The organism is Butyrivibrio sp. (assembly GCF_015056685.1).
Classification (GTDB): Bacteria; Bacillota; Clostridia; order Lachnospirales; family Lachnospiraceae; genus Butyrivibrio.
The window spans coordinates 57,672-115,342 of record NZ_SVFW01000006.1; the positions used below are offsets into that span (position 1 = coordinate 57,672).

The 57,671-nt window shown below is 41.0% G+C and carries 43 protein-coding genes and 1 riboswitch (2 of these 44 cut by a window edge); of the genes, 34 read left to right on the plus strand and 9 right to left on the minus strand.

The features are described 5' to 3' along the window. Both clpP and clpX read left to right on the plus strand, forming a co-directional pair. Positions 1-596, plus strand: partial view of an ATP-dependent Clp endopeptidase proteolytic subunit ClpP gene (gene clpP / locus E7303_RS03425; RefSeq protein ID WP_022774545.1) — the 3' portion only. The gene continues 7 nt to the left of window position 1, outside the view; only the last 596 of its 603 coding nucleotides appear in the window; its start codon lies off the left edge, out of view; its stop codon occupies positions 594-596. Positions 597-610: 14 nt separating this feature from the next. Then, on the plus strand, positions 611-1,879 hold the full coding sequence (gene clpX / locus E7303_RS03430; RefSeq protein ID WP_022774546.1) for an ATP-dependent Clp protease ATP-binding subunit ClpX: 1,269 nt from the start codon (positions 611-613) through the stop codon (positions 1,877-1,879). Between the two features lie 48 nt (positions 1,880-1,927). Here clpX and yihA read toward each other — a convergent pair whose 3' ends face one another. Next, positions 1,928-2,536 carry a ribosome biogenesis GTP-binding protein YihA/YsxC gene (gene yihA / locus E7303_RS03435; RefSeq protein WP_292143844.1) on the minus strand — a complete coding sequence of 203 codons (609 nt, stop codon included), beginning with the start codon at positions 2,534-2,536 and terminating at the stop codon, positions 1,928-1,930. 103 nt (positions 2,537-2,639) lie between these two features. Between yihA and E7303_RS03440 the strand changes: the two genes are divergently transcribed. Next, complete coding sequence (locus E7303_RS03440; RefSeq protein WP_292143845.1) at positions 2,640-3,239, plus strand: HdeD family acid-resistance protein; 600 nt, start codon at positions 2,640-2,642, stop codon at positions 3,237-3,239. A 22-nt stretch (positions 3,240-3,261) separates the two neighbouring features. Next, positions 3,262-4,452 (plus strand): cob(I)yrinic acid a,c-diamide adenosyltransferase, encoded by a 1,191-nt coding sequence (locus E7303_RS03445; protein WP_292143846.1) that lies wholly within the window; start codon positions 3,262-3,264, stop codon positions 4,450-4,452. 1,056 nt (positions 4,453-5,508) lie between these two features. Here E7303_RS03445 and E7303_RS03450 read toward each other — a convergent pair. From E7303_RS03450 to E7303_RS03465, 4 genes are all read right to left on the minus strand, one after another. Continuing rightward, complete coding sequence (locus tag E7303_RS03450; protein WP_292143847.1) at positions 5,509-7,242, minus strand: methyl-accepting chemotaxis protein; 1,734 nt, start codon at positions 7,240-7,242, stop codon at positions 5,509-5,511. Between the two features lie 102 nt (positions 7,243-7,344). Next, positions 7,345-7,420, minus strand: a riboswitch (cyclic di-GMP riboswitch). 121 nt (positions 7,421-7,541) lie between these two features. Beyond that, on the minus strand, positions 7,542-10,139 hold the full coding sequence (gene clpB, locus E7303_RS03455; RefSeq protein WP_292143848.1) for an ATP-dependent chaperone ClpB: 2,598 nt from the start codon (positions 10,137-10,139) through the stop codon (positions 7,542-7,544). A gap of 219 nt (positions 10,140-10,358) precedes the next feature. Further along, on the minus strand, positions 10,359-12,149 hold the full coding sequence (locus E7303_RS03460) for a hypothetical protein (protein WP_292143849.1): 1,791 nt from the start codon (positions 12,147-12,149) through the stop codon (positions 10,359-10,361). Positions 12,150-12,329: 180 nt separating this feature from the next. Then, positions 12,330-12,512: a DUF4250 domain-containing protein gene (locus E7303_RS03465; RefSeq protein ID WP_103868570.1), complete on the minus strand. Its 183-nt coding sequence runs from the start codon at positions 12,510-12,512 to the stop codon at positions 12,330-12,332. Between the two features lie 242 nt (positions 12,513-12,754). Here E7303_RS03465 and E7303_RS03470 point away from each other — a divergent pair, with 242 nt between their 5' ends. From E7303_RS03470 to E7303_RS03555, 18 genes are all read left to right on the plus strand, one after another. Beyond that, positions 12,755-13,480, plus strand: coding sequence for a CpsB/CapC family capsule biosynthesis tyrosine phosphatase (locus E7303_RS03470; protein ID WP_292143850.1), 726 nt, complete (start codon positions 12,755-12,757; stop codon positions 13,478-13,480). Between the two features lie 38 nt (positions 13,481-13,518). Then, on the plus strand, positions 13,519-14,247 hold the full coding sequence (locus E7303_RS03475; RefSeq protein ID WP_292143851.1) for a YveK family protein: 729 nt from the start codon (positions 13,519-13,521) through the stop codon (positions 14,245-14,247). 11 nt (positions 14,248-14,258) lie between these two features. Next, positions 14,259-15,083 carry a polysaccharide biosynthesis tyrosine autokinase gene (locus E7303_RS03480; RefSeq protein ID WP_103868567.1) on the plus strand — a complete coding sequence of 275 codons (825 nt, stop codon included), beginning with the start codon at positions 14,259-14,261 and terminating at the stop codon, positions 15,081-15,083. 18 nt (positions 15,084-15,101) lie between these two features. Then, complete coding sequence (locus tag E7303_RS03485) at positions 15,102-15,575, plus strand: hypothetical protein (protein ID WP_292143852.1); 474 nt, start codon at positions 15,102-15,104, stop codon at positions 15,573-15,575. Between the two features lie 12 nt (positions 15,576-15,587). Further along, positions 15,588-16,646, plus strand: coding sequence for an LCP family protein (locus E7303_RS03490; RefSeq protein WP_292143853.1), 1,059 nt, complete (start codon positions 15,588-15,590; stop codon positions 16,644-16,646). Positions 16,647-16,650: 4 nt separating this feature from the next. Next, a complete protein-coding gene (locus E7303_RS03495; RefSeq protein ID WP_292143854.1) occupies positions 16,651-17,412 on the plus strand; it encodes a class B sortase in 762 nt (253 codons plus the stop codon). Positions 17,413-17,499: 87 nt separating this feature from the next. Continuing rightward, a complete protein-coding gene (locus E7303_RS03500) occupies positions 17,500-18,438 on the plus strand; it encodes a hypothetical protein (RefSeq protein ID WP_292143855.1) in 939 nt (312 codons plus the stop codon). Between the two features lie 44 nt (positions 18,439-18,482). Continuing rightward, positions 18,483-19,184, plus strand: coding sequence for a sugar transferase (locus E7303_RS03505; RefSeq protein ID WP_292143856.1), 702 nt, complete (start codon positions 18,483-18,485; stop codon positions 19,182-19,184). 1,274 nt (positions 19,185-20,458) lie between these two features. Further along, positions 20,459-21,592, plus strand: a complete 1,134-nt coding sequence (locus E7303_RS03510) for a hypothetical protein (protein ID WP_292143857.1) — start codon at positions 20,459-20,461, stop codon at positions 21,590-21,592. A 1,172-nt stretch (positions 21,593-22,764) separates the two neighbouring features. Continuing rightward, on the plus strand, positions 22,765-23,568 hold the full coding sequence (locus E7303_RS03515; protein WP_292143858.1) for an alpha/beta hydrolase: 804 nt from the start codon (positions 22,765-22,767) through the stop codon (positions 23,566-23,568). Positions 23,569-23,658: 90 nt separating this feature from the next. Next, positions 23,659-26,178 (plus strand): glycoside hydrolase family 31 protein, encoded by a 2,520-nt coding sequence (locus E7303_RS03520; protein WP_292143859.1) that lies wholly within the window; start codon positions 23,659-23,661, stop codon positions 26,176-26,178. A gap of 301 nt (positions 26,179-26,479) precedes the next feature. After that, a complete protein-coding gene (locus E7303_RS03525; protein ID WP_292143860.1) occupies positions 26,480-27,919 on the plus strand; it encodes an ABC transporter substrate-binding protein in 1,440 nt (479 codons plus the stop codon). A 127-nt stretch (positions 27,920-28,046) separates the two neighbouring features. After that, entirely contained in the window at positions 28,047-28,955 is a 909-nt protein-coding gene (locus E7303_RS03530; protein ID WP_292143861.1) for a carbohydrate ABC transporter permease, read from the plus strand. Between the two features lie 15 nt (positions 28,956-28,970). Then, positions 28,971-29,816 (plus strand): carbohydrate ABC transporter permease, encoded by an 846-nt coding sequence (locus tag E7303_RS03535; RefSeq protein WP_022774573.1) that lies wholly within the window; start codon positions 28,971-28,973, stop codon positions 29,814-29,816. A gap of 116 nt (positions 29,817-29,932) precedes the next feature. Continuing rightward, positions 29,933-31,330, plus strand: a complete 1,398-nt coding sequence (locus tag E7303_RS03540; protein WP_292143862.1) for a family 4 glycosyl hydrolase — start codon at positions 29,933-29,935, stop codon at positions 31,328-31,330. 183 nt (positions 31,331-31,513) lie between these two features. Then, entirely contained in the window at positions 31,514-32,731 is a 1,218-nt protein-coding gene (locus tag E7303_RS03545) for an ATP-binding cassette domain-containing protein (RefSeq protein WP_292143863.1), read from the plus strand. Positions 32,732-32,740: 9 nt separating this feature from the next. After that, a complete protein-coding gene (locus tag E7303_RS03550) occupies positions 32,741-36,307 on the plus strand; it encodes an ABC transporter permease (protein ID WP_292143864.1) in 3,567 nt (1,188 codons plus the stop codon). Positions 36,308-36,321: 14 nt separating this feature from the next. Next, positions 36,322-37,476, plus strand: coding sequence for a lysophospholipid acyltransferase family protein (locus tag E7303_RS03555; protein ID WP_292143865.1), 1,155 nt, complete (start codon positions 36,322-36,324; stop codon positions 37,474-37,476). On the opposite strand, the gene E7303_RS03560 is transcribed toward E7303_RS03555, so the two are convergent. After that, positions 37,439-38,824, minus strand: coding sequence for a hypothetical protein (locus E7303_RS03560; protein WP_292143866.1), 1,386 nt, complete (start codon positions 38,822-38,824; stop codon positions 37,439-37,441). The two genes, E7303_RS03555 and E7303_RS03560, sit on opposite strands and share 38 nt — an antisense overlap. Positions 38,825-38,848: 24 nt before the next feature. Continuing rightward, on the minus strand, positions 38,849-39,724 hold the full coding sequence (locus E7303_RS03565; protein WP_292143867.1) for a glycoside hydrolase family 43 protein: 876 nt from the start codon (positions 39,722-39,724) through the stop codon (positions 38,849-38,851). A gap of 94 nt (positions 39,725-39,818) precedes the next feature. On the opposite strand from E7303_RS03565, the gene E7303_RS03570 reads away from it, so the two are divergent. The 7 genes from E7303_RS03570 to E7303_RS03600 all read left to right on the plus strand — a co-directional run bounded on the left by E7303_RS03570 (position 39,819) and on the right by E7303_RS03600 (position 49,157). After that, complete coding sequence (locus E7303_RS03570; protein WP_292143868.1) at positions 39,819-40,691, plus strand: helix-turn-helix domain-containing protein; 873 nt, start codon at positions 39,819-39,821, stop codon at positions 40,689-40,691. Positions 40,692-40,889: 198 nt separating this feature from the next. Next, entirely contained in the window at positions 40,890-42,290 is a 1,401-nt protein-coding gene (locus tag E7303_RS03575) for an ABC transporter substrate-binding protein (protein WP_292143869.1), read from the plus strand. Positions 42,291-42,371: 81 nt separating this feature from the next. Further along, positions 42,372-43,289 (plus strand): carbohydrate ABC transporter permease, encoded by a 918-nt coding sequence (locus E7303_RS03580; RefSeq protein WP_292143870.1) that lies wholly within the window; start codon positions 42,372-42,374, stop codon positions 43,287-43,289. An 11-nt stretch (positions 43,290-43,300) separates the two neighbouring features. Beyond that, positions 43,301-44,143: a carbohydrate ABC transporter permease gene (locus E7303_RS03585; protein WP_292143871.1), complete on the plus strand. Its 843-nt coding sequence runs from the start codon at positions 43,301-43,303 to the stop codon at positions 44,141-44,143. A 4-nt stretch (positions 44,144-44,147) separates the two neighbouring features. Further along, positions 44,148-45,545 carry an MGH1-like glycoside hydrolase domain-containing protein gene (locus E7303_RS03590; protein ID WP_292143872.1) on the plus strand — a complete coding sequence of 466 codons (1,398 nt, stop codon included), beginning with the start codon at positions 44,148-44,150 and terminating at the stop codon, positions 45,543-45,545. Then, a complete protein-coding gene (locus tag E7303_RS03595) occupies positions 45,535-46,836 on the plus strand; it encodes a glycoside hydrolase family 28 protein (protein ID WP_292143873.1) in 1,302 nt (433 codons plus the stop codon). Before E7303_RS03590 ends, E7303_RS03595 begins: the two co-directional genes overlap by 11 nt. Positions 46,837-47,006: 170 nt before the next feature. Then, complete coding sequence (locus E7303_RS03600) at positions 47,007-49,157, plus strand: M13 family metallopeptidase (RefSeq protein ID WP_292143874.1); 2,151 nt, start codon at positions 47,007-47,009, stop codon at positions 49,155-49,157. 1,630 nt (positions 49,158-50,787) lie between these two features. Here E7303_RS03600 and E7303_RS03605 read toward each other — a convergent pair. Further along, positions 50,788-52,014: an LL-diaminopimelate aminotransferase gene (locus E7303_RS03605; RefSeq protein WP_292143875.1), complete on the minus strand. Its 1,227-nt coding sequence runs from the start codon at positions 52,012-52,014 to the stop codon at positions 50,788-50,790. 251 nt (positions 52,015-52,265) lie between these two features. Between E7303_RS03605 and dapF the strand changes: the two genes are divergently transcribed. Next, positions 52,266-53,138 carry a diaminopimelate epimerase gene (gene dapF / locus E7303_RS03610; protein ID WP_292143876.1) on the plus strand — a complete coding sequence of 291 codons (873 nt, stop codon included), beginning with the start codon at positions 52,266-52,268 and terminating at the stop codon, positions 53,136-53,138. A gap of 148 nt (positions 53,139-53,286) precedes the next feature. After that, the gene (gene hisC / locus E7303_RS03615; protein WP_292143877.1) at positions 53,287-54,336 is read left to right on the plus strand and encodes a histidinol-phosphate transaminase; all 1,050 of its coding nucleotides are present in this window, start codon (positions 53,287-53,289) and stop codon (positions 54,334-54,336) included. 51 nt (positions 54,337-54,387) lie between these two features. Here hisC and E7303_RS03620 read toward each other — a convergent pair whose 3' ends face one another. Next, complete coding sequence (locus E7303_RS03620; protein ID WP_292143878.1) at positions 54,388-55,203, minus strand: hypothetical protein; 816 nt, start codon at positions 55,201-55,203, stop codon at positions 54,388-54,390. 721 nt (positions 55,204-55,924) lie between these two features. On the opposite strand from E7303_RS03620, the gene E7303_RS03625 reads away from it, so the two are divergent. The 3 genes from E7303_RS03625 to E7303_RS03635 form a co-directional block, all read left to right on the plus strand. After that, positions 55,925-56,398 (plus strand): COG2426 family protein, encoded by a 474-nt coding sequence (locus E7303_RS03625; protein ID WP_292143879.1) that lies wholly within the window; start codon positions 55,925-55,927, stop codon positions 56,396-56,398. Positions 56,399-56,466: 68 nt separating this feature from the next. Next, positions 56,467-57,348, plus strand: a complete 882-nt coding sequence (locus E7303_RS03630; protein WP_292143880.1) for a class I SAM-dependent DNA methyltransferase — start codon at positions 56,467-56,469, stop codon at positions 57,346-57,348. Between the two features lie 133 nt (positions 57,349-57,481). Then, positions 57,482-57,671 carry the 5' end (the start) of an SEC-C metal-binding domain-containing protein gene (locus tag E7303_RS03635; protein ID WP_292143881.1) on the plus strand. Its footprint extends 317 nt past the window's final position, so only the first 190 of its 507 coding nucleotides appear in the window; the start codon lies at positions 57,482-57,484; the stop codon falls past the right edge of the window.

The following is a 57,671-nucleotide window of genomic DNA, read 5'->3' on the forward strand; positions in this document are numbered from 1 at the left end:
TAATACCTTATGTCATTGAACAAACAAGCCGTGGAGAGAGATCTTATGATATTTACTCCAGACTTTTAAAAGAAAGAATCGTATTCCTTGGTGAGGAAGTTAATGCTACATCAGCAAGTATTGTTGTTGCACAGCTTCTTTTCCTTGAGGCAGAGGATCCTAACAAGGATATCCACATGTATATCAACAGCCCAGGAGGAGAGATCACTTCCGGAATGGCTATCTACGATACAATGCACTACATCAAGTGTGATGTAAGCACAATCTGTATCGGTATGGCTGCCAGCATGGGTGCATTCCTTCTTGCAGGTGGTGCAAAGGGGAAGAGAATGGCACTTCCTAACGCTGAAGTTATGATCCATCAGCCACTTGGCGGAACACAGGGCCAGGCTACAGAAATTGAGATTGCTGCAAAGCACATCCTCAGAACAAAAGAGAAGATGAACAGAATGCTTGCAGAAAATACAGGAAAGACATATGAGCAGGTTTGCGCAGATACAGAGCGTGATAACTGGCTTTCAGCTCAGGAAGCTCTTGACTACGGTCTTATCGATTCAATCATTGAGAATCGTCCTGTAGAAAAGGAATCTAAGTAATCAAAGGAGATGTTATGGCAGGAAAAAATTCCGGAGAGATCAGGTGCTCTTTTTGTAACAAGACACAGGATCAGGTAAAAAAGTTAATAGCAGGACCTGCAGGAGTATATATTTGTGATGAATGCGTTGAGATATGCGCAGATATCATAGAGGAAGAGTTCGAGGACGAGCCTGTCGCAGCCAGCGAAAAGAACATCAATCTTCTTAAGCCGGTTGAGATCAGAAACTTTCTTGATGAGTATGTAATCGGACAGGATGAAGCTAAAAAGGTTTTAGCAGTTTCTGTTTATAACCATTACAAGAGAGTTCTTGCTCCTAAGAGCGAGGACAAAAACGATGTTGAGCTTCAAAAGAGTAACATTATCATGATCGGACCTACAGGTTCAGGTAAAACATATCTTGCACAGACACTTGCCAAGATCATAAATGTTCCTTTTGCTATCGCTGATGCTACTACTCTTACTGAGGCAGGTTATGTTGGTGAGGACGTTGAGAATATTCTCCTTAAACTTATCCAGAATGCTGACTACGATATTGAGAGAGCTCAGTACGGAATTGTTTATATCGATGAGATTGATAAGATCACTAAAAAGAGTGAGAACGTATCTATAACAAGAGATGTTTCAGGTGAAGGTGTACAGCAGGCACTTCTTAAGATCGTAGAAGGTACTGTTGCAAGTGTTCCACCTCAGGGCGGAAGAAAGCATCCTCATCAGGAGCTTATCCAGATTGATACAAGCAATATCCTCTTCATCTGCGGCGGTGCATTTGATGGTCTTGATAAGATTGTTGAGGCAAGACTTGACAGAAATTCAATCGGATTCAATGCAGAGATTGCTGATAAGTCAGAAAGAGAGATCGGAGAGGTCCTTAAAGAGGTAACACCTCAGGATCTTGTTAAGTTTGGTCTCATTCCTGAGTTTGTAGGACGTGTGCCGATCACAGTTACTTTGGAAGGTCTTTCCAAGGAAGCTTTGGTCAAGATCCTTACAAAGCCAAGGAATGCCCTTGTTAAGCAGTATCAGAAGCTCTTTGACTTCGATGATGTTAAGCTTACATTCGAGGATGAAGCAGTTCAGAGAATTGCAGAGATGGCTTACGAGAGAGAAACAGGAGCCCGTGGACTTCGCTCCATTATGGAGAAGACTATGATGGATGTTATGTATCAGATTCCTTCTGATGACACCATCAGCGAGTGTGTTATCACAGATGCTTCTGTAGATGGCACAAGCCAGCCACTCATCGTCCACAAGGACAGCAAGAAATTAAAACAGGCTAAATAAAAAATAAAAGCTGTGAGAAATGAGAGATCATTTTTCACAGCTTCTTTTTTAAGCTTCAGTTGAAGGAGATGCTTCCGTGAGCAGTTCATCCATGAAGTCGTAGATTTCCTGTCTGCCTTCTTTGGATAATGCTGAATATGGGAAGATTTTAATTTCATCAGGAAGGCCAAGGCCGTTCCTTAACATGTTCAGGTGCTTCTCGCGCTGAGAAGGCTTGATCTTATCAGCCTTGGTTGCAATGATAACCGGCTGGAAGCCCTGATGAACGATCCATTTGTACATCTGAACGTCGTTGGCTGAAGGTTCGTGACGAATATCGATAAGAAGGAAAACTCTAAGGAGCTGCTTGGATGTGTGGAGATAGTTCTCAATCATTTTTCCCCACTGTTCCTTAACCTTTTCAGGAACACGAGCAAATCCGTATCCCGGAAGGTCTACAAGGTAGAACTCGTTGTTTATATTGTAGTAGTTGATTGTCTGAGTCTTTCCAGGCTCCTGTGAAGTTCTGGCATAGTTTTTACGATTCATTATGCCGTTAATGAGTGAGCTTTTGCCTACATTACTTTTTCCTGCGAAGGCAAATTCAGGAAACTGATTGTCTGGAAGTGTGCTTGTGATTCCACAAACTGTTTCAAGATTTACATTTTTAATAACCATGCTATTCTCTCTATTCTTTGTAATTGATGCTTAACAATAATCATTGATTAAGTTAAAATTTAAGGTGAATGTTAATACATTATAGCATATTCGGAGGCAGAGTATGGAAACACTTAAAAAAATGAAGTTAAATTACGTGATTGAAGCCATTGTGATGATTGCTATAGGTGCTGTTCTTATATTCTGGACAGAAGCGAGCCTTCTCATCATGGCGAGAGCGTTGGCAATCCTGCTGGTAATAGCAGGTGTGATATTTGTATTCAGCTATTTTTTGCATAAAGAGCGCAGCATTGTGATGTCAGGCGGTTTTGCAATGGGAGTTATTATTGCAGCCATTGGCGTTTGGATCTTCCTTAAGCCTGATACATTTACCGATTTTATCCCCAAGCTCTTTGGCGTATTTATCCTGCTTAGCGGACTTATGAATCTGGGACAGACAATCTCTCTTGTCAGCTACAGATATTCGCTTTGGTGGATCTCATTGATCCTTGCAGTAGGAACTATCGGTATGGGAGCATTTCTTTTGTTTAATCCTAAGGATGCAAAAGAAATAGCGGTGACTATCATCGGAATATTCCTGGTTTATGATGGAATCACCAATCTGTGGACAATATCAAGAGTCTCCAAGTATGCAAAGAGAGTTAACCAGGAGATGAATGCTGTCGATGTTGAAGCAGTTGTTGAGGATGTAGATAAAAAGTAATGCCGGAAATTGAGGAATAATAATGACATTTGAACCAATAGAGGTATCGCTTGATGAGGGCTGCATTGATGCTTTCATCAGGCGATATCATTTTAATGACAATGAAAAAGCAGAAATAATAAGAATTTACAGGAAGATTGCTCCAAGAGTTCATGCTATTTTTCACCATATCATCGAAGAGGATGAAGAGGGAAAAAAGTCTGCACTTGTAGTAGCAAGTCTTGGAAGAGCAATTGATGAGTTTCAGAATAATCTTTTGGAAAAGGGAAATATTCAGGAAGCCTATATTGTTGATTGTCTGGGACTGGATTTTTTATCACTTGCCTATGAAAAAATAGATGAAAAGCTCCATGAGTCCACAGGTCTTTATGCCGGAGGATATCAGTTTGCAGGAAGTGATGACTTTCCGCTTGAAAGTATTCCTGAAGCCATGAAAAAGCTTGGACAAAAGAAAATAAGATATAATGACGCCTTTGTGCTTGTTCCCAAAAAGAGTGTTGTGTTTAGGACTCAACTATTTGAAAAGCAGCAGGAAAAGCATTCCAAGTGTAGTAGCTGCAGCGCTGAAAAATGCGTATACAGGACAAGTGAGTATGCCGGAGCTACAAGAGTTTTGAAAGATAATGCAGATGTGAAAATAGATTTGTCGAAAGAGAAGAGAGAAAACATGGGAGACGGTGATAAGAGGGCAAAAGGCCTGATCCACCTTTATACCGGCGATGGCAAGGGCAAGACTACAGCATCTATCGGACTTGCCATAAGAGCAGCAGGTTCCGGCAAAAAAGTTGTATTCACCCAGTTCATGAAAGGAAGACAAACATCAGAACTAAACTCTTTTGCCCTGATCCCGAATATTAAAGTCATAAGAAGTGATAAAAACCTCGGCTGGTTCAAAAAGGACTCGGAAGACTCTGTATCCGCGTTTACCGGCGAACACAACAGAATCCTTACAGAAATAGAAAAACTCGTAAGTAGTGGAGAGTGTGACGTCCTTGTCATGGATGAATCCACCTATCCCTACAATTACGGGATTATTGATAAGGACAGATTTGAAGCTTTGATACTAAACAAGCCTGCCTATATGGAAATTGTTTTAACAGGTAGAAATGCACCTGACTTTTTTATTGATAATGCAGATTATATTACAGAGATGAAGAAAATAAGGCATCCTTACGACGAAGGCATTGAAGCGCGCCTGGGCATTGAATATTGATTATCCAATAAAAAGGGAGAGTATTATGGTTTTAAACATTTTGTTTTTGCCAGAATACTCTCTCTTTGTATGAGGGTAAGCACCTAGCGGTGTGGCTGGTCATTATGCCTCGGGCTCTGAATCCAGGAACAGTAGGGGTGGCTACTTTTCTGACTATGGGTAATTTTTTAATATTCCGACCTTTTACCCGTGTTTTGTTAGTACCCATGGGCAATATTTAATTTTCTCTGCCTTTTACCCGAGCTATCAGACATTCATTGGGTAAATCTATTATTTTTTTCATATTTGCCCAAGCTTGTCCAATAATTCTCGGGTAATAATCATCTCTTTTATTTCCTTACCCAAATCATACACTAACTCATGGGTAAAAACCTGCATTTTGTTCTTTTTGCCCGCAATGCTCTTTAAAAATGGACAATACGAGACCATGATTTGAGACCAAAACACTTTTATTGGCACTTTCAATTGGTCCATATAAGATAAATCAGGCTGTTTATAATAGAGTTATCTTATATACACAGTTGGCCGAAGACATTGCAACGCAGAGCCGCTTATGCCTCTATGTTATGCACGCCGTCCAGGGAAAATCTATTCTAGCGTGCCTTGCATCCATATACCTTGCACGCAATCTGATAATAATTCACTTTAGCGTGCACGAAGCATCTGTTCAGGACAGTCATATCCTACTACTGTTCTCGGATTCAGAGCCTGAGGCAGAAAAAACCAGCCACACCGCAGGTGCTTGCCCTTTACTGGTTCTGATGGAAACGCTACAATACCAGGTCCGACGGTGAGTGAAGAATTACTGTTCCCATCATCCTCACCGTCGGCAAGGTATAGACGGCGTTTCCATCAGGTTCAGTCAAGGGTGGCGCACGCAGCCGATTCACTTACGCACATACAAAAGGAGAGTATTTTAGCAAGTATTAAACACTTATCCACATAAAAGGTAGATGGAGAGTATTCTAATATGCAGTAAATTAAAAACCAATCGAGATCTAGCCATAGCTATGTGCTCGATTGGTTTTTATCTTAGCGCTCGCAAGAAAATATGGATTATGAAGGCATTTCTTCCAATGTGAAGAATGCCATTTTTTCGTTGAGGGTTTCAGCCATGTCACGAAGATCATTTGCTGCACCACTTATGAGAGAAAATGTAGCATTGAGTTCTTCCATTGAAGCATTTGTTTCCTCTGTAGAAGCGGCATTTTGCTGAGATATAGCAGAAAGCTCTGTGATAATGTCTGAAAATCCTGCCTTAAGCTCATTAAGAAGATGAATTTTCTTGGATATTACCTTTGTAGAATTGTCTACATTGTTGACGTTTTCTACAACTGCATCCATATCATCTTTTGTAGTATTGAGCTGAGTATTCTGCTCCTGCATGCTCTTTCCGAGCTCTTCAATAATTTCAACGTTCTTCTGTGACTCTGCAACAAGATTTTCCACTATTTCCTTGATTGAAACGGCAGCGTCCTTTGACTGCTTTGAAAGGTTACCAATTTCAGTAGCAACTACTGAGAAACCTTTTCCGTATTCGCCAGCTCTTGCTGCCTCAATTGAAGCGTTAAGAGAAAGAAGATGTGTCTGTTCAGCAATTGCAGTAATCATGTTTGAAGCTTCTGCGATGCTCTTAACTGAATCATTAGTAGTGCGAATCTGTGTATGAATGTCTTTCATTGAAGTCATGACATCTTTATTTTTACCCATAAGGTCATGAAGTGTATTTACAGTTCTCTGAGCACCTGACATCATTTCATTAGCAGAATTTGAAAGGTCTTCTATTTTTTCTGTAATTTCGTCAATACTGTCGCCCATCTGGTTAGTATTAGCTACAGAATTTTCCATGCTCTCAGCCTGAGAAGCAGCTCCACGGCTGATATCCTCTACAGCAGCTGTTATCTGTTCAGCTACATTAGAAGCAGATTCAGCAGAAGATGCAAGCTTTTCACCGGAAAGAGTTACATCATCTGAAAGCTTTTTAGTTGCGCTGATTACATCCTGAAGTTTGTCACGAACCATAGCGGAACTTTCTGCAATTACACCAAGCTCGTCCTTACGGTTGAATGTACGATCATTGATGTAGAAAGAAAGTTCACCATCTTCAAGATTTTTAAGACCTGATACAATATCGCGGATTGATCTTGATGAAGTGCTTATAAGATAACGAGCTACACCAAAGTTGAACAGGAAAAAACCAATGAATGTAAAAATAATAGAACGAAGCGCTGCGTCCATATTTGCTTTTACGATAGTAGTATCACGTCCTGCAAAAACCATACCAACAACAGAACCATCAGAGTTCTTAAGTGGAAGATAGTATGCGTACCAATCCTGACCTGCAATCTCAAAATTTGAAGCAAGATATTCATTTCCACTTGTGAGAACTTCGCTTACAACTGTCTCTGAAGCTTTTGTTCCTTCCATTCGCTGACCTGTAGTTGCGTCTGTAAGAGATGTAACAAAACGTGTATCACCATAAAATAATGTATAGTGCATACCGGTTTTCTCATGGAGTGCATCAAGCTGTGCCTGGTAAATGTCGTGAACTGCTACGTCACCTTTCATAAGCTGGCCATCCTCTGAAAGAGTCCAGTCACCTTCAAACTGATTGGATACTTCATCATTTAAAAGAACTGCCGCTGCATGCAAACCCTCTGAAAAAGAAGTGAGATAAGCTTTCTGAATGTTTCTAAAGCCTATGATACCAACACATGCTGCCATAAGAAGGGCAAGAACTGATGCGATAACAATTATAGTGCGAACCATGTTTCTGTTTTTTGTTTTCATTTTTGTGTTTCCTTTCCTTTAATCCTCTAACTCTCGAACCCCTTTTTATTTAACAAAAAAGCACGGAACGAAATGTCCCGTGCTACAAAAAAACCTAATTAAAGGTGCAACTGGCTGACATTTTAAAGTCCCTATAGCTTTGCGCCACAGGCTTTCGCCTGCTTTGCCAAATGTTAAATTTTAAACTATCGAGAATTATAATGTACAGTTCCGGTTAATGCAATATTAATTTTTTGTTTATAAAAAATTTATAAATCGTGCACATGAAAAAAGAAACACATGGCAGCATTTTGGTTATTTTATACAAAAGACTCCGTTTTAGCGATAAGCTCGCCATTTTCCACATCAAAGATGATGGTGTCATGAGGCTTTACCTTATCTTCAAGAATAATCTTGGCAGAAAGAGTTTCAACATATTTCTGGATATAACGCTTAAGCGGCCTTGCACCATATATAGGATCATAAGCGTTATCAATTACGTAGTCTTTGGCAGCATCATTAAGCTTGATACTGATTTCTCTATCAGCAAGACGTTTGTTAAGATCTGCAATTACCAGATCAACAATTCCACTTATGTTGTTCTTGGTAAGAGGCTTAAACATAATGATTTCGTCAAGTCTGTTCAGGAACTCGGGTCTAAAGTGAGAACGCAAATCTTCCATTGTGGCCTTTTCAGCATCTTCACTTATTGAACCGTCATCTCTGATACCATCAAGCAGATACTGAGCTCCAATATTTGAAGTCATTATCAGGATAGTATTCTTGAAATCTACAGTTCTTCCCTGTGAATCAGTAATTCTTCCGTCATCAAGCACCTGAAGAAGAATATTGAATACATCAGGGTGGGCTTTTTCTATCTCATCGAAAAGAACTACAGCATAAGGTTTTCTACGAACTGCCTCAGTAAGCTGACCACCTTCCTCATAACCTACATATCCTGGAGGTGCTCCTATAAGCCTGGACACACTGTATTTTTCCATGTATTCGCTCATGTCAATTCTGACCATGTTGTTCTCATCGTCAAAAAGTGACTGGGCAAGACTTTTGGCAAGCTCTGTCTTACCAACACCTGTAGGGCCAAGGAAGAGGAATGAGCCAATTGGCTTACTTGGATCCTTGATACCGGCCTTAGATCTCATTATGGCCTCAGATACCTTTACAACGGCATCATCCTGACCAATTACTCTCTGATGAAGCTCATCAGGAAGATGAAGAGTTTTGTTTCTCTCACTCTCTGTAAGCTTGTTTACAGGAATGCCTGTCCATCTGCTGATGATTCCGGCAATTTCGTCCTCTGAAACTTTTTCGTGTACAAGGGCACCGTCTGCCTCTTTTTCTTTGGCTTTTTCCTCAGCCTCTTCAAGCTGTTTTTTGAGAGCAGGGAGCTTTCCATACTGGAGCTCACCGGCTTTCTCATAGTCGCCATCTCGCTGGGCGATGGCAATCTCTGAATTGATGGTATCAATCTGTTCACGCATTGCTGCAAGCTTATCTACAGCTTCTTTTTCATTGGACCACTGAGCTTTTCTGGTATCAAAGTCTTCCTTAAGCTCAGCAAGCTCTTTTTGCAGGTTAGCAAGTCTTTCTTTACTCAGAGAATCATCTTCCTTTTTTAGGGCTGCCTCTTCAATCTGCAGCTGCATGATTTTACGGTTAAGTTCATCAAGCTCGGCAGGCATTGAATCCATCTCAGTCTTGATGAGAGCACAGGCTTCATCCACAAGGTCGATTGCCTTATCTGGAAGAAATCTGTCAGAAATGTACCTGTTGGATAAAACAGCGGCACTAACAAGAGCACTGTCCATGATCTTAACGCCGTGGAAGACTTCATATCTCTCTTTTAATCCACGAAGGATACTGATGGTGTCCTCAACTGTAGGCTCTTCAACCATAACAGGCTGGAAACGTCTCTCAAGAGCGGCATCCTTCTCAATATACTGTCTGTATTCATTGAGGGTAGTAGCGCCGATGCAGTGGAGCTCGCCTCTTGCAAGCATTGGCTTAAGCATATTGCCGGCATCCATGGCACCATCTGTTTTACCTGCACCTACAATAAGATGAAGTTCATCTATGAAAAGAATTATCTCTCCATCGGAGGCCTTGACGTCCTCAAGGACTGCCTTTAATCTCTCCTCGAATTCGCCTCGATACTTGGCACCGGCTACCAGTGCACCCATATCAAGGGAAAAGATCTTTTTATCCTTAAGAGCAGTTGGCACATCACCGCTTGCAATTCTCTGGGCAAGGGCTTCAACGACTGCAGTCTTGCCGACACCGGGCTCACCGATAAGAACAGGATTGTTCTTGCTCTTTCTGGACAGGATCCTGATCACATTTCGGATTTCTGTGTCTCTTCCTATTACAGGGTCAAGCTTTTGCTTTTTGGCTTTTTCTACCAGCTCTGTGCCATATTTACTTAAGGTGTCATAGGTTGCCTCAGGGTTGTCAGTTGTGACATTTCTGTTGCCTCGTACCTCTGAAAGGACCTGAAGGAATCTGTTCCTGTCGATACCAAATTCTCTGAAGATCTCTTTTACTTCTCTGTTGGGCTTCTTAATAAGAGACATAAACAGATGCTCGACGGATACGTACTGATCTCCAAGAGCCTTGGCTTCATCCTCGGCAGACAAAAGAGCTTTGTTGAGATCTGCTCCGATGTAGGGCTGCCCGCCGGAAACTTTGGTTCTCTTTTCAATGGCGGAGATTATCCTGTTTAGGAAAGTTTCCTTATCTATGCCCATTTTCTCTATGAGCTTAGAAATAAGGCTGTCCTCAATAGTCATGAGAGAGTACAGAAGGTGTTCCTGTTCAATCTCCTGATTTCCATATTCAATAGCCACTTTTTCGCAGCCATTGACAGCTTCGATAGATTTTTGTGTGAATTTCTGTATATTCATAAAGTTCCCTCCTCATAAAAAGGATCAATATACATTGTTATTATTGTTCTATTACAACTATAACACAGAAAATGATAATGTCAAATCATATTTTTATGAATTACCAGGACTGGGGCAGAAATTCTTTAAAAGACAATAAAAAACAGGGACTGCGATGAGTACAGTCCCTGCTTTTAAGGTGAAGCTATATGAAAGTTTAAAAAGGGTTTCAATTAAGTATTATCTGAGAACAGTGTTCTTTGCTGTTTTTCTTATAACTGTGATTGATGTGAATGCTGCAAGGAGGAGAATCATGATTCTTGCAGAAGTATTTGTTGTGTCTTCGGTTGATGCTCTTCTTGCGCCGAGTACTGCAGCTTCGTTATTTGTATCTCTTGTTGCTCCAAGGACTGCTCCTTCTTCAGTAGCTGCTGCCATTGGTACAGGAGTTTCAGCAATTGTTATAGCTGCTGGAGTAAATGGAGCAGGAGTAACTTCGTCTCCAGTAGTTGTATCAGTATCATCATCAGTTGTGTCTTCACTTGCAGGTGCCGGAGCTGTTGGAACTACTGGATCAGGTATTATTGGTGTAACTATAGGATCTATTTCAGGAACCGGAGTAACTTCTGGTATAATCACAGGCTCAGGATCAACTACTGGTTCTGGATCAACTACAGGTTCAGGATCAGGAGTAGGAATAATTTCAGGTTCTGCAAGAAGATCCATAAGGCTAATGTGATTTAAATATGATCTTTTGCTAGGTGCTGCAAGTTTTTCAAGGATGTTTGGTGTATATTCTACAAGGTTTAAAGTTGGCTCTACAGGAACGTTGTAGGTCTTATAAACCTTAAGTGGCATCCATGCGTAGTCATAGATCATATCTATATCTGTTATATCATTAACATGATTTTTACCATCTTTATAGGTTAAAGTATGGCTGTCACCACAATTCCAATCCCATGAAGTTGTGACTGCGTTGTCCATTAGAATACTTCCGGCGCTCATCCAGTATCCCATGCTGTGATCTTCATCAGTGTTCATGTAGAAGCAGGCATAACCTGGGTTTGTAGTTTCAAGCTGTGCACCGGCTGAATTAAATGTAATAGTGTCATTTTCATCAATTTCAAAATCTTCAGAGTAGAAAAGACCTATTTCTGAGAAGTTGTGCTCAACATGTATTTTAACCATGTTTCCGGATTTTTCAGCGGCTTCTTCAATAGTGTAGGAACTGCCGATTGCAAATACAGCGTTTTCATCTGCGTTCTTTTCTACAGAAGCTTTAGCAGGATTATTGTAATAAGTGTTGATTGTATTGTTGTACTGTTCTACAGAAGTGTATCCAACTGCCTTGATTCTTTCTTCCATTGCAAGGTCTTTTTCATACTGTGCAAGATTTTCTTCGTACTGTGCCTGAAGTCTTTCATTTTCTTGCTGAACTTCCTCGGCCTTTTCAAGTTCGGCTTGGTTATTAGCTTCTATTTCTTCATTTCTTTTTTCAGTATCAACTACAGCCTGTTCATATTCGGCATCGACTGCCTTGTTGTATTCATCAACCTGCTGGTTGTAATTCTCAGCTTCCTGGTTGTACTGGCGGATCTTGTCGTTATCAAGTTCGCCTTCAATCTCAGGCTTTGTAGGTTCTACAGGGGCAGAAGCTGCGCTTTCTGGTGTTCCATTGTTTTCTTCACTCTGTGCATTTTCATTATTTTCTGTCTCATCGCCTGCGTCATTGTCATTGGTATCGGATTCATTAACGTCTGCTTCATCATTTGAAGCATTTTCTTCGTCGTTCTCGTTATTTTCATTATTATTGTTGTTTTCAGCAGCTTCGTTGTTTTCATTTTCTTCGTTGTTTTCACCGGCATCACCGTTCTCATTGCTGTCGTTTGTTTCTTCTTCATTTTCCTGCTGTTCATCTGCGGCGTAGGACTTAAGACTCATTCCTGCAGCTGATGAAAAAGATACAGCGGCTGAAAGGAAAATGATCATCATGTTCTTTAATTTGTGGTTCCAAAAATTTTTTCTCATCATAACATTCACCCTCACCTTTCGTTTATATGTGCGTTTCACCCTTTTGTTAGGGTCATAATAACAAGAGCACAATCATAAAAATAATCATAATTGCGCTCTGAAATGTTTATTAACCAAATGTTTATGATGACTTAATTTTCTTTATTTTTGGGTTATATTTTGTATTGAATTTTTAGAAAATCAAGAAAATTTATTGTTGACTTTATCGTATATATAGCCGATACCTTTTAGTTTAGATACAATATCTTGTAATTCATCATTTGAAATATCGAGGCCTTCCTGAAGAGCTTCAAGGCTTCCATATTCATCTCGAAGTTTCATGTTTATAAAGCTAAGTAGCATTACAGGGTCCTGTGGAATCATGATCTTTCTCCTTTGTTTGTATGTTCTGTGATTATGGCATTTTGGCCATGCTGCATTTAACAGTTTATCATTCTGTTTTTTTATCAGCAAGAATAAGCATTTTTAGCCACCCAACATATTGGTTAAAATTTTATAAATTACCACATCATGTTGAAACGCCCGAAAATAAAGGTGTATAATTATTTTGATATATCATATATTTTTGTGCGGTCATTCGAAAAAGCTAAAAAGGTAGATATTAAATGCAAACTTGTATTGATATTCATTGTCATGTAATGCCTGGAGTTGATGATGGTTCACCGGATATGGAAACGAGCCTGAAAATGCTGCAGATAGCTGAAAAGGATGGCATTGTGGCCATGATCCTGACGCCGCATCATAAGCCTATGCATCATAATGTAAGCCCTGCCCACAACGCATCTTACAAAGATTCTCTTAAAAGCAAAGCCAAAGATCTTGGATTAAAAATAAAGCTTTATTCCGGAAACGAAATATATTACAGCGAAAAGGTTCTTGAAGAGCTCGAAGAGGGTAAGATATGTACTCTGGCTGGATCTGATTATGTCCTTGTTGAGTTTCATCCAACCAATCCCTATAAAGCGATTCATAATGCAGTTTATCAGTTACTTGGAGCGGGATATATTCCTATTATTGCCCATGTTGAAAGATACAGCGACATAGTATCGCATCCATCCTATGTAGAAGAACTCATAGGTATGGGGTGCTATATACAGGTGAATGCTTCCAGTGTAATGGGTAAATATGGTTTTGGTATAGCTCATTTTACTAAGAAGTTATTGAAAAAACATCTGGTCCATTTTGTGGCCACTGATGCACACGATACAAACAAAAGGGCGCCGCATTTACAGGACTGCAGGAACTATGTGGATAAGAAAATAGGCGCTGATTATGGTCAAAAGATTTTTTGCGATAATCCATTAAGCGTTTTAAAAAATGAAGTGATATAAACTGTGCAGCTGATAACAAGTATCAGGGGAGATTTAGTGTGAACAAGAGAGATGACATCATCGAAATTAATCTTGGGGAATTGTTTGCAATCCTTTTGGGGAGAGCTTTTGTGATCATAACCGCCGGAATCTTTTTTGCCCTGGCGGGACTGTTCGTCAGCAAATTTGTGCTTCACCCTGTATATGAATCGACAACCAAGATTTATATCCTGAACAAAGAAGAAAACCAGACAGTTACGTATTCTGATGTGCAGATATCCACACAGCTCACACAGGACTACGCTGAACTTATAAAGAGCAGATATGTTTTGGAAGAGGTTATCCAAAGGCTCAATCTGATAGAGATGGATTATAAAGACCTCTCAGATGTTTTAAAGGTTGATACACCTTCTGACACCAGAATTGTTGCAATTACAGTAAGAGACGAAGATCCTCTGATGGCAATGAAGATTGCAAACTGTATCCGTGAAGTTGCAAGTGAACATATCACAAACGTTATGGATATTGACGCCATCAATGTGGCAGAGACAGCCAATGTTCCCACAGAAAAGGCAAGCCCCAGCGTAGGCAGATGGACAGTTTTTTCAGGATTTATCGGAGCGGTTATAGTAGCGTTTTTTGTAATACTTGGTTACCTTCTTGATGACACAATAAAGAGCAATGACGATGTGGAGAGATATCTTGGACTTAGTACACTGGCGCTTGTTCCACTGACTTTAGAGGAACAGGATAAAAAGAAAAATAAGAAAAAAGCAAAGAAGAAGTAAATGGGGGATTTATGCAGAACGCGAAGCTTCATTTTAGCCAGTCAGAGAATAATTATCAGATAAAAGAAGCCTATAAGACCTTGCGAAGCAATATTGAGTTCAGCGGCCAGAATGTGAGGATCATCTCAGTTACCAGCTGTACTCCCGGTGAAGGGAAGACAACTGTAGCCATGGCTCTTGCAAGAGCCTTTGCTGAGGCAGGTAAAAAGACTATTTTGGTTGACGCGGATATGAGAAAGTCAGTCCTTGTGGGAAGATACAGGACAGGTTCTGTTAGACTTGGACTTACTCATTGTCTTGTTGGAAGAGAGAGACTTTCAAGTGTTATCTGTGAGACGGATACGCCCAATCTTTACGTTGTATTTAGTGGACCTGTTCCGCCGAACCCCAGTGAGCTTTTGGGCGGAAGAATCTTTGAAAAGGTCCTTGAGAATATGAAGCAGGTCTTTGACTATGTGATCATAGACACGCCGCCCCTTGGAAGCGTTATTGATGCGGCAGTTGTCTCGAAGCAATGCGATGGCACTGTAATGGTGATCGAGAGCAATTCCATAAGTTATAGATTTGCCCAAAGGGTAAAAGACCAGCTGGATAAAGCAGGGGCAAAGATTCTTGGAGTTGTACTTAATAAAGTTGATATTTCAGGAAAAGGCTACTACGGCCACTATGGAAATTATTACGGCAAATACTACGGCAAGTATTATGGCAAATACTATGGAAACGGAGAGGATACAGCTGACAAGCAGGTTCGCCCAAAGGCAGCAGAACCGGCACCTCCGGACGATGATGACCTTGATGAACTTAACTATCTTGCCGGAGTTACAAGAAAAGACTGATTTTATGGGGAGATGCAGGTGAAAGGAAACATTTTAGGTATTTTTTTTACCATATTAAGCGGGGTTCTGATAGCACTTATAGTGCTTGCTTATGGAAGAAGCGACAGGATGGCACCGGAGTTCAGATTCTCAGCCCTTAATCTGACTTACGACTCCGAGACTACAGACAAAGACTTGCTAGTTGGCATAAATGCGTATGATTCCAGAGATGGAGATCTTACACAGAGAATTGTAGTTGAGAAGGTGGTGCTCAACAGGGATGCCGGAACAGCGGTTGTGTACTATGCTGTTGCGGACTATAGCGGGAATGTGACAAAACAGTCCAGAGTATTTCCGGCAGATATAAAAGATATTGATAACAATGGAGATGCTGTGGATGTTATGGAGGATGGTCTTTTCCCTGATATGTTATCGGGCGATAAGATGGAAGCCGGCGAAGAAAGCAGTGAGGGGGATTCTTTAGCGGGGGCATCAACAGAAACTGAAAACTAGGAGCGATAGCAAATGCGAGGAGCAGGAAAGGTTTTTCTCATAATCTGGGCTGTGCTTATGACCATTACTACACTTGGTCTTGCCGGATTTGAGGCAATGAGAATACTTGGAAAATCGAATCTTGACTCTAAATCTGCGACGTCAACACCAATGATGGCGCAGACGGATATGTCTGTCTCTGAAAGCACAGATGCTTACTGGGAAGAAGATTGGGTACCTTACAACGGAAATGTCTATGATTACAACGATGACATAATAACTTTTTTGATAATGGGAATCGACAAGGACGACGAAACTGTGGTCAAGGTTGCGGAAGGAACTGATGGAGGCCAGGCGGATGCACTGTTTCTTTTGGTACTAAATCCTCGTGACCAGTCCATAAAAGTAATTGGAATCAACAGAAACAGCATGACCGATATAGATGTTTACGATGAATATGGAAGATATATGACTACTGTTATAGCTCAGATCGCGACCCAGCATGGCTTTGGAGACGGCATGGAAGAGAGCTGTAACTATCAGGTCAAAGCTGTTTCAAATATGTTTTACCAGCTCCCGATACATGGTTATGCGGCCATAAACATGAGCGCCATCCCAACTATAAATGATCAGGTTGGAGGTGTAGATGTAACAGTTCTGGAGGACCTTACCAAATGGGATAAAACGCTGAAGGAGGGGGCTCAGGTCCATCTGGAAGGCGACAGTGCTTTTTACTATGTTAAAGCAAGAGATGTACATGTCTTTGGCTCCAATGAAAACAGGCTTGAGAGGCAGAGGCAGTATCTTGAAGGATTTATAGAAGCTGCAAGAGAGACCACGAAAGAGAATAACAACGCGGCAGTGGATCTCTTTACAGCCATAAGCAGCAAAATGGTTACCAATATAAGTGCAGATGAAATAAGCTATCTGGCACCATATATTTCTTCATTCAGTTTTAGCTCTGATGACATTATTACCATAAAGGGCGAAAACGTGAAAAATGGAAAGTTTGAAGAGTTTTATGTGGATGATGATGACCTGTACAAAACAATATTAGAAGTTTTTTATGAAAAAGTTGATGTTGTGGGCTAAATAAATGGATAAAACTAGACGATATATAGTTAGGAAAGCTCTTATAAGTCTTTTTTTGACAATTCTTTTTCTGTTTATGCTTGCAGGATGTGGTCAAAAAGAGGAAATTGTCAGTACTTCAGAAGAAGGCGGACCGATCATTGATTTCGAAAAATTAAAAAAGGAGAACGGAGATATATTTGCATGGATATATGTTCCGGGAACGCCGATCAATGGTCCAATCCTTCAAAATGCAGATGGTGATGACAGTTTTTACGCAAGTCATAATGTGGCAAAAGAACCGGATGCAAAAGGGTGCTTTTACATAGAAGCCGCTAATATGGCAAATATGTGCGATTTTAATGAAGTTGTCCACGGGGTACCGACGGAGGAGCTTAGTAAGTTCCTTGACAGGAGCTATTTTGAAGAGCAGCAGTACATACATGTATATATGGAGGGAAATGCCCTCATTTATTACATAATGGCTGCTTATACAAGAGAGAATACAAGACTCTTGGAACAATATGACTTTTCCTATGCGTCAGGGTGCCAGCAGTTTATTGATGAGATTTATTCCGGCAGGACCATGAACAAGAATATAAGGTCAGGATGGGAGACGGGCCTTGAGCCCAGCCATTTTCTTTTGACACTTACATCGGATGACAGCGACAGGCAAATTGTGGTAATCGGGTGTCTTGTTGGAGATGCGGCAGGAAAGATTGACAGAGAAATCGACTGGGGAGATCCGGAAGAGGACTTTTCCACAATAGGTTGGAGCAAGCCTTAAAATGGCCAAAGAGCCACAGCTGGAGGGATCCAGATCAGATATAGATGGCTAAGTTGTGTTTTTGAAATTGTATGGAGGCAAATTATTATGAAGAAAATTCTTGCTCTCACAGTTGCAGGTGTTTTGCTTGCATGTTCATCACTAAGTGTGTGTGCAGCAGACGGTACCACCAATACGGGATCAAACAGTGTTACTACAGATGATCTGATGAAGCAGATTGAAGAACTGCAGACAAAGCTTGAAAGTGCAATTAAAGAAAGTGAAACAAGCACCAGTGAGCAGGTTACAACTCTTAGGGAGAGCGTGGCTACTTTGAGAGAGAATGTTGTAACTTTGCAGGAAAAAATACAGACTCTTAAAGAAGAAATAGCTACTCTTGAAAGCAGTGAGAATGCTAATACCGAAAAAATTGAGGAACTCACCACGAAGATGACTGAGTATGAAGATGCCCTTGAGTCATATGAAGAGCAGCTATATGTAAACACTGCTCAGCTTGCAAGCCTTACTACTCAGGTTCAGAATCTTGCCAATGCGATTAATGCAGGCGGCGGAAAGAGCTCAGGCTCATCAGGTTCATCAGGAGGCTCAGGCGGAGGCGGAGGAAGTTCCTCATCTGCTAACGATTTTTATAAGAGAAATAATATAATCGGTTATGGTTCTACAATTGTTGGACAGGGCGGTCACGTTGAGATCAACGGTGGAAAGAGTAATGTAACATTTGTTCTTACTCCTGCTACAGGCGGACAGCTCACAGCAGCAACTAATTTCTCATCAGGACTTGGTGGAGAACTTCTTAATGTAGTTACTACAAGTTCTCCGGGGGCTTCATTTAAAACTGCAAAGGTTAATTTCTACGTAAGTGGAGTAAGTGCAGGCGACAACATCGCAGTATATCAGCTTCAGGGAAGTAAGTGGGTTCAGCTTCCTGTAGTTGAGACCAGAAAAGATCATGTTATTGTCAACATGACAAGACACGGCACAGTGGCATTTATAAGAGTTCCTGTTCTTGCATACGCAACGAACTGATAAAGGATTAAGCTGTCATTTTTGACCTATGAGGGGGCTAATTTATGGCAAAGGCTGCTACAGTACCGGTAAGAGTCGAAAAAGTTCTGGCCGGGCGAAAGATAATTGAGCTTAATTATCAGGAAATATATGATCATAAGCCCAACATTTATAAGTGGATAAAAAGGGTGTTTGATATAGTCGCATCAAGCGTCGCGATTATCATTCTCTCGCCCATATTTATAATGACAGCTCTGGCTATCTTTTTGGAGGATGGCGGTCCTGTTTTCTTTACCCAGCAAAGAGCGGGTAAAGACATGAAGAGCTTCAAAATATATAAGTTCAGAAGTATGTACAAAAATGCTGAGGCTCAGTTTGAGAGAATGCAGGCACAGAATGAACAGACAGGTCATGCTTTTAAAATCAAGAATGATCCAAGAGTTACCCACGTGGGGAAGTTCATAAGGCGCTACTCTATAGATGAACTTCCACAGCTTTTTAACATCATAAAGGGCGACATGAGCATTGTAGGACCAAGGCCAATACTTACATCTCAGATGGAGGCATGCAATGCTTACGAGAAACAGCGAACCATCGTAAAGCCCGGACTTACCTGCTACTGGCAGGTATGTGGGAGAGCCAAGATCAAATGGGATAAGTGGGTTGAACTTGATCTTCAGTATATTCAGGATATGAGCATTGCAAAAGACATAGAGCTAATTTTCCGTACATTTCCGGCAATCTTCGGCCAGGACGGAGCGTACTAAAAAAGTAGAATGGGCCTACACAGATAGATTGTGTAGGTCTTTTTTATTGTGATTTAAGAAATGTATTCCTGTGTATAAACGTAAGTATTGCGCTTACGTACGCCACCATTGACTGAACCTGAGAATAACGCCGTCTATACCTCGCCGACGGTGAGGATGATGGGAACAGTAGTTAGATTCATGCACCGTCGGATTCAGCATTATAGCGTTTTCCTCAGAACCCGTCAATGGCTAGCACCTGGCGGTGTGGCTGGGAATTATTGCCTCGGGATCCAATTCCGAGAACAGTAGGGGGTACTTTCTATCTACGGGTAATTTTTTAATTTTCTGACCTTTTGCCCGTATTTTCATAGTATCCATGGGCAATATTTAATTTTCTCTGCCTTTTACCCGAGTTATCAAACAATCATTGGGTAAATCTATCATTATTTTCATATTTACCCAAGCTTATTCAATAATTCTCGGGTAAAAATCATCTCTTTTATTTCTTTACCCTCGCGTCATGTCGAAAAAGATGTACAAGACATGAATAATAGAATAAATGCCAGATCTCATGCCAAACGATTCTATTCAAGGCATGAAATTATGAGAAAAATCTGACACAGCATGTCGAATTACAAAACAAAGACATGGTATCTGAGTCAAAATCACTAACAACATGTCTGAACCACTATACAAAGCATGTAATACTTGCAAAAAATCCTCAAATCATGTCAGAAGCCTATGCACAAGGCATGAAAATCGAGAAAAATCTCTCGCAGCATGCTATAGCCAGGTAAATCTTTATGTTTTCAATATCCCAAGTCTCCAGCTGATTCAATTTCAGCCATCTCTACTGTTCTCGGAGTCAGAGCCAGAGGCAATTGTACCAGCCACACCGCAAGGTGCTTGCCATTGACGTGGTCTGAGGAAAACGCTACAATGCTGCATCCGACTGTGAGATAGAATCTACTGTTCCCATCATCATCACCGTCGGCGAGGTATAGACGGCGCTTTCCGCAGGTTCAGTCAATGGTGGCGTACGCAGCCGCAATCTAAAATTTTTAGAGAGTTAGAGAAGTCACTTACGCATATACAAAATGTAAGTATCCTTCGAAAGCTTTGCATCACCTTTATAATTTTTTATTGTGATTTAAGAAAGTTATTTCTTTTTAATGATAGTTAATGTTCATTTAATTGTATTTTTTCGGGGGGGGGTAGACTAGAAGTGTAACTGTGTGGGATGGCTTTTGATATAAAAAGCCAGAGGTTCTCTTTGAAAGAGAGGTAAATTGATGAAACTAAGTAGATTATTTGCGGTCGCTTTAAGCGGATTGCTGTTTATTCAGGCACCGGTTGTTGTGTTGGCAGAGGAATCTTATCAGGATGGTAATTTGTATAAGTGTGATGATGAAAAAGAAGACTACTTATTTGTAGGGCATAATGGTTTTTTCTTATCTGAAGATGAACATCAAGATTATGAAAAAGTTTATGATACAGGAAGCGCTTTTAAAGAAGTCACAGATGATAGTGCCGATGGCAAAGAATATGGAGCAGGCTATGCCTTTGATTGTCAACAGAGTCCAAGTTCCGGCTATGTTGGTGGACTAACATCAAATTTGGTTGGGTTTGAGACGACCTTGTCAGAAGACCAAGTGGTAAAACTTCAATATATCGGTAATGAAACTGATAAACCTTATAGATTGAGCCTGACAACTGCTTCATCCGAATCAGGAACAAGTGGTGGTGAAGAAGGACAATCATCAGGAGAATCAGGAGAACAGGGAACGACTACAGAGCCAATTACAGAACCCACTTCGGAGTCAACTACAGAACCTACCACAGAACCTACTACGGAGCCAACTACAGAGCCAACTGTAGAGCCAGCACAGCCAGAAACTCCAGCAGAAGAAAATGTAGAGCCTACACCAGTTGTTGTAACTGAAAATACCAATAATAGTCAGCCTGCAGCACCAGCTGATGAACCACAGCAGCCAGCAAATCAGGAACCTCAGGCGCCTGATACGACAGGTAGGATCAATATAATAAGCACAGCAGTAGGCAATGCACTTCCAACTACTGAACTTGGAAACGCAGAGGTTCCTACCAGAACATTGTCTCTTGATATATTTAGTATTACTCCTGCCCAAATGACAGCAGCAGTAAGCGATACAGTAAAAAGTGCGCCAGCAGATGGAAATGTAGTTATTGAAACAAATACTATCTCATGCCTTGATAATAATATGGTTCAGGCGTTTGCACAGAGACCGGACGTTGCTATCAGCATAGTATTCAAAAATAAAGAAGGACAAAAACTAAAAGTAACAATTCCTGCCGGATATCCTGTTACAACTCTTCTTGATGAAAATGGTTACTGCGGATATATGCACCTTGTAGATATTTTTGGTGCTACTGTTCTGTCAGAGTAAGATTTAGAAATTGCTAAAATGGATTAGAATTGATGATTATTACGAATGCTTACGCCACCGGCGTAAGCATTCTTTTATTATCAATTCACAATTGTTAAGGGTATACAAAGCATTCGAGGGGGAGTGGTTTGGATAAACGTAAGTATTGCGCTCCTATACGCCACCATTGACTGAACCTGAGGAAAACGCCGTCTATACCTCGCCGACGGTGAGAATGATGGGAACAGTAATTCTTCACTCACCGTCGGCCCCAGCATTGTAGCGTTTTCATCAGAACCAGTAAAGGGCAAGCACCTAGCGGTGTGGCTGTTTTTTCTGCCTCAGGCTCAAAATCCAGGAACAGTTGAGGCGGACGCTTTTCTACCTACGGGCAATTTTTTAATTTTCCGACCTTTTACCCGTGTTTTATTAGTGCCCATGGGTAATATTTAATTTTCTCTGACTTTTACCCGAGTTATCAAACAATCATTGGGTAAATCTATCATTATTTTCATATTTACCCAAGCTTATTCAATAATTCTCGGGTAAAAATCATCTCTTTTAGTTCTTTACCCAAATCATTCACTAAACTAACTCATGGGTAAAAACCTGCATTTTGTTCTTTAGTACCCGCAATGCTCTTTAAAAAAATGGGTCAAGTCCTATTTTATAAGCTAAATCAGGCTGTTTATAATAGAGTTATCTTATATGCACAGCTGGCCGTAGACATTGCAATGCATAGTCGCTTATACCTCTTTGTTTTGCATGCTTGATCATACATCTATCTTTTAGGCAGTAAGGCAATGTATGTTAAATTGAAGAGATAAGCTCCTCATATCGAACTTGCAAATTATCATCTATCCTTTACTGTTCTCGGATTCAGAGCCCGAGGCACTTAAAACCAGCCACACCGAAGGTGCTTGCCCTTGACGGGTTCTGAGGGAAACGCTACAATGCTGAATCCGATGGTGAAAGAATCTATCTACTGTTCCCATCATCCTCACCGTCGGCTCGCAGGCCAGGGCGTTTTCCCTCAGGTTCAGTCAGGGGTGGCGTACAGAGCCAATTTACTTATGTTTTTCAATCTTCATAATCAACAAAATTCATCTATTATTCTTATCAAATTTACACTATAGACTAACGCAATATCGCATGAGTACAATTAATTCATCGATATTCTTGGGGAGGTCTATATGTTTTGTACATGTCACTATTTTAGCCACGTTTTAAATCACAATACGGAGATTAATGTTGTAATTCCGACTCCTGAAGGAAATGAGCAGATTACTGCTACAGGGAAAGATATGCGTTATGACTATGAGAATGGTCTTCCTGTAGTTTATTTGTTGCATGGAGCTTTTGGAGACAACAGCTCATGGTCAAGGTTTTCAAGCATAGAAAGATACGCTCAGGCACATAACTGCATTGCGGTAATGGCGGGCGTTGAAAATAGTTTTTATCAGGATATGGCACGGGGAGGCCAGTACTATACATATATGACAAAAGAACTGCCGGAGTACATTACACGCATATTCCCGGCATCAAAGAAAAGAGAAGATACGTATGTTGCAGGGCTTTCTATGGGAGGATACGGAGCCTGGTTTTTAGCACTTTCAAGACCCGATATTTATTCAAAGGCTGCATCAATGTCAGGAGCTCTTGATATCGTGCGACTTCATGATGAAGCAATGGCCGGTAAAGTGGATAACCCATTCCCTTGGGAGGATGCTTTTGGTGAAGCGGCAGGCCACCTTGAAGGGAGCGACAGAGACCTGTTTGCATTATTAAAAAGAGATATGGAAAACGGACAGGTTCCAGAACTGTACCAGTCATGCGGCACAGAAGACTTTTTATATAAGCTCAATCAGGGAGTTCATGAGAAACTTGAAAAAATGGGAGTGAAGAGCATTTACAAAGAAGTTCCTGATCATATGCACAACTGGGATTTTTGGGATCTGGAGATCAGGAGCATCCTTGACTGGATGTTTCCGGCATAATTGAAGCAGATTCTAAAAATGCACATTATTATAAAAATGAACTGATGAGTAAAGTGAATTCTCTATATTTGAAAGGATTAGGAGTATCCCATGAAAATTTGTAAAAAGTTAAACAGCATAAAAAAGACTGATTACGGATATCTGGCTGAACTTGACAAAGCATACATGAAGATATGTTTTTTAACCGACAGCATTGTCAGAATTAAAGTATCTTTTGGAGATATTGCAGATGCTGATAAGCCTGAAGGATCATACGTGCTTCAGATGACTGGCTGGGATGACAGACTTGATTTCCTTTTTGAAGACAGAAAGCATGTAACTCCACTTAAAGCTCTATTAGAGGAAAAAGAAAATGAGATATGTCTGAAGACTGATTCAGTATGTCTTTTGCTGGAAAAGAACCCGCTTAGCATAAAGCTTGTGGATAAAGATGGCGATGTCATTTATGAAGGTGTAAAAGGAAGCCCATTTATAAAGGATGCTAATAACAGAGTAACCGGTTACACCAGAATGAATGAGGACGACTGCTTCTATGGTTTTGGTGAAAAGACTGGTCCAATAAACAAGAATAAGGACTTTATCAGAGAACGAGCCACCGATTGCTGGAGCTACGATCCTGAAAAGTGCGACACCATGTATAAGCACATTCCTTTTTATTTAAGGCTCGACAGGCAGGCAAGGAAGGCAACGGGACTTTTTTATAACAATTTCCATGAATCAGTATTTAATATGGGAAAAGAAAAGAGTAATTACTGGCCAAGATACACATACTTCCAGGCTGACGGCGGCGATCTTGATCTTTTTGTATTCACCGGCCCATCCATAAAAAATGTGCTGGATGATTATACAGCTCTGACGGGAAGACCGGCTCTTTTACCTAAAAGAGCTCTTGGCTATCAGGGGTCATCAATGTACTATTCGGAGCTTGAAAAAGACTCTGACAAGGCGCTTATTGAATTTGTGGAGACTGTCAGAAGAAAGGGATTCCCAATTGACGGATTCCATCTGTCTTCCGGCTATACATCATACGACAATAAGAGGTGCGTATTTACCTGGAATAAAGAAAGGTTCCCTGATCCAAAGGGATATTTTGCAAAGATGAACGAGCTTGGGGCGCAGAACGTTCCTAATGTTAAGCCGGGAATTCTTTTGATGCATCCAAAGTTTGATGAGTTCAAAAAGGAAGGCGTTTTTGTAAGAGACAGTGAAAATGATAAAGAACCGGCTGTAGGTTCCTGGTGGGGAGGCCCCGGGGCATTTTGGGATTACACAAGCCCTAAGGGAAGAGAACTGTGGAAAAAATATCTTACAGAGACTGTTATTGATATTGGAACCAATTCTATTTGGGATGATAACTGCGAATATGACAGTCTTTTGGACCACGACAGCAAGTGCGACTACGACGGCGAGGGCGGCAGGATCGGCGAGTTCAAGCCTGTTATGTGCACCATCATGAGTAAGCTTGCCTGTGAAGCGGTAAAAGAGCATGACAAGAGCAAAAGACCTTATGTTGTTTGCCGAAGTGGTAGCAGCGGAATTCAGAAATACGCTCAGAACTGGGTTGGTGATAACTGCACAGCGTGGAGAACTTTAAAACACAATATACCGACCATGCTTGGAGTGGGACTATCAGGCCAACCTAATACAGGCTGTGATATTGGCGGTTTTGCGGGACCGGCACCTGAAGAAGAGCTCTTTGTCAGATGGGTGCAGCATGGCATATTCCAGCCAAGATTTTCAATTCATTCGGCAAGTAGTGACAACACTGTAACAGAACCGTGGATGTATTCAAGACAGACTGACAGGATAAGAAATGCAATCCTGCTTAGATATCGCATGCTTCCTCATTTCTATTCACTGGAGTATGAAGCTCATGTGACCGGTGCTCCGATAATGAGGCCTCTTGTCTATGAGTTCCAAAATGATGAGAACGTCTATGAAGAAAACTTTGAGTTTATGCTTGGAAAAGACCTGCTTGTGGCAAATGTTCTTGAAAAGGGACAGATAGTAAAAGATATTTATCTTCCTGAAGGCTGTAAATGGTTTGATCTTGAGAACAACTTTAAATGCTACGAAGGTGGACAGGTGATATCTATTCCTGTAAATATCAACTCTATCCCGAGATTCTTGAGGGAGGGTGCAATACTGCCAACGGCTCTCAATCAGCCTATGAATGCGGAAAAAGACCCGGTGACGGATTTAAGCCTCACATTTGTTCCGTATACAGATGGAAAAGAGCATGTATCAGAGTATATATATTACGATGATGACGGCTGCAGCAATGATTTCGAGGACGGAGTATACAGAAAGACCACTATTACCATGAGTGGCAGCGGTGTAATAGATATCTCATTTAAGGGCGAGGGCACTTATAAAGATACTGTGGAAACAGTGGTGGCGACAGTTGTGTATAAAGAGAAAGCGCCTTTGTGGATATCCTTTGAAGACAAGAAGCTAACTCACATTTTGGACAGGGAAAAGTTTGAAGCATCCGATAACTGCTGGTATTATAGCGAGACCTTGAGAGCAGCACTCATTAAGTTTAGGAATCCAAAGCACGATGCCAGCCTCAAAGTGTCATTTGAAGAGTTTGATCTTATTGGGATGTGAGCGATATAAGGATTCAAGTAGATACAAAGCTGTGCTTGCACAAAGCTTTGTATCTATTTGAAGACTGAACGGACATGAGGAAGTAGCACGATAGTGCGGATTCCGAATGAGCGTAGGATTGCGAGAACGAAGTGTAGCAATCCGTATATCGCGAAACAAATAATTTGTTGTGCAACGTGCATATAATTTTTAAGGAATATCAATATTTTGTGTCCAATATTTACAGAGGTACAAAATAACGATATAATAAATTATGGTATTTTTATACAAAAGCCTGCAATTAAACTTAGGAGGGAAAGAAATGAAAAAGAAAGTTATTTCAATGGTATTGTCAGGAATGATGATCATGTCCCTGGCAGCATGCGGAGAAACAGCCGCAGACACTACTGCACCTGCAGCAGAGGAAACACCAAAGGCTGAGACGGCGACAGAGACTCCAGCGGCAGAGACTCCGGCAGCCGAGACTGCTGATGCTTCAGCTGCAGCTTATGATCCTGCAACAGCAGGTGATGTAACTGTTGGATTTGGATGGTGGGGCAACCAGGTTCGTGATGAAGTTACAAAGGCTGCATGTGATCACTTCACAGAACTTTATCCAAATGTTACTTTTAACCTCAATTCTCAGGCATGGAATGACTACTGGGCACAGATGACAAGCTTCTCATCAAGTGATACACTGCCAGATCTTATGCAGCAGGATTACGCATACTTTGAGCAGTGGGTTGAGGCAGGAGACCTTCTTGACTTAACGCCTTATGTTGAGAGCGGTGCACTTGATCTTTCAAAGATTCCTGAGAGTATCGTAAACACAGGTAAGAGCGCAAGCGACGGACACATCTACGCTGTCTGCGCAGGTATGAACGCTCCGGCTCTTTCATACAACAAGACACTTACAGATGAACTTGGAATCACAGTTCCTGATAACATGACATGGGATCAGTTCGCAGAGATTTCAAAACAGATTTATGACGCAAAGGGAATCGGTGTTGTATGGCACAACTTCAACTCTGAGAACCCAATTGCATACTTTGCTCGTGGCAAGGGCCACAACGCACTCTTTGAAGCAGATGGCGTAACAGTTAGTGAAGAAGAGATGACTGAGTTCTATACACGTCTTCAGAACGCTGTAGCTGAAGGATGGCTCTTCGATACAGATAAGTTCGCATCTGTTGACACAGCTACAATTCCTCAGAGCCCACTTGTATATGGTTCAGATCCTAGCGTAAGAAGCTGGTGCTCATTTAACTTCTCAAACCAGTACATGGCATTCTGCGATGCAGCTAAGGCTGATGGAATCGAGCTTGGTATCTCAACATGGCCAGAGGACAACGGAGCACAGGCTAACTACCTTAAGCCTTCTCAGTTCTTCTCAATCACAACAGATACTCAGAATCCTGATCTTGCAGTAGCAATCCTTAACTACCTCATCAACGATGTTGAGGCCAACACACTTCTTAGAGCAGAGCGTGGTGTTCCGGCTAACAGTGAAGTAGCTGCAGCTATTGCTGATACAGTATCACAGACAGACTACACATATCCTATCATTGTTGAGTATCTTGATATGGTATCAAAGAATTCAACAGCAATCTTCCCTCCACTTCCTGGATATGCAGGAACAGTTAACACAGACGTTATCGAGGGAATAACAAGCAGAGCACTTTCAAAGAATCCTACAGATACACCTGCAGACCTTGCAAAGGCATTCGTAGAGGGTGCAAATAAGGTAGCAGCTGATTATTGATCTGGGGAATAACAGTTTTACCTTAAGTAATTGAACCAAAGAGAGGCGTTATTTTTATAACTTATAAACTGGCGCCTCTCTTTTTTTACAAAAATTACTGGACATCAGGAAGAAAGGGGAGAGTTCTATGGATAAAAAGAAAAGCTTCCGCCAATGGATTGGGCAGGAGAAAGTGGCAGGCTATGTGTTCAGTTTGCCGTTTATCATTGGTTTTTTGATGTTCATGCTTATACCGATGATACTATCGCTGTATTTTTCATTTTGTAAGTACGACATTCAAAACCCTGCAAAATTTATTGGCCTTAGGAATTATATCAACATTTTTACCGATGACACATCATTTTGGAAAGCCTTAAGGGTTACCTGCTATTACGCACTTATTGGCACACCATTAAAGGTTGTTTTCGCTCTTATCATCGCTCTTATTTTGGCAAAAGATACAAAGCTTACAGGTTTTTATCGTGCAGCATACTACCTTCCTTCAATCATTGGAGGATCAGTTGCTGTAGCAATTCTTTGGAGAAGAATGTTTGAACCCACAGGCACTATCAATGCCATTCTTTCAGTTGTGTATCCCGGAATATCCAATTTTAACTGGTTTGGAGAGGGAAGCGCAATCTGGGTTCTCATTATCTTAACTGTCTGGCAGTTTGGATCATCGATGCTTATTTTCCTTTCATCACTTAAGCAGATCAACCGCGAATTGTACGAGGCTGCGGAAGTTGATGGAGCTAACAAGTGGAGACAGTTTTGGAGGATAACACTTCCTCTGTTGACTCCAACTATTTTCTTTAATCTGGTACAGCAGACGATCAACTCGTTCCTTGCTTTCACACAGAGTAAACTTATTACAGATGGTCAGCCAAACGACAGCACATTGTTCTATACATTGTATGTGTACAAAAAAGCATTCCCTAACATGGGAAAGAGCCAGATGGGTTATGCATCAGCTCTTGCATGGATAATGCTCATCATTATTTCCGCTGTAACAGCTCTGTTGTTCTGGAGCCGTAGCAAGTGGGTATATGAAGATTAAGGGGAGGCGTTTATTATGAATACGAAAAGAAAGATCTTGGATTTGATCTATCATATACTGGTACTTTTTGGAGCCTTTGTTATGATCTATCCGCTTTTGTGGATGATCTTCAGCTCTTTTAAACCGACAACTTATGTTCTTCCAACTGCAAAACAGCTCATTCCGTCAGTATGGACACTGGACAACTACAAGACAGGATGGAAGGGATTTATGGGTTATACCTTCGCAACCTTCTTTAAGAATTCCTTCTTTATTTCCATCACATCAACCTTTGGAACTCTGATTTCATCATCACTTGTGGCTTATGCGCTTCAGAGACTTGACTTTAAGCTTAAAAAGCCTTTGTTCATTCTGGTGTTGTCCACAATGATGCTTCCACCACAGATTCTGATGATTCCTCAGTACATGTGGTTTAGAAGACTTGGCTGGGTTGGTACTTACTTCCCAATGATCCTGCCATACTTCTTTGCCATTCAGGGATTCTTTGTATACCTTATCATGAACTTTATTCAGGGCGTGCCAAAAGAGCTGGATGAGGCTGCCAAGATTGACGGCTGCTCTTTTTACGGAATATACTTCAGGATCATCCTGCCACTTATCGTACCAGCCATGATCACAAGTGCCATCTTCTCATTTATCTGGAGATGGGATGATTACCTTTCAGCTTTACTCTATGTTACAAAGCCTGAAATGAGACCAATATCACTGGCACTTAAGCTCTTTAACGATCCATCAGCCGGTTCAGATATCGGTGCAACACTTGCTATGTCAACACTTTCAATCGTTCCTGCAACAATTCTTTTCCTTATATTCCAGAAGTCACTGGTTGAGGGAATTGCAAGCTCAGGTATTAAGGGATGATATCAATAAAAATACGTAAAATAGTGTAATAAATAATAAGAATGATCTCTCGCATAGTGAAATAATGAATATGCGAGAGATTATTAGTTTTCGTTCATAAGGGAAGGGGTAAAAAAATGAGGTATGAAGCAGGAAAAATGAAGGATGTAAACATTGCCTATATAGGCGGTGGCTCCAGAGGCTGGGCCTGGACTTTTATGACAGACCTGGCGCTTGATGATGAGATTTCAGGAACCATAAGACTCTATGACCTTGATGAGAAGGCAGCTGAGAACAATGCTGTAATAGGAAATACTCTTATGGCGCGAGGTGACGCGAAGGGTGACTGGAAGTTTGAAGTTAAGAACTCACTGGAAAGTGCCCTGACAGGCTGTGACTTTGTAGTTATCTCAATCTTGCCGGGAACTTTTGATGAGATGGAGTCGGACGTACATCTGCCTGAGAGGCTTGGGGTATATCAGTCAGTTGGTGACACTGCAGGGTGCGGAGGAATGATCCGTGCTCTAAGGACTATTCCCATGTTCACTGAGATTGCAGATGCTATCAGGAAGTATTCACCTGACGCATGGGTAATTAATTATACTAACCCTATGTCACTTTGCGTGAAGGCTCTTTATGAGGCATATCCTCAGATCAAGGCCTTTGGTTGCTGCCATGAAGTATTCGGAACACAGAAGGTTTTACAGACAATTTATGAAAAAGAGACAGGTGAAAAGATTCCCGATTGGCATGACGTTTTTGTAAATGTAGTCGGAATCAATCATTTCACATGGTTTACAGAGAGTTCATATAAGGGAATAGATCTTTTCCCTATCTACAGAAGTTATATTGATAAGCACTTTGATGAAGGTGTTTCTCTTGAGAGTGAGAACTGGCTCAATGCGAACTTTGTCTGCAAGCACAGGGTCAAGATGGATCTTTTTAACAGATATGGACTGATTGCGGCAGCAGGTGACAGACATCTTGCAGAGTTTATGCCGGGCAATGAATATCTAAAAGACCCTGAGACAGTAACCAAGTGGAATTACGCTCTGACAAGTGTTGAGTGGAGGAAAAAAGACTTAGAGGACAGGCTTGAAAGAAGTAAGCGCCTTGTAAGTGGCGAAGAAAAGATGGAGCTTAAAGAGACCGGAGAAGAGGGAATACTTCTTATTAAGGCTCTCTGCGGTCTTAGCAGGTTTGTAAGTAACGTAAATATTCCAAATTATGCGCTTCAGATCCCTAATCTTCCGGCAAATGCGATTGTCGAGACCAATGCTGTTTTCTCAAGAGATTCCATTAGACCAATCTTTGCCGGTGCTATAAAAGAGGATGTGAAAAAACTCATCGACCCTCATGTAAAGAACCACGAGAGAATCTACAAAGCTGCTACAACATGCGACAGAGCTCTTGTCTATGAGGCTTTTGAAAATGATCCACAGTTCATCGGCAAGAACTGCTCTGTAGAAGATATTCACAAGCTTGTGGATGATATGATTGATAATACTAAGACTTACCTTCCTAAGGGATGGTAAAAAAACATTTTTAATTTAATAGATATGATTTCCCCTTAAGCAAGCGAAATGGCCTCTTAAGGGGATTTTTTTGACTTATGCAGAATGAATAAAGTTGTTATTTTATTGTGACACTTATGATTGGTATAATGTATATATAAATATTTTATCCTACTAATTTTGTACTTTATATGAGGTGGATCAATGGCGGGAAAAGGCGATAATATTTCAGTATTATGGAAAATCATGCAGGCACTGGATGAGGAACAGGTTGAAAACGGCATTTCGGAGGCAATGGAGACGCTGCTTAAAAGTATAGAAGCTGAGTCTGCGGCCGTCTGGATAAAGAATCCTGAAAATAAGCACATTTACTGTATTGTGTCCGTTGGAGAGGACAATCTGACGGGTTTTTCCATAGAGTATGGTCAGGGCCTTGTGGGAGAAGCTTGCGACAGCACAGAGATGACAAGTGTTTCTGATGCAGCAAATGACGAGCGATTCCCTGCAGGTAAAGATGAGGTCAGCGGTATTGAAATGAAAAATGTCGTTTTCGTGCCGATGACATTAAGGAAAGAGACCGTTGGCTGCATAGAGATAATAAACAGGGCCAAGAGTGGGGAGTTTAGCGACGAAGACAAATATATCATGCATTCTCTTGCAGGACTTATTCCCATGGTCATAGAGGAGAAGGGATATAACTACGCAGCGCAAACAGAAAAGAAGGTAATAATGTCCCTTAGAGGTGTCAAAAAGGACTATCCCTCAGGAATGGATGTGGTTCATATCCTTAAGGGCGTTGATCTTGATGTATACGAAAATGAGCTCTTAGTAATCCTGGGTGAGAGCGGCTGCGGAAAATCTACTCTTCTTAACATAATCGGAGGTATGGACAGTCTAACTGAAGGCAGCATTACCGTTGATGGAAAAGACTTTTCACATCCTACGGAAAAAGAACTGGTGGATTTCAGAAGGGATTCGATAGGTTTTATTTTTCAGTCCTATAATCTGATGCCAAACCTGACAGCTCTTGAAAATGTAAGGTTTATAGCGGAGATTTGTAAGAATCCGGGAGATCCGGAAGAAGCAATTGCTAAGGTAGGACTTACAGACAGGGCCGGCAATTACCCCTCTATGATGAGTGGAGGACAGCAACAGAGAGTCTCAATCGCCAGAGCTATAGTCAAGAATCCAAGAATCATTCTTGCAGATGAACCTACGGCAGCACTTGATTTTACTACAGGACAGGAGGTTTTGGTTCTTATAGAAGAGCTTATAGCAAGCAGTAAGACGTCAGTGGTAATGGTTACACACAACGTGGAGATAGCCAAGATGGCAAACCGGGTAGTGAGAGTAAGAAACGGTAAGATTTCCAGTATACGTATCAACTCGTGGCCTATGAAAGCGGCAGACATTGTCTGGTGATGGTGATTTATGAAAAAGACATTTTGGACAGATGCACTAAGGAATATCCAAAAAAGAATAGTCTCATGGTTGTCAATAGTCGCAATAGTGCTTATCGGTACCAGCGTCATATTGGGGCTTAGGTTTACTTTTACGTCTCTTTCTTCTGTGGGAGAGAGGTATATTACCGAGCATAACTATAAAGACCTGAATATAGCCTGCAGCATGGGTGTCACTGAAAAAGAAGTGGAAGATATACGTTCTATTGAGGGAGTGGCGGATGCTGAAGGAGTAGTTGCTTTTACGGGCCAACTTGGATTTTCAGGGAAAAACATTGGTGCGCTGATCATCTCAGTAACTGAGAGAATCAGTGTGCCTTATGCTGTAGAAGGCGATTTACCCAAAGAAAACGGTCAGTGCGCCATAAATCCCGAACTTGCGGATAAGCTGGGCGTAAGCATCGGAGATACCATAACTATCGTGGTTTCTGCAGCCCGCATTGACAATGTACTTACGGAAAAGAAGTTTACTGTTACAGGAATAGCCGGACATCCCGACTATATGGAGAGAGGAAGAATAGATTTCTGCATTCTTCCGATAGACTCCTTTGACACATCACTTAGCGCTTTTGATTATACAGCAGTTTATGTCGAGGCTGATACGCCAAAGGGCGCCATATTTTCGGACAGGAAATATAATGATGCCGTAAAAGAAGTATATGACAGAGTCATGGCAAGAATTGACGATATGACGATTGAAAGGAAAAAGACTCTTTCCGATGACCTTGATAGTGAGTATAAAAAAGCTGAGGACAAGGCAAATACAGAGCTTTCAAAAGCAAAGAAGCAGATTGACGATGCGCAGAAGGAGTTTGATGAGAAAATAGGAGAAGCGGAAAAAAAGATAGAGGATGGAAAAAAGGAGTATGAAGAGGGCGAGGCAAAAGCTGAAAGGGAGCTTAGCGCAGCCGCCAAGCAGATAAAGGATGGTGAGGAAGAATACAACACTAAGATAGCCGATGGGCAAAGGCAGCTTGAAGAAGCTGAAAAGAAAATGGAGGATGAGCTGTCTTACAATAAATGGAGGTTGTTTGACGGATTCCTGCAGCTTGATGAGGCTGAGAAAAAGCTCAAAGAAAAGGAAGAGGAGTATAACGCGGGTAGAGATAAGCTCATCAGAGGAAAAGAAGAACTGGACAAAGGCTGGGAGGAGTATAACAGCGGTATCAGCAGGATTGATGAGGTCCTCGATAGTGAGACAATAGATATTATAATAGAAGGCTGTGAGGGGTATTATGAAGATCCTGAGATAACCGATGAAGATAAAGAGCAGATCAGGGATATTATTATTCCGGAGCTTATGGATTCAAAGAGTAAAGATGCTCTGGCCAAAGGCTATGCTGTCATGGATGTATATGATTTTGCTATGGCTGAGGTTGATCCAAAGGTCTTGGAGGTATTTGATGAGATAACTGGTATAAGCGATTTCAGGGCTGGTCTTGATAAACTTTCGGAAGGTAAGAAAAAACTGGATGATGGCCAGAGGGAGTATGAAAATGGCTTGAAAGAGCTTGAAGAGGCGAGAAAGCTTCTTGATCAGGGGTGGTACTCTTTGGAACAGGGAAGAAGAGAGCTGGCTGATGGTCAGGCGGAGCTTGCTAAAAGAGAGCCTGAGGCAAGAAAACAGCTTGCTGATGCCAAGGCAGATTTCGAAGTTCAAAAAGCTGATGGTGCAAAACAGCTTGAAGATGCCAAAAACACTTATGCCATAAAGAAAAAAGAAGCTGAGGACCAGCTTGCAGCGGCGAAAGAAGAACTGGATGAAGGTATAAGACAGTTTAACGAACAAAAAGAGAAGGGTGAAAAAGAACTTGCCGAGGCAAGGGAAAAATATGATAAAGCCTACAATGAGGCAATGGATACTCTTGCAAGTGTAAAAAAGCAGATAGATGAGGCCAAAAACAGGGATTGCCAGTGGTTTGTCCAGACCAGAGATGCCAATGTTTATTTTGTGGAATTTAAGTCTTACTGTGGTGTGTTAAAAAATGTAGGCAGGGTATTCACGCCTATATATGCCGGAATTGTTATTATTGTATGTTTTTTTACCATGGCTATAATCGTGGAGGAGCAGTCCAAGCAGATCGGAACCTGTAAGGCACTTGGAATGTACAAGACAGAGATAAGAAAAAAGTATCTTCTGTTTGGCGTTACAGCAGCGGTTCTTGGCGCTTTAGCAGGAATCGGCGGAGGACTTGCTTTTGAAAAAATGATCTGCAATTCATTGAACGCTTCCTTTGTGTTTAATGTAGAGCATGTATTCAGGATTATGCCTATTATCATAATGCCGGTGGGTGCAGCTATTGTCACAGCTTTTGCGGTGGTGTGGTCGTCGGAAAAAATATTATCCTGCTCCGCTGTAGGACTTGTAAGCGGCAATGAGCCGGCAAAGAGAGGACGCAGTAAGGCTTGGAAAAACAGTAGAGGAAGCGTTTACTTCAGGCTGATCATGAATAATTTCATGATGGATATCGGTCGAGAGACTGTTTCAATCGTCATAATCCTTGTGTGTGTATTTGTTATAGGACTTGGAAGCAGCATAAAATTCGGTCACTACAGTGCTCTTAAGAATCAGGTTGAGAACATAAACAGATATGATCTTACAGTTACACTTTCTGATAATGTCACCGATGAAGAAAGGGCGAAGATTGAAGAAAAAATTCAGAATTTCGACTACATGGAAGTTTGTAAGATAGGAGGAGTTCTTCAGACCGGAAAAGGACAGACTCTTTCAGAAATATATGTGATCTATGATACAGAAAGATTTAAAGAATTCTATAAGCTTGAAAATGGGAAAGGAAAGGAAATTGAAGTCTTTGATGATGGTCTTATGGTCACGTTGGAAATGTTGGAAAAGAATGGCCTGAAGGACAAAGAGAATGTGACACTGATAACAGATTCTCTTGATATAGCGAAACTTACCATAAAGGGCCACTACCTTCTTCATGTGGGAAAAGGTGGTGTAATGACAGCGAAATACTATAAAACTGCCTTTGGTAAAGATCCTGCATTAAATACTTACATGATAAAGGTCAAAGATCAGGATCCGAAAAGCGTAGCTGATATGTTGTCAGAATATGAAGGAATCTCGGCAATACATCTTTCTGATGAGGTGCTTGACCAGAAGGCGTCAATGTCAAGGCTTTATACTATTGTGGTATTTGTTGTGATCGGTTTCTCGATCATTCTGTCGTTTATGATTCTTTTGAATCTGAGCAATATTCTGGTAGCCCACAGAATGAAAGAGTTACTTACCATGAAAGTAAATGGCTTTTCAAATGCGGAGGTCATAGGATATCTTGTAAGAGAAGTGCTTGTGACAACAGGACTTGGAATAATATTGGGATTATTGGTGGGAATTCCAGCCACATATTTTATCATTCAGGGAGTTGAATCCGAGGGATTCATGTTCCTTAGAAAGACCTATGTGGCTGCATGGGCGCTGGCAGTTTCCTGTGAAGTAATATTTGCACTGTTAATCTATTCTATATCTTTCAGCAAAATAAAGAAGATTCCGTTAACAGATATAACAAAGTACTAAAGAATCGAGGCTTCATGAGTAAAGCAGATGATTTCACCTTTTATGACAGATTCTACAAAATAGTAAGAGCTACGATTGCAAGGATCATCGCGCGAAGGTTTAATTTTTCAGGCGAAACTCTGCCCCAAGGTCTGGGACCGAGATTTATTCTGTGCAATCACAATACTGATGTCGATTTTCTTTTTCTGGTTTCTGTATCCGAGGAACCTATGGATTTTGTCGCTACCGAGGCCATGATGAGAATAGGCCCTCTGGCAAGATGGGCGGCCAAGACCTTTAAACCTATCCTTCATGATAAGGGGAGTAAGGGAGTTTCCACATTAAAGAGTATTACAGAAAGAATAAGGGCCGGAAGAAGTGTCATGCTTTTTCCTGAAGGAAACAGGTCTTTTGATGGAAAAACACGTGATATTTCCGATGCCATTGGCAAGATTGCCAGGATGACGGGTGCAACTCTGGTAGTATACAGGCTGACAGGAGGGTATCTTACAACTCCAAGGTGGGGCCGGGGCATAAGAAAAGGAAAAATCAGGGGACAAATTGCAAGGATACTGTCTTCTGATGAGCTAAAGAACATGACTGCTTCCGATGTTCTTAAAGTTATCAGAGAAGGAATATATACTGATGCCTACAAAGAGCAGGAAACGGAAAGAGTAAGATTTGAGTATTCAGACAGAGCTATGTATCTGGAGACACTTTTGTTCTGCTGTCCCTGCTGTAAGAAAATAGGGACTATGCATTCACGGAAAGATAAGCTTGTTTGCAGCTGCGGCTATAAACTTACTTTGGATGAGTATGGATATTTAAGTGATGAGAAAAATGAGCCATTTTCTATTACAGATGCCTGCAACCGGCAAAAAAAGCTGCTGGAAGAGCTTTTAGAAGATAAAGAAAAAGAGATATTATGGCAGGATGAGGTTACGGTTTCAAAAGTGACATATGACCACAAAATCCTTGCCAGTAAAAAAAGCACTCTTTTAGCCTGTCATGATCATCTCATGATAGGAGAAGAGTGCCTTGAAAAAACTGCAATAAGCAGTGTGGATATAGTTCAGAGAAACAGACTCAGTATCCATGAAAAAAACAGATCTGAGCACTATGAGATAACCGGGCCGGATACATTTAATGCGGTCAAGTATCTGCTTTGGTACCAAAAATCCTACTCCTGAAAAGAATTATGTTGAATATAACAAATAATCCGGTGAATATGGCAAGACACATATATGGTTTAACCGGGGCTACGGTGGCAAGGAGCATTATCGGGAAACCAAAAACAATAGCCGGGAAGTTCTGATAAACCATGTTGTCTGCAGCCGGAGTCTGAAAATCGTGATCAACTTCTCTGAGTAATATAGTGCCTGTTCCGGCAGTTCCCGTGAGCATTCCAAACATCATAAGGAACTGCTCTTTTTTGTATTCAGGAAAGAGTTTATCAGCTACAAGACGGTTATATACGAAGGTTACAATAAGACCTGCAATTCCTAAAATGAGCAGAACAAGCCAGCTGTCTATGAGTACATTGATCCTGATTGCGGCGATTCCTGAGACAACCATGAGATCAAAAAAGAAATTGCTGATTCTTGTCATAAGGAAATCGTTTATATATTCCCTGTGTATCACGTGCTTTTGGGTTAGCTTTCTCATTATGGTTTTCATAAGTGAGGCGATGATGACACCAAGAAGGAAGTTAAATCCGAAGATAACGGAGCGCATTCCGGGTATAAGCATGCTCAAATATTTCATAACTACGAAGGTTAAAAGATAAGCCGTTGTTGTAAATGAGAGCTGAATTGTGATCTTATCCATGCTTTCCTGCATGGGAATTTCGTTACTGCCCTGAATGTCAGAGGTTGAGAGATATTCTGCCTTTTGGATAGGTTGTTCAATCTGTCCTTTTTTCTTAAGGACGTTCAGATAGATAACGCCTCCGATACTGGCACTTAAAAATCCCATGGCTGCAATGGAAAGACCAAAACTTTTGCCTCCGGTAAAACCAAAATCGGTTTCATAAATATTGCCGTAATTAAGAGCCTGTCCGGTTCCCTGACCATAACCAAATGGGAGAAGAACACCGGCAGCCTTAAAGAAATTTGGTATGAGCATCCCGGCTGCGATAGAAATAGCAAGACCTACAACACCCTGAAGAAGATAGGTGGATACAGTAGTAATGCCGGTATTAAAAATTTCTGTAAGACGTTTTTTGGAAGTGGCAGCTTTTTGTGATTTAAAGGTTGTGGCGATAAAACCAAGAGCAAGAGAGTGATAGGTTATTATTTCGAGATTTGACGAGCCATTGGTTCCAAAAAAGTAAGTCTCCAGAATTTCCTGCCCAAATATGATCTTATACAAAAATGATATTAAAAGAAGTATAAGTCCGCCAAGAACCGATGCAGGAATAAGAGAATTGTGGAGTGGCTTGATCAGACGCTTCAAGGTGTTGGCTGTTATAACAGCTAAAAGCAGAACCGAAACAAGAAGTAAGCCGCCCCATACATTGTAGTCAGCAAAATTATTCATTTTTCCCCCTCTTTTTAATTGTTATTATACTGTAGTTTTGGCAAGTGATGTTTCGTTTAACGGTATGAAAACAGGGTGTTCCTTTGGAGTTTCATTTGGCTGGTGAAGAACCATCATAAGTTTTCCGTCAAAGGTTTTAAAGAGCATGCCGTGGCCGCCATCTTTATCAAAGAGAGGTTTCTCATCTATGGTCCAGTTACCATCGATGTTTCCGTTATCGGAGCGGGCAATGGCTTCTGCGTAGCCACCTTCTGAGATGCTTGCCCAGAGCATGATGAGTTCTCCGTTTTCAAGGCGGTGCATGAAGGGACCATCTGTAACATAGCAGATCTCATTGCGAAGTCTGTGCTGCATTCCCTTTACCCATGGCTTTGCCTGGGAAGCTTTGAATAAGGTTACAGGCTCTGATACGGGGCGAGTCAGATCATCAGAGAGTTCAACAGAGCAAATCTCCCCATCTGCGAGGTCTACCCACTCATGGCTGAATACCATATATGGCTTTCCTTCAGGGGATAGATAGAAGGTTCCATCAAGGCTGTTCCATTCATCAGGAGTTATTTTGCCGTCACTGTGAACTTTAAATGGTCCAAGAGGGCTTTCAGATGACAGGATCATGGTGCCTTTTTTATCGAGAGCTTCAGAATTAAATGTCGCAAACATGTAAAAAGTGTTATTGTAAATATGTACTTCAGGAGCCCAGTAGTTTTTGTCAGCCCAGAAATTTTCAGGCTTGTGGAATACTTCAAAAGGACCGTCCCAGTTTACCAGGTCCTTACTGGTATAGCAGTCAAAGCCATCGGCGAGTCCCCAACAGGTCTTGGCTCTTGTTCCGTACATGTAATATGTGTCTTTATAAGGTAATACAAAGGGATCACGGATGTTGATTTCTTCAAGTGTCATAGTAAAAACCTCGTTTTTGTTTTTAATTTTATCACATGGATTTTTTTATAGAATCACTATTTTTGACATAAAAACAGAAAAAAGTGGAGGAAGGATGTATAAGGAAGTATACAAAGGGGAATATGACGGAGTAGCTGTGGGGAGAGTTGTAAGAAATCAGAATTTTACCACCAGCATTTCCTATTATCACAATGAGTATCAGATACAGTATATCTTTGATGGTGAGAGATATTTCTTTTCCGATGGCACGTGTTATCGCATGGTTCCGGGGACCATAACCATAATTGATAAAACAAAGATCCCAAAGACCAATATTATAGGCGGCAGCAGCCATGACAGGCTTCTTATTGAGATAAAAGAGAGCTTCATTTCTCCCTTGTGCGCTCTTCTTGGGATTGATATAAAGGAATTTTTTGGAAGCCATCACGGAGTTTATCAGGTTTCTGACAACCCCTGCATTCAGGAAACGGTGGCCCGTATAGAGGAGCTTGCGATGGGCAAAAGAGATGAGACAACTTCCGGGAAGATAAAGCTTGCTGTCATGGAGATGTTCCTCAGGGCTTCAGAGTGGGAAGATAATAAAATAGGCAAATTTGATGAAATCGGGATTCAGCCTCATATTGAGAAGCAGAGAAAGGTTCATCAGGTTGCGGATTACATAGCGGAAAACTATGACAGGATTGAGAGTGTATCAGCCCTTGCGAATCAGTTCTATATGAGCAAGGCTTATCTTTGCAGGATATTCAGAGAGGTTACAAACTTCACCATATCTGAGTACATCAACCTCTATAGGATTGCGGCCAGCAAGCAGTTCCTTATGAAGGAAGAAATGAGCATGGCTGAGATAGCGAACCGCTTGGGGTATGATAGCCTCACGTATTTTGAGAGAGTTTTTAAAAAGCAGATGACCGTCACTCCGCTGCAGTACAGGAAAAGTATCGTCAGCAAGGAAACGCGGTCAAAATAATGAGTTTTTGGTGCGGTAAATATAGTTTGAAAAAACGATGAGTTTTCACTTTGTTGTCAGATATGCCCAAAAATATTGAACACAGGCGTCTTTGGTTGTAAGATTTACACAACAAAGACGTCTTTTATTTTTCTTTTTACAATTCTAAATGATGAACAGAATAATAAGAGTATGATGAGAAGGATTTAGGAGGGGAACATGAAGAAGAAAATTGTTAGTTGTTTACTGGCAGTAGCTATGGTTGCGGGGTCAATTGTTGGTTGTGGAAGCCAGCCTGAGCAGGCGCCTTCAGATAGTCAGGCTCCTGCAGCTGAGTCAAAGGAAGAAGCTCCTGCAGCTGAGGCAAAAGAGGAAGCGTCTGCAGAGACACCTTCATCTGACGAGCCTATCACACTCAGAATGGCATGGTGGGGATCACAGGACAGACACGATAAGACAATTGCAGCAATCGAGCTGTATGAAAGCCTTAATCCAAACGTAAAGATTGAATACGAATACTATTCATTTGATGACTATTTTACAAAGTTAAAGACACTGGTTGCTTCCGATGAGGTTTGGGATGTATTCCAGCTTGGCGGAAACTTCCCAATGTATCTTGATAAGATCTATCCTCTTGATGAGTTCATTTCTTCAGGAGTTGTGGATGTTTCAAAGATCTCTGAGGCAAACCTTAAGACCACAAGGCAGACAGATGGCACACAGCTTGGTCTTACAAATGGTATAAACACTTATGGTATAGCATATGACCCTGCTATGTTTGAAGAGGCAGGAGCTGCCCTTCCTACAGATGACTGGACATGGGAAGATTATCAGAAGGCAGCAGATCTCATTACAGAAAAGCTTGGAATCTTTGGTTCATCAACATTCCTTACATCAGATTTCATCGCAGGCTGCTCGACATATATTGCTCAGCAGGGAGACCTTGGACAGAACAGCTTCTTTAACCTTGATCTCACAGGAATGGGATTTGATGATCCACAGATGCTTGCTCCATTTATTCAGATGAGAGCAGACATGATAAAGAAGGGTTCATACCCGGATGCAGGTGCATCAGCAGAAGTTACTAACATCGAGAATGATTTCCTTGTAACAGGCGAAGCAGCTATGACCTGGGTTGCTGTTAACCAGTTCCCAACAATTTACAACGTATGTGCTGAACAGGGAAGAGAGCTTGCACTTGCTCATTTACCAAAGGTAACTGCCAGCGGTAACTCCGGAACTTTGATCCAATCCTCCCAGATGTTGTGTGTTTCACAGGATTCAGAGCATAAAGAGGCCGCTGCAGCATTTATAAGCTGGTTTGAAAATGATATAGATTGCAACAATATCCTTCAGGCTGAGAGAGGCATTCCTGCAAACGAGGATGTAAGAGCAGCACTTGCTGCATCAGCAACGCCGGCACAGCAGATCATGTACGACTATGTTGATGCAGTCAGCAAGATGCCTACACCAAAGGAGTACAACGTTCTTTCTCCGGACGGACAGGATCAGGTACAGGACAATTACCTCAATTACATTCAGCAGGTTGTAAACGGAGAGATCACAGCATCTGAAGCAGCAGAAAAGACATATGCAGATGCCGAGGCTATTTTCAAGTAATAAATGATTTTAAATCCTGCTCGTAAATTAAAGCGAGCAGGATTTTTTATACCAAAGGAAATTATAAAAGGGGAGTCAGATATGGGAGATACGAAGAAGAAAACAGAAACCCTGAGTAGATTTCTGAACAGCGATGCTGTTGTGGGGCATGTCTTTGCGGCGCCATTTATCTTTGGGTTTGTATGTTTTTCATTCATTCCGATATGCATGTCGCTGTATTATTCTTTTACCGATTATTCACTGGGAAGCAAGATTGCGGTATTTGTAGGACTTAAGAACTTTCTTATGCTTTTTAAGGATGAGGTGTTCATCAAGTCTATAAACAAGACACTTCAATATGTCTTTATCGCTGTTCCTATAAAGCTTTCTTTTGCCCTCCTGGTGGCATTTGTGCTTACAAGAAAGAGCAAAATGGTGACTTTATACAGGTCTTTGTACTATGTACCATCACTTGTAGGAGGTTCTGTAGCTGTTGCCCTTGTATGGAAACAGCTATTTGCAAGAAAAGGTCTTTTTAACTCAGTACTCGTAAATATGGGCTTTGAGAAGATCAACTGGTTTGGAAGCGAGGCCCTTGCCATCTATCCGCTTATTCTCATGGCAGTGTGGCAGTTTGGATCTTCAATGATCATTTTTGCAGCGGGGTTAAAAGAAATACCGACAACCTACTACGAGGCAGCAGAAATTGACGGTGCAAACGGATTTCAGAGGTTCTTTAAGATAACACTTCCATGCCTGTCACCAATTATTCTTTACAATCTGATAATGCAGACAATATCTGCGTTTATGACATTTACTCAGGCATTTGTCATTACAGGCGGTGGCCCTAACAACGCCACAATGCTCTATGCCCTTAATGTTTACAATCAGGCATTTAAGTACAACAACATGGGCTATGCCTGCGCTATGAGCTGGGTAATGCTGATAGTAATGAGCCTTATCACACTTATCATATTCAGAACTTCCAAATTCTGGGTATTTAGTGAGTCAGAAGGTTAAAGGGGGCAGTCATGAGAGAAAAGAAAATTGCGAGAAAAACTTTATATCACATTCTGGTGCTGCTCTTTGGGTTTATCATGATCTACCCGGTTTTATGGATGATAAGCGGCTCATTTAAGGATAATTCTGAGATCTTAAGAGGTACTTTAAGCCTTGTGCCTGCTGAATTTAAAGCTTCAAATTATCACACGGGCTGGAAGGGCTTTGGCGGAACCACATTTGCTACGTTCTTTAAGAACTCAATTTTTGTAACGACTGTTGCGACTTTTGGAACGGTTCTGTCTTCATCACTTGTTGCATACTCTTTTTCCAGAATAAAGTTCAGAGGAAGAAATCTGTGGTTCACATTTATGCTGGCTACCATGATGCTTCCTGGGCAGGTTATCATGATCCCGCAGTACCTTATTTATTACAGACTGGGCCTGGTTCCGGGATATGTTCCACTTATCTTACCGTATTTTTGCGGGCAGGCTTTCTTTATATATCAGATGATGCAGTTTATGCAGGGAATACCAAGGGAACTTGATGAAGCTGCCAAAATAGATGGCTGCAGTAAGTATGGAATTTACTCAAGGATCGTTCTTCCACTTTTGAAACCCGCGATTGTGACAACTATCATCATTCAGTTTTACTGGAAATGGGATGATTACATGGGACCACTTCTTTATTTATCAAGACCACAGTCTTACACGGCTTCCATTGCCATTAAGCTGTTTGCAGATTCCGCTTCAGTTACTGATTACGGCGCAATGTTTGCCATGTCTACCCTGTCTTTGATCCCGGTATTTTTGATATTCCTTTTCTTTAACAAATATCTCGTTGAAGGAATAGGAACCAGCGGCCTGAAAGGATGACTTTATGGATGAGACTAAAGTTCTATTTCAAACATCAAATAAACTTGTGCAAAAACTATATGATGCTGCAGAAGAAAAGTGCAGGCTCAACATAAAGTCTTTTGCCGGAAGAAGGGTCCTTATAGAGGGCGGCGGCTACAACAAGGTCTGGATTGAGACTCAGCCTATGGGCGGAGCTATGTATGCAAAAAGAGATCTGGAAGTTGCCTATAACAATCAGAAAATCTTCATGGATCATCAAAGGGAAGACGGCAGGCTCCCCGGAAGCATAGAGTGCAGGGATAGCAGGCTCATTCCACAGTTCGATAAGTTTCAGGGTTTTTGTTTTCCTGCTCCTGCGCTTGATGTGTACTATCTTACAGGTAAAAAAAGTGATTACCTCGATCAGCTTTACGAGGTCTTAAGGAAATATGACGAGTATCTGTGGAAATACAGAGATTCTGATAATGACGGGTGTCTTGAGAGCTGGTGCAGATATGACACCGGAGAAGACAATGCTGTCAGGTATGGAAATGCCCCTGATTACTGGGAAAGTAACGAGGCACCAAAAAACTACGATGTTGTCCCTATGGCTTCCATGGATTTCATGAGCTTTTCCTACGCTGCTAGGGAGACAATGGCAGAGATTGCCAGGATAAAAGGCGACAACGCGCTATATGAAAGTCATATGATAGATGCAAATACAATAAAAATGAGAACCAAAATGGCCCTGTGGGACGGGGTTAGTGGTGCATTTTTTGACAGAGATAAGAATCACAATAAGTTGCCAACACTTATCCACAACAATCTGAGAATGATGTACTGGAACAGTATGACAAGAGAAGAAGCTGACAGGTTTGTCAGTGTGCATTTGTTGAATGAAAAAGAGTTTTGGACCAATATGCCACTTCCGTCAGTTTCAGTGTCAGATCCTTTATACAGAAATGATACTGAGAATAACTGGAGCGGTCAGCCTCAGGCTCTTACCTTCCAAAGAGCAATCGATGCAATGGAAAACTATGGCTATTACAGCCTGATCCCCAAGCTTGGCCGAAAGCTTTTTGAGGCAATAGGTGAGGACTGCATTTTTGTTCAGCAGTACGACCCATTCACCATGAAGCCTTCACTTCACAGTGTTTCCGGAGGCCAGGATGCCTATGGACCTGCAATGCTCTCGGTTTTGGAATATGTGAGCAGAATGTACGGGGTTGTGGTAAAAAGAGATAAACTCATCTGGAGCAGTATAAAAGAAGATGAGGGCTTTTATGAACAGCATATAAATGGTCATATTTACAGGATTGAACAGGGACAAAATAAGGCTTATGCTTTTATTGACGGGAAGGAAAGTTTTTCTTTTGACAGAGGAAAGCGCATCGAAACGGATATGGAAGGAAAGGAGCATTTAAAAGAAAATGACCTATAATATTCTGGATTATGGAGCAGTAGCCGACGGAAAAACAAAATGTACATCTGCTATACAGGCGGCAATAGATGCCTGTACTAAAAAAGGCGGAAGAGTTGTGGTGCCGGCAGGAACATTTTTATCAGGTACACTTCGCCTCAGGTCCAATGTGAATCTGCATTTAGAGCATGGAGCAGTTCTTTTGTCCAGTCTTGATGAAGCGGATGTTATTGATTATTTCAAGGATGGCGACGAGGACAATGAGGTTGACGGCTGGGAAGGCGGTTGCTTTTTATTTGCGCTTCATGAAAAGAATATTGCGATAACCGGAACGGGAACAATTGATGGTCAGGGGAGAAATGCTTTTTTTGACGATGATGATCCTGAGACTGCTAAAAATGGTAGTCCTTTAAATGTCAGAGGCTTCAGGCCCAGAATGAGCTATCTTGAGGATGTGGAAAACCTTACTGTTACAGATGTTACCTTTTTTGACTCCGCATTCTGGACCCTTCACATGGCAGGCTGCAGGAATGTCAGAATAGAGAACATTGTTATTGATAATGACAAAAGAGGTCCTAATAATGACGGAATAGACCCGGATTGCTGCCAGAATGTGATCATTAAGGGCTGCAGGATAAAGACAGGCGATGACAGCATCGTACTTAAATCCACAACTCCAATGTTTAAAAAGTACGGGGATTGCAAGGATATAGTGGTTAATGGATGTCTTTTGTCATCAAATTGCTCGGGGATCAAGATTGGAACTGAGACCTTTGGAGATATTCACGACATAATCATCTCTGACTGTATAGTTCGTGACTGCATCAGAGGCATTGGCATCTGGTCAAGGGATGGCGGCGAGATCTACAACATCGATATCCACCATGTTCGCGGAACAACCAGGAATTTTGTAGATTGCAAGGATAGAAGGACCGGCGTTTGGAACTGGTGGGGGGAAGGTGAACCCCTGGCCATTACTGCAACCAAGCGAGATGGCGTGGACAGGCTCCCGGGAAAAGTCAGGGATATAAATATCGATCACGTTTTTATTACCTGTGAGTCACCCATAATCATGGCTGGAGAAGACTATTCTCCTATCGAAAATATCAGCGTCACTGAGTCAAAATTTGTTTTCAAGAATCAAAGTGGCAAGACAGAGCTTATTCTTGATGAGCGCCCATCCGACAGGGGCCGCTACCCTGTTAAGACGGGATATACCTACCTTAGGAATGTAGAGAACATAACGATAGATGCAGAATTTATCGTAGATAAGAGCATGGAAAAACTTATTGAACAAGATAATGAGGAATAAGTGCACATTATTATGGTAAAATAATATTTAGTCAATACAGCCAGTGGAGGCGTGGGGCTTCCGCTGGCTTTTTCTTTTAGAAAGTAGGTGGGTGCGCTTGCATAATTGCATTATATATGCGATAAAAGAAATAGTGTTGATTGATATTTCAAAAAAGGAGTAAAAGTGTTATGAAAAGAAAACAGATTTTGGCAGCTCTTTTGACAGGATGCTTGTTACTTGCCGGGTGCGGAACTGCAGCTGATAGTGCGGTAACTGAAACTCCTGCCGAGGGGGCAAGTAAGGAAGAGGTGGCAGCAGATGCATCAACAGACACTGCTAGTGCTGAGTCTTCCGAAGAAACAGCTCAGGCTGAAAGCGAATCTTATGTTGTTGATGGAGGAAGTCCCTGGATAAACTCCAACATCAAAGAAAATGTTGTTAACAGTGATAAGGCTTCTGCAAAAGATGATCTGAATCTTGCGGTTAACTATGACTGGGCAATCACAGCAGAAATACCGGATGGATACAGTTCTTATGACAGCTTTACTGAAGTATCTCAGATAATTGATGATAAGGCACTTGAAACCTTGAAGGATGAGACAATTACCGGGCATGATGCTGAACTTGCAAGAGCATATTATAATGCTTTTCTTGATTGGGATGACCGAAATGCAAAAGGGCTTTCACCGTTGGAGCCATTTGTTAAAGATATTGAATCTCTTTCAAGCATAGAAGATGTAACAGAATTCATACTGGATAATGACAGATCAAACTTTACCCCTACTTTGGTTGGAATTGGAAACGTGGGTGATTTGACAGATTCATCAAGGTATGTGACAAATGTGGATCATTCAAGCCTTCTACTGGGAGATTCTGCGGAGTATAAAGAGTTTAGCACAGTTGGAAAGTTAAAGTATGATGCCTACAGGAGCCTGTTTTCCAATATGATGACAAGGCTGGGATATACTAATGATGAGGCTGATAAGTATTACGATGCATGCTTTTCTTTTGAGTCAGCTCTTTCTGAGAAAGTATATACTTCGCTGGAAAACAGCGATCCTGCAATCTATGACAAGATACTTAACTATTATGAGCCAGAGGAAATGGCAGCTTTGGCTCCTAATTTCCCAATGGATGAATTTATAAAGGAAAATGGCTACGACAATGCAAAGGTATTTCTTGTAACAGAGCCGGATGCTTTGGCAAAGATTTCAGATCTTTATACATCGGACAACCTTGAGAACATCAAGGGATATTTCATGGTTCAGACGGTTTTGGGATGTACAACTGACCTTGACAGAGAGGCATTCGATGCAAGACTTGAGGCACAGCGTTCTATATATGGTGCATCAGGTACTCTTTCTGATGAAAAATATGCATATGCATATGTAAATGCAGCATTGCCTGAAGCTATGGAAAAGGCATATATGGCAAAGTATGATGTCACTGAGACAAAAAAAGAAGTGACGCAGTTATGCAAAGATGTAGCGGATGTTTATAGGGAAATGCTCGAAAACGAGGACTGGCTTTCTGACGAGACAAGAGAATATGCAATGGAAAAACTTGACTCATTGGAAATCAATGTGGTTGAGCCAAAAGAATACGTGGATTACAGTGGCCTTGATTTAAATGGTCTTACTTATTTTGAAATACAGAAAGCACTTGCTGATTTTAGTTGGGAGCTTGATAAAGAACGAACAAACGGAACTGTAAATAAGAATCTCTGGGAAGGTATGTCAACACTTGAAACTAATGCTTACTATGACCCAACGGCCAATTCTATTAACATTCTTCTTGGAATACTTGATGGAGTTTTTTATGGCGATGATAAGTCAAAAGAGGAGATATATGCAGGAATCGGAGCTGTTATCGGACATGAGATAAGTCATGCTTTTGATACAAACGGAGCTCAGTTTGACAAGGATGGTAATTACAGCAATTGGTGGACTGATGAAGATTACAGTGCCTTCCAGGAAAGAGCGCAGAAACTTATAAACTACTACGATGGAATAACAGTATTTGGCGATGAAAAAGTTACCGGTTCTCTGGTACAGACTGAAGCAATTGCAGACATGGCAGGCCTTAAAGCAATGCTTACACTGGCATCCAAGGAAGAAAGCTTTGACTATAAAAAGTTCTTTGAGAGCTATGCTAATGTGTGGAAGAATATTTCTACTTATGAAGCTATTTATTCACAACTCACTCAGGATGCGCATCCATTAGATTATTTAAGAGTAAATGTAACTTCCCAGCAGTTTGATGAATTCTATGAAGCGTTCGACGTAAAAGAAGGCGATGGAATGTATCTTGCTCCGGAAGACAGAATCCTGATCTGGTAATGGATCAATAAGAAATATATGTTGTAGATTAACGAGAGGATTACTGCAAACCTGTTTGGTTACGCAGTAATCCTCTTAATTTGTATATGCGTAAGTGAGTTAGAAGACACTGGGACGGTTCTAATGACTTATGAAGACACTGATATGTATAAGCTTAAGGAATTGGTAAATGCTTAGTTCCGTACGCCACCATTGACTGAGCCTGAGGAAAACGCCTTGGCCATAGAGCCGACGGTGAGGATGATGGGAACAGTAGATTATCACGCACCGTCGGATTCAGCATTGTAGCGTTTTCCTCAGAACCCGTCAATGGCAAGCACCTACGGTGTGGCTGGGTGTTATTGCCTCAGGCTCCAAATCCGAGAACAGTAGTGGTGGCTACTTTCAAGGATATGTGTGACTATATGTCTGCGTCTTTCAATGTATAGAGAGCGAAGATTATGTTTTGGAAACATAGCCCGTTTTTTGAACTTACAACACCAGTCGTCAAGTTTTTTGACTTGCGTTTTTGGGCATATACGGCCTTTTTTGAAGTTACCACACCATTATATAGATGATCATATGTTTCAGTTTACTCATCCAATGGATGTGGCAATCCACTTTTTTCTCGTATATGCCCATTTTCGCTTCCTGAAAATTTTGTCGATGGATGTGTTAACTTAAAAGTATGACTATATACCCAGTTCCTCATGTTCAATTCATTCCATACGTCGTGAAGAATAATGGTTTGGGCATATAGCGCTTTGGAGAGCTTCCAGCCACCTTTGATTCTTACTATTTTGGGCATATAGCAGCTTTTTGCGAGGCCAGCCACCCCTCAAATGGGCATATAGGCTGATTTCAAGCCTCTGGCCACCCGTTAAAATGGTGGCTGTGGACGGATAATTACCGTATATGCCCAATCGTCTGCGATAAAACTATGACGAGGGGTGGCTGCAAGCCTAAAATCAGGCTATATACCCAAAATCGGTTTTTTTACGGGTGGCTGAGGTATTGAAAACGAGCTATATGCCCAAAGACAATGCTTTCGGCTCTCTAAACTACTACTACCTATAGAGTGGACACATACAAACTTCCTTTAGCCCCACTTTCGTATGCAACATGCTGCATGCGAAAACTGGCGCGCCAGCGTTTTCTTAAAAGCAGCCGCATCTACTGTTCTCGGAATTGGAGTCAGAGGCATTTTAAACCAGCCACACCGCTAGGTGCTTGCCATTGACGGGTTCTGAGGAAAACGCTACAATTCTGAATCCGACGGTGCTAGAAAATCTACTGTTCCCATCATCATCACCGTCGGCAGAGCTGGCAAGGCGTTTTCCTCAGACTCAGTCAATGGTGGCGTACGCAGTTACAACCTATACTTTTCTAAGAAGTTAAATGGACGGTTGAGAGAATTGCTTTTAATAAGTCATTAGAACCGTCCCGGTGTCTTGTGGACGGTTGAGTGACTTGCTTTTAATAAGTCATTAGAACCGTCCCGGTGTCTTCTTTCAACATACTTACGCTTATACAAATAAAGAGGAATACTGCGTAACCAAACAGGTTGGCAGTATTCCTCTCGTTAATCTCTTATGCGTAAAAAACTTAATAAGGGTTGAAATTTAATTTATCACTTGCGATAGAAAAATTTTTACAGTGATTTTATTCGGTTAATGGCCTCTACTGTGTTTTCGTAGCTTCCAAAAGCTGTGAGTCTGAAGTAGTGTTCACCGCTTGGACCAAAGCCTGAACCGGGAGTTCCGACAACATTGGCTTTTTCGAGAAGGTAGTCAAAGAATTCCCAGCTTGTCATGTTGTCTGGAGTTTTAAGCCAGATATATGGTGAGTTTTTGCCGCCATATACTGTGTATCCGGCTTCCTTAAGACCATCATAGATGTATTTTGCATTCTTCATGTAGGACGCGATCATTTCTTTTACCTGAGCCTTGCCTTCTGGGCTGTAGATGGCTTCGCCTGCTCTCTGAACGATGTATGGAGCGCCGTTGTACTTGGTTCCATGTCTTCTTGCCCAGAGGCTGTGCATCTCGACCTCTTTTCCCTGGAAGGATACTTTGAGGTCGTGAGGAATAATCGTTGCACCGAGTCTTAACCCGGTGAATCCTGCATTCTTGGAAAAAGATCTAAGCTCAATAGCGCATGTTCTTGCGCCTTCGCACTCATAGATGGAATGAGGAATGTTATCCTCTGAAATATAAGCCTCATAAGCAGCATCAAATATGATGACAGCGCCTGCTTTGTTTGCGTAATCAACCCATTTCTGGAGCTGGTCCTTTGTGATGGCTTCACCTGTAGGATTATTTGGAAAGCACAGATAAATAAGGTCAGGTGTCTCTGATGGAAGTTCAGGCGCAAAGCCGTTTTCTGCGGTGCAAGGCATGTAGATAACATTGCTCCACATTCCTGTATTCTCATCATAATCGCCGCATCTTCCAGCCATAACATTTGAATCAACGTATACTGGGTAAACAGGATCGCAGACAGCTATTTTTGAATCTTTTGAAAAGATTTCCTGTATAGCTCCGGAATCACTTTTTGCTCCGTCGGAAATAAAGACTTCATCGTCTGCGACATTGCATCCTCTTGCTCTAAAGTCGTTTTCAGCTACTGCGTGGCGAAGGAACTCATATCCAAGGTCAGGGGCATATCCTCTGAAAGTTTCTGCACTTGCCTGCTCGTCAACAGCCTTGTGAAGAGCCTCAATAACTGCTTTTGGAAGTGGCTTTGTGACGTCACCGATTCCAAGTCGGATGATCTTTTTATCTGGGTTTGCCTCCTGGAAAGCAGCAACCTTTTTTGCAATTGTACTAAAAAGGTAGCTTCCGGGTAGTTTTAAATAATCTTCATTTGGCTTAAACATAGTGTGTTCTCCTGTTATTACTGTGTTATACTTTTCTCGTATCTGTCGTGCACAATTTAATTTGTGATTTATCCTACACCATTTTTGTATAATTGTATACATTTTTTATTGCGCTTTTTTTGGCAGATGTTTAATATGAAAAATAATAAGTGGCAACTGTGATGAATTGTTGTGGCTTTTGAGTGCTATAAAATAAATATGTATAGAAAGGACACTTTCACAGATTATTGGAAGTGATCAGGTTTAAAGATATGAAATTTACAAAAATGCATGGCTGTGGAAACGATTATGTTTATGTAGATGGAAAAAGTGAGAAGATTTCTCAGGAAAAGAAGTCTGAGCTTGCCATTAAAGTTTCTGACAGACATTTTGGAATAGGTTCTGATGGCCTTATTTTTATAAATCCTGTAGATGATGAGAGCATCGACTTCGAAATGGAGATGTATAACGCGGACGGTTCCCGTTCAGAAATGTGTGGGAACGGCATTAGATGCGTTGCAAAGTACGTATATGATAAGGGGCTTACTACTAAAAAGAACCTTGTCATCGTAAGTGCAGGAAAAAAGAAATACATAGATCTTACAATTGGTGATGATGGAATGGTCTCATCTGTGAAGGTTGATATGGGGGCGCCTATATTAAAACCGGAGGATGTGCCGGTCTGTATCAATGATGGCGAAAAAACTGATATGGTTGTGGATGCTCCAATTGTCGTTGATGGCAAAGAGTGGCACATGACCTGTGTTTCAATGGGTAACCCTCATGCGGTAGTTTTTTTACCTGAGGATATGAGCCTTGAAAATTTTGATATAGAGAAGATCGGGCCAAAGTTTGAAAATCATGAGTTCTTTCCAAGACGCGTAAATACAGAATTTGTAAAGATTGATGATAAAAACAACGTTCACATGCGCGTGTGGGAGAGAGGAACAGGTGAAACACTTGCCTGTGGTACCGGATGCTGTGCAACAGGAGTTGCCTGCGTCTTGAACGGACTTACAGACAATGATGTGACAGTTCATGTCCTTGGCGGAGAAGTAAAGGTCTCCTGGGACGGGGGGAGTGGTTCATCTGTCATCATGGAAGGCCCGGCAACAACAGTATTTGAGGGCGAGATTGAGGTATGAAGATATCACATTGGATGTGATGATAATAGGGTAACGTAGGATTAGAAGTAAATTTGATATGCAGGGATAAAAGAGATTGCCAGTTTAAAAATGATATGTTAGACTATGCTTTATCATGGTAGAGCAATAAAGTAATGGAGGATTTAACATGTCTTGGGAAGAAAATGTCAGGAAAGTTGTTCCATATACTCCCGGAGAACAGCCTAAAATAAGCAATATTATCAAACTAAATACAAACGAATGCCCTTATCCACCGGCTCCATCTGTAAAGAGAGCTTTGGATAACTTTGAATATGAATCCTTGAGATTATATCCGGATCCGGGTTCAGGCGTATTGATAAATGCTTTGTCAGACTATTACAATGTGCCTTCAGATCAGATATTTGTCGGAGTTGGATCTGATGATGTGCTTTCCATGGCTTTTTTGACATTTTTTAATTCGGATAAGCCCATTCTTTTCCCTGATATCACATATTCTTTTTATGATGTATGGGCTGATCTGTACAGGATTCCGTATAAGCAGATTCCGCTTGATGAGGAATTCAGGATAAAGAAGGAAGATTACTATGTTGAAAACGGCGGAGTTATCTTCCCTAATCCGAATGCACCCACGGGTCTTGTTGAAAATCTGGACATGATAGAAGACATCCTTAAGAATAATAGGGATGTGGTTGTGATCGTTGATGAAGCTTATATTGATTTTGGTGGAAAGAGTGCACTGCCCCTTATTGATAAGTACGAGAACCTGCTTGTTGTTCAGACCTTTTCAAAGTCAAGGGCAATGGCAGGCATGAGGATTGGCTTTGCTTTCGGTTCCAAAAAGTTGATAAAATATTTGAATGATGCGAAGTTTTCCTTTAATTCATACACCATGAACAGGACTTCTCTTGAGCTTGGGGCTGCAACGCTTGCTGACAAAGAGTATTTTAAGGACACTTGCAGCAAGATAATCGCAACCAGGGAGAGAGTTAAGCCACTTTTGTCAGAACTTGGCTTTATTTTCCCAGATTCTTCAAGTAATTTTATTTTTGCAAGGCATAAAACCGTTTCAGGAAAAAAGATATTTGATGAACTTCGAAAATGCGGAATAATCGTCAGAAGATGGGATCTTCCACGCATCAGCGAATACTTAAGGATCACTATAGGCACCGATGAACAGATGGATACGCTGATAGAGAGCTTACGGGAAATTGTCTGAAGGTATTTAATAGAGAGCTTACGGGTAATTGTCTGAAGGTCGTTAAAGGTCTCATAGTAAATACTGGTTTATTATTTGACTGGCTTTGGCCGGATAAAATGGGTTTTGTTTGTCTTCGTAAGTGGCAAGGAAATTGATACCGGGTATGTAACCTGCCTTGACGTACCTGTTAATTTTATATAGGTAATTGTTATCAAGATACCTTATGTCATCCATTTTGCCAAAGTGCTCCCATATATATTTTTTCCCTGTCCGTTTGTTTTTGGTTGTGAAATCTGGATAAAATATGTCATTTCCGATGATGAGTTTTTCCTCATATCGGTATTGAATGCCATATCTATAGAGTTCATCAGCAATCATGGATTCAGACTTGGAACGAACCAAATCACCTTTCAGTGTTTCTATTATCAGTTTTTCAGGATGATTAGAGCTTTTTTCATAATCAGATTGAGCCCATTCTTTATCAGGGGAATCGGAGAAAATGGCAGTTGTGTCTGTGACATTGAACATATTGGGTGACTGATTCAATATGATTTTTTTGAGAGAGGGATGGTTTCGCAGCAAATCATCAGGATCCGTGGGACTTCTCCTTAAATACAGGTCAAGAGCATGGATTTCTTTTTGATAGGATTCTATCTTTTGATCATAATATCGCTTTTGAAGAAGTTTTTGTATCAGCTCTTTTTCTTTCGCCGGAATGTAAGTGCGTTCCGTGCCAGTAATTATATAAAATTTATATGTGTTGCCATTTTTGCTGAAGGAGATTTTCCCTTTTGGAAAAGAGTTCCTGTCATAGTCCTTTTTCATAGAATTAAGCTGTTTTTCGAGTCTATGCTTCTCGTGTTGCATAATTTCTTTTATTACCATATTTGTTTCCTTATCTTATTTTTTGAAATCCGACATGAATATGTCAAAAGAAATACAAGATTTTCAAGATTTCGAAACAAAAAGTTAACATGTTTTTTGAGAAAAGTAAATAGCTTTTTTAAATAATACATGTTTTTGGGTACAGAAACAAAAACTAAACTTTTTACCCGATGCAAGGAAAATGGAAAGGGTAAAGAAAACAGAAATCAATGATTTACCCGAGCAAATAAATGTACTTAGGGTAAATAAATAATTTCTTGATATATTACCCAAGAAGATTTAGTGAGAATGGAAAGAGTTTGGGTAAAAAGAGCATTTATTGTTTATTTACCCGAGGTGAGGGATAAGAGCTCGGGTAAAAAGAGCATTTATTATTTATTTACCCGAGGCGGTGGAAAGAGCTCGGGTAAAAAGAGTATTTATTTTTTATTTACCCAAGGCAATGAATAAAGGCCGGGTAAAAAAGGTAGTTTAGTGAATACTTACCTTGATCACAACATTCAGAAATGCAAAAAATGTTTTTTATACTTGCATGTAGGTAAAACTGCATACATATTATGAAACAAAGCTGTACATAATACATGATTGCGATTAATACAGTTTAATGATAAAATCTTTGAGTTGCTGACTGAAAACAATTGCCTGTCAAATGAATGAGTAGTGAAATTATCAGTCAGACATTCAATAATTGAGAGCACATTCACGATTAGGAGATTTATTCATGTTAAAAAAGTATATCATTGTTTTTTTTATCTCGATGGTTCCGCTTGTTGAGCTCAGAGGAGCAGTACCTTATGCAATTGCTATGGGACTTCCTGTTCTTCCGAGTTATATTATTGCAATCATCGGAAATATGGTACCGATGCCATTTATTTTCTTTTTTGCCAGAAAGGTCCTTGAGTGGGGTAAAGATAAGCCTGTGATCGGTGGTTTCTTTACTTTCTGTCTTGAGAAGGGACATAAGGGCGGAGAAAAGCTTAAAGAAAAAGCCGGAAAAGGTTTATACTGGGCACTTTTCCTGTTTGTAGGAATTCCACTTCCGGGAACAGGCGCATGGACAGGTACACTTGCTGCTTCAATCCTTGATATGGATTTCAAAAAGAGTGTAAAAGCAGTTATTTGCGGTGTTGTACTTGCCGGTATTATAATGGGACTTGGAACAAAGGTAGTACTTCTTATAGGAAGCCTGTTCTGATCAGGAATCAGTTTTGAAATGGATTTGACTGTTTGATCATCAATCAGTTGTGATAAAAAGGAATAAACATGGAAGCTTATACAGATTTTGCAAGTGTATATGATACATTCATGGATGAAACCCCATACGACGTATGGGGTAATTTTATTGCTGAATTAATTGAAAAATATGGAGTCAGTAAGCCTATAAAAATTGAGAATGTCAATGAAAAAGCAGTGGCTTTTGACAAGAATGAAAATGTTGAATCTGATTTAGAGGCAGATGTAATAGAAGATGGAAGCCAGGAAGCCCTTGACCAGGAAAAAAATCTTGTGGTCGAGCTTGGCTGTGGCACTGGTAGCTTCACCATTGAAATGGCCAAAAAAGGCTATGACATAATGGGAATTGATCTATCTCCCGATATGCTTGATATTGCCAGAAATAAAGCGGCAAATAAGGGAATTGACCTTATGTTCCTTGAACAGGATATGAGAGAGCTTGACCTGTACTGCACCGCTGGAACAATAGTCAGCGTCTGCGACAGCATAAACTACCTGCTTGAAGATGACGACGTTATAGAAACCTTCAGACTCGTCAATAATTTCCTGTTTCCAAAGGGAATATTTATATTTGATTTTAATACCCTTCACAAGTACAGAGATGTGATCGGCGATGTGACAATTGCAGAAAACCGCGAGGATTGCAGCTTTATTTGGGATAACTACTATCATGAAGATGAGCATATCAATGAATATGATCTGACAATCTATGCTATCTGCGATAAGGAAAAAGAGCTGTTCAGAAGGTCAGTAGAGACTCATTACCAGCGAGGCTATACTATTGAAGAAATGACTTCATTTGTAAAAGAAGCCGGGCTTGAATTTATTACGGCAATTGATGCAGATACCCATGAAGCTGTAACGGATGACAGTGAGAGAATCTATATAGTTGCCAGGGAAAACGGAAAGTAAATGTTTAATGATTTCTACCATCATATTTACACTAACTTTGGTTTACATATCCAGGCAAATATATTAAAATAACGTGTATGCTTTGAACAAAAGTAAAAATTTATAATAAAAAAAGAAATAGGAGTATTTGGTTATGGCATTACTTAAAAAATGGCGTGATATGGCTTATTCTGAGACTGCAGATAAGGGAAGTCTTCAGAAGCTGTGGACAGAATATTTTCAGAAAGAACGCGACATCTATGCAACTCTTTTGAAGAACCCTGATGAAGTTGTAAAGGGAACTGTAAAAGAACTTGCTGAGAAATACGGCGTTGATCTTATGA

Excerpts from the sequence above, each read along its gene's own strand:
- clpX (WP_022774546.1), top strand. The coding sequence starts at position 611 with ATGGCAGGAAAAAATTCCGGAGAGATCAGGTGCTCTTTTTGTAACAAG.
- yihA (WP_292143844.1), bottom strand. The coding sequence starts at position 2,536 with ATGGTTATTAAAAATGTAAATCTTGAAACAGTTTGTGGAATCACAAGC.
- E7303_RS03440 (WP_292143845.1), top strand. The coding sequence starts at position 2,640 with ATGGAAACACTTAAAAAAATGAAGTTAAATTACGTGATTGAAGCCATT.
- E7303_RS03445 (WP_292143846.1), top strand. The coding sequence starts at position 3,262 with ATGACATTTGAACCAATAGAGGTATCGCTTGATGAGGGCTGCATTGAT.
- E7303_RS03450 (WP_292143847.1), bottom strand. The coding sequence starts at position 7,242 with ATGAAAACAAAAAACAGAAACATGGTTCGCACTATAATTGTTATCGCA.
- clpB (WP_292143848.1), bottom strand. The coding sequence starts at position 10,139 with ATGAATATACAGAAATTCACACAAAAATCTATCGAAGCTGTCAATGGC.
- E7303_RS03460 (WP_292143849.1), bottom strand. The coding sequence starts at position 12,149 with ATGATGAGAAAAAATTTTTGGAACCACAAATTAAAGAACATGATGATC.
- E7303_RS03465 (WP_103868570.1), bottom strand. The coding sequence starts at position 12,512 with ATGATTCCACAGGACCCTGTAATGCTACTTAGCTTTATAAACATGAAA.
- E7303_RS03470 (WP_292143850.1), top strand. The coding sequence starts at position 12,755 with ATGCAAACTTGTATTGATATTCATTGTCATGTAATGCCTGGAGTTGAT.
- E7303_RS03480 (WP_103868567.1), top strand. The coding sequence starts at position 14,259 with ATGCAGAACGCGAAGCTTCATTTTAGCCAGTCAGAGAATAATTATCAG.
- E7303_RS03490 (WP_292143853.1), top strand. The coding sequence starts at position 15,588 with ATGCGAGGAGCAGGAAAGGTTTTTCTCATAATCTGGGCTGTGCTTATG.
- E7303_RS03495 (WP_292143854.1), top strand. The coding sequence starts at position 16,651 with ATGGATAAAACTAGACGATATATAGTTAGGAAAGCTCTTATAAGTCTT.
- E7303_RS03500 (WP_292143855.1), top strand. The coding sequence starts at position 17,500 with ATGAAGAAAATTCTTGCTCTCACAGTTGCAGGTGTTTTGCTTGCATGT.
- E7303_RS03505 (WP_292143856.1), top strand. The coding sequence starts at position 18,483 with ATGGCAAAGGCTGCTACAGTACCGGTAAGAGTCGAAAAAGTTCTGGCC.
- E7303_RS03510 (WP_292143857.1), top strand. The coding sequence starts at position 20,459 with ATGAAACTAAGTAGATTATTTGCGGTCGCTTTAAGCGGATTGCTGTTT.
- E7303_RS03515 (WP_292143858.1), top strand. The coding sequence starts at position 22,765 with ATGTTTTGTACATGTCACTATTTTAGCCACGTTTTAAATCACAATACG.
- E7303_RS03520 (WP_292143859.1), top strand. The coding sequence starts at position 23,659 with ATGAAAATTTGTAAAAAGTTAAACAGCATAAAAAAGACTGATTACGGA.
- E7303_RS03525 (WP_292143860.1), top strand. The coding sequence starts at position 26,480 with ATGAAAAAGAAAGTTATTTCAATGGTATTGTCAGGAATGATGATCATG.
- E7303_RS03530 (WP_292143861.1), top strand. The coding sequence starts at position 28,047 with ATGGATAAAAAGAAAAGCTTCCGCCAATGGATTGGGCAGGAGAAAGTG.
- E7303_RS03535 (WP_022774573.1), top strand. The coding sequence starts at position 28,971 with ATGAATACGAAAAGAAAGATCTTGGATTTGATCTATCATATACTGGTA.
- E7303_RS03540 (WP_292143862.1), top strand. The coding sequence starts at position 29,933 with ATGAGGTATGAAGCAGGAAAAATGAAGGATGTAAACATTGCCTATATA.
- E7303_RS03545 (WP_292143863.1), top strand. The coding sequence starts at position 31,514 with ATGGCGGGAAAAGGCGATAATATTTCAGTATTATGGAAAATCATGCAG.
- E7303_RS03550 (WP_292143864.1), top strand. The coding sequence starts at position 32,741 with ATGAAAAAGACATTTTGGACAGATGCACTAAGGAATATCCAAAAAAGA.
- E7303_RS03555 (WP_292143865.1), top strand. The coding sequence starts at position 36,322 with ATGAGTAAAGCAGATGATTTCACCTTTTATGACAGATTCTACAAAATA.
- E7303_RS03560 (WP_292143866.1), bottom strand. The coding sequence starts at position 38,824 with ATGAATAATTTTGCTGACTACAATGTATGGGGCGGCTTACTTCTTGTT.
- E7303_RS03565 (WP_292143867.1), bottom strand. The coding sequence starts at position 39,724 with ATGACACTTGAAGAAATCAACATCCGTGATCCCTTTGTATTACCTTAT.
- E7303_RS03570 (WP_292143868.1), top strand. The coding sequence starts at position 39,819 with ATGTATAAGGAAGTATACAAAGGGGAATATGACGGAGTAGCTGTGGGG.
- E7303_RS03575 (WP_292143869.1), top strand. The coding sequence starts at position 40,890 with ATGAAGAAGAAAATTGTTAGTTGTTTACTGGCAGTAGCTATGGTTGCG.
- E7303_RS03580 (WP_292143870.1), top strand. The coding sequence starts at position 42,372 with ATGGGAGATACGAAGAAGAAAACAGAAACCCTGAGTAGATTTCTGAAC.
- E7303_RS03585 (WP_292143871.1), top strand. The coding sequence starts at position 43,301 with ATGAGAGAAAAGAAAATTGCGAGAAAAACTTTATATCACATTCTGGTG.
- E7303_RS03590 (WP_292143872.1), top strand. The coding sequence starts at position 44,148 with ATGGATGAGACTAAAGTTCTATTTCAAACATCAAATAAACTTGTGCAA.
- E7303_RS03595 (WP_292143873.1), top strand. The coding sequence starts at position 45,535 with ATGACCTATAATATTCTGGATTATGGAGCAGTAGCCGACGGAAAAACA.
- E7303_RS03600 (WP_292143874.1), top strand. The coding sequence starts at position 47,007 with ATGAAAAGAAAACAGATTTTGGCAGCTCTTTTGACAGGATGCTTGTTA.
- E7303_RS03605 (WP_292143875.1), bottom strand. The coding sequence starts at position 52,014 with ATGTTTAAGCCAAATGAAGATTATTTAAAACTACCCGGAAGCTACCTT.
- dapF (WP_292143876.1), top strand. The coding sequence starts at position 52,266 with ATGAAATTTACAAAAATGCATGGCTGTGGAAACGATTATGTTTATGTA.
- hisC (WP_292143877.1), top strand. The coding sequence starts at position 53,287 with ATGTCTTGGGAAGAAAATGTCAGGAAAGTTGTTCCATATACTCCCGGA.
- E7303_RS03620 (WP_292143878.1), bottom strand. The coding sequence starts at position 55,203 with ATGGTAATAAAAGAAATTATGCAACACGAGAAGCATAGACTCGAAAAA.
- E7303_RS03625 (WP_292143879.1), top strand. The coding sequence starts at position 55,925 with ATGTTAAAAAAGTATATCATTGTTTTTTTTATCTCGATGGTTCCGCTT.
- E7303_RS03630 (WP_292143880.1), top strand. The coding sequence starts at position 56,467 with ATGGAAGCTTATACAGATTTTGCAAGTGTATATGATACATTCATGGAT.